This window comes from Alphaproteobacteria bacterium (assembly GCA_033344895.1).
Lineage (GTDB): Bacteria > Pseudomonadota > Alphaproteobacteria > UBA8366 > Aestuariispiraceae > Pacificispira.
Genome location: JAWPMN010000001.1, coordinates 1,308,325 through 1,364,278, shown reverse-complemented (window position 1 = coordinate 1,364,278; position 55,954 = coordinate 1,308,325). Strand labels below are relative to the sequence as shown.

General features: G+C 63.6%; 55 protein-coding genes (2 of these 55 running past the window's edge). 21 read left to right on the top strand and 34 right to left on the bottom strand.

Going from position 1 to position 55,954, the window contains the following annotated elements; genetic code table 11:
- From thrS to R8L07_06630, 3 genes are all read left to right on the top strand, one after another.
- Positions 1-1,765, top strand: the 3' portion of a protein-coding gene (gene thrS / locus R8L07_06640; protein MDW3205206.1) for a threonine--tRNA ligase. Its footprint begins 188 nt before the window's first position; the window shows 1,765 of its 1,953 coding nt (coding positions 189-1,953); the start codon falls outside the window, past its left edge; the stop codon is at positions 1,763-1,765.
- A gap of 108 nt (positions 1,766-1,873) precedes the next feature.
- The gene (infC, locus tag R8L07_06635) at positions 1,874-2,410 is read left to right on the top strand and encodes a translation initiation factor IF-3 (GenBank protein MDW3205205.1); all 537 of its coding nucleotides are present in this window, start codon (positions 1,874-1,876) and stop codon (positions 2,408-2,410) included.
- Between the two features lie 128 nt (positions 2,411-2,538).
- Positions 2,539-3,081, top strand: a complete 543-nt coding sequence (locus R8L07_06630) for a PAS domain-containing protein (protein MDW3205204.1) — start codon at positions 2,539-2,541, stop codon at positions 3,079-3,081.
- Between the two features lie 19 nt (positions 3,082-3,100).
- On the opposite strand, the gene R8L07_06625 is transcribed toward R8L07_06630, so the two are convergent.
- Together R8L07_06625 and R8L07_06620 are read right to left on the bottom strand one after the other, a co-directional pair.
- A complete protein-coding gene (locus R8L07_06625; protein ID MDW3205203.1) occupies positions 3,101-3,337 on the bottom strand; it encodes a hypothetical protein in 237 nt (78 codons plus the stop codon).
- The gene (locus R8L07_06620) at positions 3,330-3,797 is read right to left on the bottom strand and encodes an Hsp20 family protein (GenBank protein ID MDW3205202.1); all 468 of its coding nucleotides are present in this window, start codon (positions 3,795-3,797) and stop codon (positions 3,330-3,332) included. Before R8L07_06620 ends, R8L07_06625 begins: the two co-directional genes overlap by 8 nt.
- 209 nt (positions 3,798-4,006) lie before the next feature.
- Here R8L07_06620 and polA point away from each other — a divergent pair, with 209 nt between their 5' ends.
- Positions 4,007-6,772: a DNA polymerase I gene (gene polA, locus R8L07_06615; protein ID MDW3205201.1), complete on the top strand. Its 2,766-nt coding sequence runs from the start codon at positions 4,007-4,009 to the stop codon at positions 6,770-6,772.
- On the top strand, positions 6,772-7,248 hold the full coding sequence (locus tag R8L07_06610; protein ID MDW3205200.1) for a DUF3429 domain-containing protein: 477 nt from the start codon (positions 6,772-6,774) through the stop codon (positions 7,246-7,248). Before polA ends, R8L07_06610 begins: the two co-directional genes overlap by 1 nt.
- Here the strand turns inward: R8L07_06610 and R8L07_06605 are convergent.
- Positions 7,245-8,228 carry a DMT family transporter gene (locus tag R8L07_06605; protein ID MDW3205199.1) on the bottom strand — a complete coding sequence of 328 codons (984 nt, stop codon included), beginning with the start codon at positions 8,226-8,228 and terminating at the stop codon, positions 7,245-7,247. The two genes, R8L07_06610 and R8L07_06605, sit on opposite strands and share 4 nt — an antisense overlap.
- A 210-nt stretch (positions 8,229-8,438) precedes the next feature.
- Between R8L07_06605 and R8L07_06600 the strand changes: the two genes are divergently transcribed.
- Positions 8,439-10,391, top strand: coding sequence for an acetoacetate--CoA ligase (locus R8L07_06600; protein ID MDW3205198.1), 1,953 nt, complete (start codon positions 8,439-8,441; stop codon positions 10,389-10,391).
- A 10-nt stretch (positions 10,392-10,401) separates the two neighbouring features.
- Here the strand turns inward: R8L07_06600 and R8L07_06595 are convergent, their stop codons facing one another.
- A complete protein-coding gene (locus tag R8L07_06595; GenBank protein ID MDW3205197.1) occupies positions 10,402-11,277 on the bottom strand; it encodes a LysR substrate-binding domain-containing protein in 876 nt (291 codons plus the stop codon).
- Positions 11,278-11,371: 94 nt separating this feature from the next.
- Here R8L07_06595 and R8L07_06590 point away from each other — a divergent pair, with 94 nt between their 5' ends.
- Positions 11,372-12,394 (top strand): permease, encoded by a 1,023-nt coding sequence (locus tag R8L07_06590; GenBank protein MDW3205196.1) that lies wholly within the window; start codon positions 11,372-11,374, stop codon positions 12,392-12,394.
- Positions 12,395-12,428: 34 nt separating this feature from the next.
- The gene (locus tag R8L07_06585; protein MDW3205195.1) at positions 12,429-12,566 is read left to right on the top strand and encodes a hypothetical protein; all 138 of its coding nucleotides are present in this window, start codon (positions 12,429-12,431) and stop codon (positions 12,564-12,566) included.
- 25 nt (positions 12,567-12,591) lie between these two features.
- On the opposite strand, the gene R8L07_06580 is transcribed toward R8L07_06585, so the two are convergent.
- Positions 12,592-13,425, bottom strand: a complete 834-nt coding sequence (locus tag R8L07_06580) for a pirin family protein (protein MDW3205194.1) — start codon at positions 13,423-13,425, stop codon at positions 12,592-12,594.
- A 245-nt stretch (positions 13,426-13,670) separates the two neighbouring features.
- On the opposite strand from R8L07_06580, the gene R8L07_06575 reads away from it, so the two are divergent.
- Complete coding sequence (locus R8L07_06575) at positions 13,671-14,294, top strand: class I SAM-dependent methyltransferase (protein ID MDW3205193.1); 624 nt, start codon at positions 13,671-13,673, stop codon at positions 14,292-14,294.
- 55 nt (positions 14,295-14,349) lie between these two features.
- On the opposite strand, the gene R8L07_06570 is transcribed toward R8L07_06575, so the two are convergent.
- The gene (locus R8L07_06570; protein MDW3205192.1) at positions 14,350-14,775 is read right to left on the bottom strand and encodes a VOC family protein; all 426 of its coding nucleotides are present in this window, start codon (positions 14,773-14,775) and stop codon (positions 14,350-14,352) included.
- A gap of 68 nt (positions 14,776-14,843) precedes the next feature.
- Here R8L07_06570 and R8L07_06565 point away from each other — a divergent pair, with 68 nt between their 5' ends.
- The gene (locus R8L07_06565) at positions 14,844-15,437 is read left to right on the top strand and encodes a helix-turn-helix domain-containing protein (GenBank protein ID MDW3205191.1); all 594 of its coding nucleotides are present in this window, start codon (positions 14,844-14,846) and stop codon (positions 15,435-15,437) included.
- Here the strand turns inward: R8L07_06565 and R8L07_06560 are convergent.
- Both R8L07_06560 and R8L07_06555 read right to left on the bottom strand, forming a co-directional pair.
- Positions 15,417-17,252 carry an ATP-binding protein gene (locus R8L07_06560; protein ID MDW3205190.1) on the bottom strand — a complete coding sequence of 612 codons (1,836 nt, stop codon included), beginning with the start codon at positions 17,250-17,252 and terminating at the stop codon, positions 15,417-15,419. The two genes, R8L07_06565 and R8L07_06560, sit on opposite strands and share 21 nt — an antisense overlap.
- 112 nt (positions 17,253-17,364) lie before the next feature.
- On the bottom strand, positions 17,365-17,985 hold the full coding sequence (locus tag R8L07_06555; GenBank protein ID MDW3205189.1) for a LysE family translocator: 621 nt from the start codon (positions 17,983-17,985) through the stop codon (positions 17,365-17,367).
- Between the two features lie 98 nt (positions 17,986-18,083).
- Between R8L07_06555 and R8L07_06550 the strand changes: the two genes are divergently transcribed.
- Positions 18,084-19,022 carry an AraC family transcriptional regulator gene (locus R8L07_06550; GenBank protein ID MDW3205188.1) on the top strand — a complete coding sequence of 313 codons (939 nt, stop codon included), beginning with the start codon at positions 18,084-18,086 and terminating at the stop codon, positions 19,020-19,022.
- Positions 19,023-19,035: 13 nt separating this feature from the next.
- Here the strand turns inward: R8L07_06550 and secA are convergent, their stop codons facing one another.
- Positions 19,036-21,813 (bottom strand): preprotein translocase subunit SecA, encoded by a 2,778-nt coding sequence (secA, locus tag R8L07_06545; GenBank protein MDW3205187.1) that lies wholly within the window; start codon positions 21,811-21,813, stop codon positions 19,036-19,038.
- A gap of 299 nt (positions 21,814-22,112) precedes the next feature.
- On the opposite strand from secA, the gene R8L07_06540 reads away from it, so the two are divergent.
- Genes R8L07_06540 through mutT form a run of 4 tightly spaced genes read left to right on the top strand, consistent with a single transcriptional unit; the run spans position 22,113 to position 25,242 of the window.
- Positions 22,113-22,979: a peptidylprolyl isomerase gene (locus R8L07_06540; protein ID MDW3205186.1), complete on the top strand. Its 867-nt coding sequence runs from the start codon at positions 22,113-22,115 to the stop codon at positions 22,977-22,979.
- Between the two features lie 31 nt (positions 22,980-23,010).
- Positions 23,011-24,243: a bifunctional glutamate N-acetyltransferase/amino-acid acetyltransferase ArgJ gene (gene argJ / locus R8L07_06535; protein MDW3205185.1), complete on the top strand. Its 1,233-nt coding sequence runs from the start codon at positions 23,011-23,013 to the stop codon at positions 24,241-24,243.
- Positions 24,224-24,796 (top strand): GNAT family N-acetyltransferase, encoded by a 573-nt coding sequence (locus tag R8L07_06530; protein ID MDW3205184.1) that lies wholly within the window; start codon positions 24,224-24,226, stop codon positions 24,794-24,796. The genes argJ and R8L07_06530 overlap by 20 nt, the downstream gene beginning before the upstream one ends.
- Positions 24,793-25,242: an 8-oxo-dGTP diphosphatase MutT gene (gene mutT / locus R8L07_06525; protein MDW3205183.1), complete on the top strand. Its 450-nt coding sequence runs from the start codon at positions 24,793-24,795 to the stop codon at positions 25,240-25,242. Before R8L07_06530 ends, mutT begins: the two co-directional genes overlap by 4 nt.
- Here the strand turns inward: mutT and R8L07_06520 are convergent.
- Genes R8L07_06520 through R8L07_06510 form a run of 3 tightly spaced genes read right to left on the bottom strand, consistent with a single transcriptional unit; the run spans position 25,239 to position 27,868 of the window.
- Positions 25,239-26,330: an alcohol dehydrogenase family protein gene (locus tag R8L07_06520; GenBank protein MDW3205182.1), complete on the bottom strand. Its 1,092-nt coding sequence runs from the start codon at positions 26,328-26,330 to the stop codon at positions 25,239-25,241. The two genes, mutT and R8L07_06520, sit on opposite strands and share 4 nt — an antisense overlap.
- Positions 26,327-26,893, bottom strand: coding sequence for a TetR/AcrR family transcriptional regulator (locus R8L07_06515; GenBank protein ID MDW3205181.1), 567 nt, complete (start codon positions 26,891-26,893; stop codon positions 26,327-26,329). Before R8L07_06515 ends, R8L07_06520 begins: the two co-directional genes overlap by 4 nt.
- A 48-nt stretch (positions 26,894-26,941) precedes the next feature.
- Complete coding sequence (locus tag R8L07_06510) at positions 26,942-27,868, bottom strand: methyltransferase domain-containing protein (GenBank protein ID MDW3205180.1); 927 nt, start codon at positions 27,866-27,868, stop codon at positions 26,942-26,944.
- A gap of 90 nt (positions 27,869-27,958) precedes the next feature.
- On the opposite strand from R8L07_06510, the gene R8L07_06505 reads away from it, so the two are divergent.
- Both R8L07_06505 and R8L07_06500 read left to right on the top strand, forming a co-directional pair.
- Positions 27,959-29,542 (top strand): rhodanese-like domain-containing protein, encoded by a 1,584-nt coding sequence (locus tag R8L07_06505; protein ID MDW3205179.1) that lies wholly within the window; start codon positions 27,959-27,961, stop codon positions 29,540-29,542.
- Complete coding sequence (locus R8L07_06500; GenBank protein MDW3205178.1) at positions 29,521-30,312, top strand: ComF family protein; 792 nt, start codon at positions 29,521-29,523, stop codon at positions 30,310-30,312. The genes R8L07_06505 and R8L07_06500 overlap by 22 nt, the downstream gene beginning before the upstream one ends.
- A 5-nt stretch (positions 30,313-30,317) precedes the next feature.
- On the opposite strand, the gene R8L07_06495 is transcribed toward R8L07_06500, so the two are convergent.
- The 12 genes from R8L07_06495 to gloB form a co-directional block, all read right to left on the bottom strand.
- Complete coding sequence (locus tag R8L07_06495; GenBank protein ID MDW3205177.1) at positions 30,318-31,985, bottom strand: hypothetical protein; 1,668 nt, start codon at positions 31,983-31,985, stop codon at positions 30,318-30,320.
- 48 nt (positions 31,986-32,033) lie between these two features.
- Positions 32,034-32,774 (bottom strand): hypothetical protein, encoded by a 741-nt coding sequence (locus R8L07_06490; protein ID MDW3205176.1) that lies wholly within the window; start codon positions 32,772-32,774, stop codon positions 32,034-32,036.
- Positions 32,771-33,835: a hypothetical protein gene (locus R8L07_06485; protein ID MDW3205175.1), complete on the bottom strand. Its 1,065-nt coding sequence runs from the start codon at positions 33,833-33,835 to the stop codon at positions 32,771-32,773. Before R8L07_06485 ends, R8L07_06490 begins: the two co-directional genes overlap by 4 nt.
- Before the next feature lie 21 nt (positions 33,836-33,856).
- The gene (locus tag R8L07_06480; protein MDW3205174.1) at positions 33,857-34,393 is read right to left on the bottom strand and encodes a hypothetical protein; all 537 of its coding nucleotides are present in this window, start codon (positions 34,391-34,393) and stop codon (positions 33,857-33,859) included.
- A 10-nt stretch (positions 34,394-34,403) separates the two neighbouring features.
- Positions 34,404-34,907, bottom strand: a complete 504-nt coding sequence (locus R8L07_06475) for a hypothetical protein (GenBank protein ID MDW3205173.1) — start codon at positions 34,905-34,907, stop codon at positions 34,404-34,406.
- Positions 34,907-35,299, bottom strand: a complete 393-nt coding sequence (locus tag R8L07_06470; protein MDW3205172.1) for a hypothetical protein — start codon at positions 35,297-35,299, stop codon at positions 34,907-34,909. The genes R8L07_06475 and R8L07_06470 overlap by 1 nt, the downstream gene beginning before the upstream one ends.
- Before the next feature lie 19 nt (positions 35,300-35,318).
- A complete protein-coding gene (locus R8L07_06465) occupies positions 35,319-36,215 on the bottom strand; it encodes a hypothetical protein (GenBank protein MDW3205171.1) in 897 nt (298 codons plus the stop codon).
- A gap of 15 nt (positions 36,216-36,230) precedes the next feature.
- Positions 36,231-36,794 carry a hypothetical protein gene (locus R8L07_06460; GenBank protein MDW3205170.1) on the bottom strand — a complete coding sequence of 188 codons (564 nt, stop codon included), beginning with the start codon at positions 36,792-36,794 and terminating at the stop codon, positions 36,231-36,233.
- Positions 36,795-36,885: 91 nt separating this feature from the next.
- Positions 36,886-37,542 carry a ferredoxin gene (locus R8L07_06455; GenBank protein MDW3205169.1) on the bottom strand — a complete coding sequence of 219 codons (657 nt, stop codon included), beginning with the start codon at positions 37,540-37,542 and terminating at the stop codon, positions 36,886-36,888.
- Positions 37,539-37,997, bottom strand: a complete 459-nt coding sequence (locus R8L07_06450; GenBank protein MDW3205168.1) for a cupin domain-containing protein — start codon at positions 37,995-37,997, stop codon at positions 37,539-37,541. The genes R8L07_06455 and R8L07_06450 overlap by 4 nt, the downstream gene beginning before the upstream one ends.
- 9 nt (positions 37,998-38,006) lie before the next feature.
- On the bottom strand, positions 38,007-38,615 hold the full coding sequence (locus tag R8L07_06445; GenBank protein ID MDW3205167.1) for a glutathione S-transferase N-terminal domain-containing protein: 609 nt from the start codon (positions 38,613-38,615) through the stop codon (positions 38,007-38,009).
- A 34-nt stretch (positions 38,616-38,649) separates the two neighbouring features.
- Entirely contained in the window at positions 38,650-39,414 is a 765-nt protein-coding gene (gloB, locus tag R8L07_06440) for a hydroxyacylglutathione hydrolase (protein MDW3205166.1), read from the bottom strand.
- A gap of 106 nt (positions 39,415-39,520) precedes the next feature.
- Here gloB and R8L07_06435 point away from each other — a divergent pair, with 106 nt between their 5' ends.
- Complete coding sequence (locus R8L07_06435; protein MDW3205165.1) at positions 39,521-40,291, top strand: methyltransferase domain-containing protein; 771 nt, start codon at positions 39,521-39,523, stop codon at positions 40,289-40,291.
- Positions 40,292-40,378: 87 nt separating this feature from the next.
- A complete protein-coding gene (locus tag R8L07_06430) occupies positions 40,379-40,828 on the top strand; it encodes a CBS domain-containing protein (protein ID MDW3205164.1) in 450 nt (149 codons plus the stop codon).
- Between the two features lie 18 nt (positions 40,829-40,846).
- On the opposite strand, the gene R8L07_06425 is transcribed toward R8L07_06430, so the two are convergent.
- From R8L07_06425 to acs, 6 genes are all read right to left on the bottom strand, one after another.
- Complete coding sequence (locus R8L07_06425) at positions 40,847-41,338, bottom strand: VOC family protein (protein MDW3205163.1); 492 nt, start codon at positions 41,336-41,338, stop codon at positions 40,847-40,849.
- Positions 41,339-41,396: 58 nt separating this feature from the next.
- The gene (locus R8L07_06420) at positions 41,397-41,903 is read right to left on the bottom strand and encodes a PAS domain-containing protein (protein ID MDW3205162.1); all 507 of its coding nucleotides are present in this window, start codon (positions 41,901-41,903) and stop codon (positions 41,397-41,399) included.
- Between the two features lie 109 nt (positions 41,904-42,012).
- Positions 42,013-44,106, bottom strand: a complete 2,094-nt coding sequence (locus R8L07_06415) for a caspase family protein (protein MDW3205161.1) — start codon at positions 44,104-44,106, stop codon at positions 42,013-42,015.
- An 84-nt stretch (positions 44,107-44,190) separates the two neighbouring features.
- Positions 44,191-45,330, bottom strand: a complete 1,140-nt coding sequence (locus tag R8L07_06410) for an ATP-binding protein (GenBank protein ID MDW3205160.1) — start codon at positions 45,328-45,330, stop codon at positions 44,191-44,193.
- 264 nt (positions 45,331-45,594) lie between these two features.
- Positions 45,595-47,661 carry a methyl-accepting chemotaxis protein gene (locus tag R8L07_06405; protein ID MDW3205159.1) on the bottom strand — a complete coding sequence of 689 codons (2,067 nt, stop codon included), beginning with the start codon at positions 47,659-47,661 and terminating at the stop codon, positions 45,595-45,597.
- 255 nt (positions 47,662-47,916) lie between these two features.
- Positions 47,917-49,860: an acetate--CoA ligase gene (acs, locus tag R8L07_06400; protein MDW3205158.1), complete on the bottom strand. Its 1,944-nt coding sequence runs from the start codon at positions 49,858-49,860 to the stop codon at positions 47,917-47,919.
- A gap of 319 nt (positions 49,861-50,179) precedes the next feature.
- Between acs and R8L07_06395 the strand changes: the two genes are divergently transcribed.
- Positions 50,180-50,704, top strand: a complete 525-nt coding sequence (locus R8L07_06395; protein ID MDW3205157.1) for a PAS domain-containing protein — start codon at positions 50,180-50,182, stop codon at positions 50,702-50,704.
- Positions 50,679-52,013 (top strand): methyl-accepting chemotaxis protein, encoded by a 1,335-nt coding sequence (locus R8L07_06390; protein ID MDW3205156.1) that lies wholly within the window; start codon positions 50,679-50,681, stop codon positions 52,011-52,013. The genes R8L07_06395 and R8L07_06390 overlap by 26 nt, the downstream gene beginning before the upstream one ends.
- Here the strand turns inward: R8L07_06390 and R8L07_06385 are convergent.
- From R8L07_06385 to R8L07_06370, 4 genes are all read right to left on the bottom strand, one after another.
- A complete protein-coding gene (locus R8L07_06385; protein ID MDW3205155.1) occupies positions 52,010-52,771 on the bottom strand; it encodes an SDR family NAD(P)-dependent oxidoreductase in 762 nt (253 codons plus the stop codon). The two genes, R8L07_06390 and R8L07_06385, sit on opposite strands and share 4 nt — an antisense overlap.
- A gap of 28 nt (positions 52,772-52,799) precedes the next feature.
- Positions 52,800-53,468, bottom strand: coding sequence for a glutathione S-transferase family protein (locus R8L07_06380; GenBank protein ID MDW3205154.1), 669 nt, complete (start codon positions 53,466-53,468; stop codon positions 52,800-52,802).
- A gap of 111 nt (positions 53,469-53,579) precedes the next feature.
- The gene (locus R8L07_06375) at positions 53,580-54,932 is read right to left on the bottom strand and encodes a TRAP transporter large permease subunit (GenBank protein MDW3205153.1); all 1,353 of its coding nucleotides are present in this window, start codon (positions 54,930-54,932) and stop codon (positions 53,580-53,582) included.
- Between the two features lie 3 nt (positions 54,933-54,935).
- On the bottom strand, positions 54,936-55,954 hold the 3' portion of the coding sequence (locus tag R8L07_06370) for a TRAP transporter small permease subunit (protein ID MDW3205152.1). The gene runs 100 nt beyond the window's last position; only the last 1,019 of its 1,119 coding nucleotides appear in the window; the start codon falls outside the window, past its right edge; its stop codon occupies positions 54,936-54,938.

The window sequence follows — 55,954 nt, the reverse complement described above, 5'->3', positions numbered from 1 at the left end:
GGACGATGAGGCGCTGGAACTGATCCGCCATGACGCCGCCCATGTGCTGGCGATGGCGGTGCAGGAACTGTTCCCCGGGACCCAGATCACATTCGGGCCGGCGACAGAGGAAGGGTTCTACTACGACTTCCACCGCGAACAGCCCTTCTCCTCCGAGGATTTCGAGGCCATCGAAGCCAAGATGAAGGAGATCGTGGACCGCGACGTGCCGATCGTGCGCGAGGTCTGGGAGCGCAAGGACGTCGCCGAACTGTTTGCCGAAAAGGGCGAGAGCTTCAAGGCGGAATGGGTCTGGGAACTGCCCGAGGGCGAGGACATCACGATGTACCGCCAGGGCGACTGGATCGACCTGTGCCGCGGCCCGCATCTGCCGTCGACCGGCCGTCTGGGCAAGGCGTTCAAGCTGTTGCGCCTAGCCGGGGCCTATTGGCGCGGTGACGCCAACAATCCGCAGCTTCAGCGCATCTATGGCACCGCCTGGCGCGACGAGAAGGAGCTGAAGGCCTATCTGCACCGCCTGGAAGAGGCAGAGAAGCGTGACCACCGCCGCCTGGGCCGGGAGCTGGACCTGTTCCATCTTCAGGAAGAGGCACGGGGGTCGATCTTCTGGCATCCGAAGGGCTGGACGGTCTACCGCACCATCGAACGCTATATGCGCGACCGTCTGGACAAGGCCGGTTATGTCGAGGTCAAGACGCCGCAGCTCGTCGACCGCGCGCTGTGGGAAAAATCCGGCCACTGGGACAAGTTCCGCGAGAACATGTTCATCGCCGAAGTCGATGAATCCGACAGCACGTCCGAAGACGGCGCGAGCCGGCGCATGCTGGCCCTGAAGCCGATGAACTGCCCCGGCCATGTGCAGATCTTCAAGCAGGGCATCAAGTCCTATCGCGATTTGCCGATCCGGATGGGCGAGTTCGGGTCCTGCCACCGGTATGAGCCGTCTGGTGCGCTGCACGGGATCATGCGTGTGCGCGCCTTTACCCAGGACGATGCGCATATCTTCTGTACCGAAGATCAGATCGAATCCGAGACCAAGGTCTTCATCGACCTCCTGGCGTCGATCTATCGCGATTTCGGGTTTGAGGAATTCGCCATCAAGTTCTCCGACCGGCCGGAGGTTCGTGCCGGGTCGGACGAGACCTGGGACAAAGCCGAGGAAGCCTTGAAACGGGCGACGGAAGCGGCGGGCGCGTCCTTCACGCTGAATCCCGGCGAAGGTGCCTTTTACGGGCCGAAGCTGGAATTCGTGCTGCGCGATGCAATCGGCCGGGATTGGCAATGCGGCACCCTGCAGGTCGACTTCGTCCTGCCGGAACGCCTGGATGCCACCTATATGGCGGAGGACGGCAACCGCTATCGCCCGGTCATGCTGCACCGCGCGATCCTGGGGTCGTTCGAACGGTTCATCGGCATCCTGATCGAACAGTTCTCGGGGCGCTTCCCGATGTGGCTGTCCCCGGTCCAGGCGACCGTGGCGACGATCACCAATGATGCCGACGGATACGCGGCCGAGGTTCTGGCCAAGCTGCGCGCGGTCGGGCTTCGCGCCGAAAGCGACACGCGGAACGAAAAGATCAATCTGAAGATTCGCGAATTGTCGCTTCAGAAAGTTCCTGCGGTTCTGGTCGTCGGAAAGCGCGAACAGGACGAAGGTACGGTGGCTTTGCGCCGTCTGGGAGGCAAGGATCAGGAAATTCTTGCGCTCGACGACGCAATCCATATCCTAAAGGAAGAAGCGCGTATGCCTTCGGGCACGCCTTAAAAGTGTTCAGGTGCGGGCGTGTGGGGTTACCTGCACGCCTTCCGCATACCGAACGGATGGTTACCCAACATTAACGACACCGGCCGGGAATCGGTCGAGGAGGCTCCTATACGCAGACCACACTACGCTCCTCCCCCCACCAAGGAGGGCCCCCGCGTCAACGAGGAAATCACGGCGCGGCAAGTTCGCGTTATCGATGACGACGGCGAAAATCACGGCGTGATCACGGTTGAAGAAGGGATTCGGATCGCTGAAGAGGCGGGTCTGGACCTGGTCGAAGTTTCACCCAATGCCGATCCGCCGGTCTGCAAGATCCTCGATTACGGCAAGTTCAAATACGAACAGCAGAAGCGCAAGAACGAGGCGCGGAAAAAGCAGAAGACCATCGAGGTCAAGGAAATCAAGTTCCGCCCGAACATCGAGCAGCATGACTATGACGTCAAAATGCGCTCGTTGAGAAAGTTCATCGAGGAAGGTGACAAGGTGAAGGTCACGCTCCGCTTCCGCGGACGCGAAATGGCGCACCAGGAACTGGGCCTCGAAGTGCTGAAGCGCGTTCAGGAAGAAATGGACGAGGCTGCCAAGGTCGAACAGCGCCCCAATATGGAAGGGCGTCAGATGATCATGGTTCTGGCGCCACGCTGAGGTGCCAGGCAGGCTGACCGGGTTTGGCGGCGCTCCGCATGCGGGGCGCCGCTATTTCTTTGTGCTGATCCCGTCCATCGCCTAACATCTGCAGTCAGTTGAATACCTTCCGGGCGATCGAGGCTCCTGTGACAAGTAATGCTTTCCCCGCGTTCGACCGTGGACCCTATTCCTGTTTTCAGCACAAGGAACTCTGGACGCTTTTCGATTACTGGCGCGCGGCGCGGGGTGCGCGGGCCCTGCCGTCCCGGCACGACATCGATCCGCTCGACCTGGGGCCGATCCTGTCGGGAATCTGGCTGTGCGATTACGAAGCCGAGCACGGCACGATCCGCTATCGACTTGCCGGGGAGGCGGTGTCGATTGCGACGGGTTTAACAAGCGTTCGTGGAAAATTGCTGTCGGAACTGGTCCGGCCCGATGAGTTCGACCGGGTGAACGCCATCATGCTGCGCATCCTGACGGAGCCCGCGATCTTCCATACCGACGGCTTCGTCTATCGCTCGGTCGGGCGGTATACCCGCGCCGAACGGCTGGCGCTGCCGCTGTCCAGCGATGGCGACAAGGCCGACGGGATGGTCGGCATCACGGTGATCTACGAGGGGCCGGGCGCGGTCGACGCCGACCTGACAGAGCAGGTTCGCTCGACCTATCTTCCTGTTCCGGATTAAGAGGGCGTGCTGGTTCTGCCTAGTGCAGCGTGACCGGCTCGATATCCAGGTGTTCGGCGGCGAACAGGGCCGCGTCGGCGGTCGCGGCGGTGGCAAGCTGGCTGCCGTCCGCGTCGCGCAGTTCGTATTGCGGGCCTTCGTCGGTTTCGACGAGGCGAATATAGCCGACGTCTCCCGCGCCGAGGCCGAGCAACTCGTCCAGGGTCAGGGATTTCAGGTCGGTCGTTTCCATCTCTTTCTCCTTCGCCTCAGGCATCTTCGACGTCCAAGGCTTTCGGCGCGCGGGCCGATTTCGTTTTCCGTCCCGAATTGATCGCGATCTTTTCGACGCGGGCTTCGGGCCGGGGGCGGCGCAAGTCGATATCCAGCAAGCCGTTGCTCAACGTTGCGCCGTCGATCTCAATTCCTTCCGCCAGGACAAACCGGCGTTGGAACTGACGGGCGGCAATTCCGCGGTGAAGGAAAATGCGCTCCTCCCCGTCTTCGGAAGCCTGCCGTCCGATGACGATCAACTGATCGTCTTCGCGCTGGATTGTCAGATCCTCTTCGGAAAATCCGGCTACAGCCAAGGTAATCCGAATGCGGTCTTCGTCCAGTTGCTCGATGTTATACGGGGGATATCCGTCCGACGACATCTTGGCAACCCTGTCGAGGGTCCGCTCAATCTCGTCGAAGCCCAGCAGAAGCGGGCTGTTGAACAGCGTCATGCGCGCCATGGGCTGCCTCCTCCTTGCGATCGCCCGTTTCAGCGGCGATCAAGCGAGAGCCGATCCGCGGCCGCGAACCCTTCATAGGCGTTCGCCCGCTCTTCCTATTTTGGTCAGCAGGGCCGGAAATTCAAGCGGCTGCGGTGTTTCCCGATCCGACCGGCGCGGGCATACTGCGGCCACCGTACCACGCCATTCCGTTCGAGGGCCCGATCCGCATGTCCGAAACTCCCAAGCATCTCTATCTCGTCGACGGCTCCGGCTATATTTTCCGGGCGTTTTTCGCGCTGCCGCCGATGAATCGAGCCGACGGGACGCCGACGAATGCTGTGTTCGGAGTCACCAGCATGCTGCTGAACCTGATCGAGCAGACGGATGCGGATTATGTGGCCGTTATCTTCGACGCCAAGCGTCAGAACTTCCGCAACGAGATCTATCCCGATTACAAGGGACACCGGCCCGATGCGCCGGAAGAGCTGATCCCGCAGTTCCCCCTGATCCATGAAGCCGTCGAGGCGCTTAACCTGCCCTGCCTGCAGATGGAAGGGTTCGAGGCGGACGATCTGATCGCGACCTATGCGGAGCAGGCGAAGAAGCTGGGGGCCGAGGTGACCGTCGTGTCCTCCGACAAGGACCTGATGCAGCTGGTCGACGATCAGGTCTCCATGTGGGATCCGATGAAGAATGTCGCCATCAAGCATGACCAGGTGGTGGAGAAGTTCGGTGTCGGTCCGGACCGTGTCGTCGATGTCCAGGCCCTGGCCGGGGATTCCACGGACAATGTGCCGGGCGTACCGGGGATCGGCATCAAGACGGCGGCACAGCTGATCAACGAATATGGCGACCTGGAAGCGCTGCTGGCGCGGGCCGAGGAGATCAAGCAGCCGAAACGCCGTCAGAACCTGATCGAGCATGCCGATCTTGCCCGCGTCTCGCGTCAGCTCGTGCTGTTGAAGAACGATGTCGAGGTCACGACCCCGCTGACGGAGCTGAAACGGCGGGACATCGACAAGGACCGCCTGATGGATTTCCTGCAGGCGAACGGTTTCAAACGGCTGATCGCCCGGGTCGGGGACGGTTCGGAGGCCGGCGGCGCGCAGGACAAGGCGGCGGATGTGCCTGCCCCGGCGGACGCGGAATACGAACTGGTCCAGGATGTCGATAGGCTGAAAGCCTGGGTCGCCATGGCGGAAAAGGCGGGGGTCGTTGCCGTCGATACGGAAACGACCTCGCTCAACCAGATGCGGGCCGAACTGGTCGGGATATCCCTGTCGGTCGAGGCCGGGAAGGCCTGCTACATTCCGGTCGCCCATGTGGCGCCGGGATCGGGCGGCGATCTTCTGGGCGGCGGTGCGGAACCGCCGAAGCAGATTGCGAAGGCGGAAGCGCTCGAGATCCTGAAACCGATGCTGGAGGATCCGGGCATCCTGAAGGTCGGCCAGAACATCAAGTATGACGCGGTGATCTTTGCCAATGAGGGCGTTCAGGTCGGTCCGATCGACGATACGATGCTGATCAGTTTCGTGCTGGAAGGCGGCATGCATGGCCATGGCATGGACGAACTGTCGGAGCTGCATCTGGGCCACAAGCCGATTGCCTATTCCGAGGTCGCGGGGAAGGGCAAATCGCAGATCAGCTTTGCCGAAGTGCCGCTGGACAAGGCCTGTGACTATGCTGCCGAGGATGCCGACATCACCCTGCGCCTTTGGCAAATCCTGAAGCCCCGCCTGCTGCAGGAGAAGCTGACAACGGTCTACGAGACCATCGAACGCCCGCTGGTGCCGGTTCTGGCCGCCATGGAACGCCGCGGCATTCTGGCCGATCCGACGGTTCTGCGTCAGATGTCCAGCGACTTCGGCAAACGCATGGTGGAACTGGAGGACAGCATCAAGAAGGAGGCCGGCCGCGACTTCAATGTCGGTTCCCCGAAGCAGTTGGGGGAAATCCTGTTCGACGAACTGGGCCTGCAGGGCGGCAAGAAGACCAAGACAGGGGCCTATTCGACCAATTCCGATGTCCTGGAACCGTTGCGCGACGCCCATCCCATCGTCGCCAAGATCCTCGACTGGCGCATGCTGTCGAAGCTGAAGAGCACCTATACGGACTCCCTGCCGGAAGAAATCCATCCGAAGACCAAGCGCATCCACACCTCCTACATGATGACAGGGGCCCAGACCGGGCGGCTGAGTTCGACCGATCCGAACCTGCAGAACATTCCGATCCGCACGGAGGAAGGTCGAAAGATCCGCCAGGCCTTCGTCGCGCCGGAAGGCTCAACGCTGATCTCGCTGGACTATTCCCAGATTGAGCTGCGCCTCGTCGCCCATGTGGCCGATATCAAGCCGCTGATCCAGGCCTTTCGGGATGGTCAGGACATTCACGCGGCCACGGCGTCGGAGGTCTTCGGGGTGCCGCTGGCCGACATGACGCCGGATATCCGCCGCAAGGCCAAGGCGATCAATTTCGGGATCATCTACGGCATTTCCGCCTTCGGCCTGGCAAACCAGATCGGGGTGGCGCGCAGTGAGGCCCAGGATTTCATCAACCGCTATTTCGAACGCTTCCCCGGCATCCGGCAGTTCATGGACGAAACCGTCGACTATTGCCGCAAGCACGGACGGGTGGAGACGCTGTTCGGTCGCCGCATCCATATCCCGACCATCAACGACAAGAATCCGATGCGCCGGAACTATGCCGACCGTCAGGCGATCAACGCGCCGATCCAGGGCAGTGCCGCCGATATCATCAAGCGCGCCATGATCCGCATCCCGAAGGCGCTGGAGGATGCCGGCCTTTCGGAGGACGCCAAGCTGATGCTGCAGGTGCATGACGAACTGGTCTTCGAGGCGCCCGAGGGGAAGGCAGACGCGGTCATCGCCTGTGTGAAGGAAGTCATGGAAGGGGCCGCGGCGCCGATCCTCGATCTTGCCGTGCCCCTTGTCGTGGAGGCCGGGACCGGCAAGAGCTGGGCGGAGGCGCATTGATGGCCGGGACGGATACGCCCGGCCGGGCCATCCCGAAACCGGCCCTGATCCTGGGGCTGGCGGGGTTGATTCCCTTCTTTGCCCCGGCCCTCGGCTTGTGGAGCCGCGATCCCTCGCTGATGCACAACGCCCTGATCATGCAGTTCGGCTATGCCGCCGTGATCCTGTCTTTTCTCGGCGGGGTGCATTGGGGGCGGGCGCTGGCCGGCGATGCCTGCCGGCCGAATTGGGCCCGCCTGTTATGGTCGGTGACACCGGCAACCCTCGGCTGGGCATTGCTGCTGCTGCCGGATCCACACGTCATTCTGGGTGGCTTTGCCGTTGCCTTCGCCTTGGCCTATCTGGTCGATCGCAAGGCGGTTGCGGTCGGCATGTTCCCGGCCTGGTACGGTCGGCTGCGCAAAATTCTGACAATCGGGGTGCTGACGGCGCTGATTCTGACCCTGGTCGCCGGATACGGCACGATCGCGGTCTAGCCGGATGCGGCGCCGGTCCGCGCCGCATTTTGCGCCTTCCTGGCGATCTGCTGTTCCCGTCGGGCGACGTAGAAGGCCGATCCCGCGATCAGCGCCGCCCCCAGCCAGGTGATCAGGTCCGATGTTTCGCCAAAGGCGAAGAAGCCGACCACGGCGACAAAGGGCAGTCGGGTATAGTCGAAGGGCAGCACGATGGATGCGTCCGCCGCGGCAAAGGCGTTGGTCAGGAAGATATGGCTGACCGCGCCGACCGCACCCATGGCAATGCCGACCAGCCACATCTCCATCGTCATCGGCGTCCAGACCCATAAGGCCGGGCCCAGCGTGCCCAATGTCAGGACCACATTGGTCCAGAACACGATCCGGTCGGCCGGTTCGGTTCTGGTCAGGAGCTTGATCACCAGGGCCGCGACCGCCATGCCTCCGGCGGCGCCGATGGCCCAGAAGACGCCGGTCTCCAGCGGGATCATGCCGGGCCGCAGGATGATCAGAACACCGACAAAGCCGATCGCGATTGCCGACCAGCGCCGGGCACGCACGGTCTCACCCAGCAACAAGGCACTGCCGACGGTCGCGAAGAGCGGCGCCGTGAAACTGATCGCGGTCACTTCCGCCAGTGGCAGCATGGTCACCGCTGTCATCCACAGCATGACGCCGATGCAGGCGGACGCTCCCCGGAACAGCATCAAGCCCGGTCGCACCGGCTTCAGATAGCCGATCCCGTTTACCAGGATCGGTCGGATCAGGAAGGGCATCATGGCGCCGGCAGCGAAGACGCTGCGCAGGAAGGATATCTGTAACGGATCGAGGCCCAGATTGGAGGCGTATTTGACCAGACCGTTCAGCCCGGCAAACAACAGGGCGGCCATGGTCATCAGCGCCGCGCCGAGCATCGGATTCCCCGGTTTCGCCGGAACTGGCGCCCGGGGCGGCGCGTGTTTCGCGGCGGGAACGTCGACTTCGGTTACGGGCGGGCTCATCCAGGACTTTGGAGTTGTGTGGGACGGCGCGGAAGGGGCTTTCGCCACCTTGGCCTTCCTATTTCTCCGTGCTATCCCCATACGCCATAAAGAACAAGGCGGGGGCGTGGCACGACCTTTGTGCCGGGATCGCACAGACCGTCCAATCCGTACAGCAAGTCAATTGCAAGCCGATTTCTGGGGCCAATTTTCGAGAAGGAGTCGAGGGGGATGACCGAGCCGCTGTGGACGCCCGATCCGCAGGCTGTCGAAGCCAGCAACATGACCAAGTTCCGCAAGGAATGCGAACGGCGCTGGTCCGTGGATCTGCCGGATTACGATGCACTGTGGCAGTGGTCGGTGACCGAGGTCGAAAAGTTCTGGGATACGTTCTGGGACTTCGCCGGGATCAAGGCCGAGACCAAGGGGAACCGTGTTCTGGCGGACGGCGACAAGATGCCGGGTGCCAAGTTCTTCCCCGATGCCCGCTTCAATTTTGCCCAGAACCTACTGTCCCGGCGTGACGACAGCGATGCCATCGTCTTCCGGGCCGAAAACAAGGCCCGGAAACGGCTGAGCTGGAACGAGCTCTACGATCTGGTCTCGCGCCTGCGTCAGGCGCTGGCGGCAGCCGGCGTCGGGCAGGGCGACCGGGTCGCCGGCTTCGTGCCCAATATGCCGGAAACCATCGCGGCGATGCTGGCGACGGCCTCCCTGGGCGCTGTCTGGACCAGTTGCTCACCCGATTTCGGCGTGCAGGGCGTGCTCGACCGGTTCGGACAGTCGGAGCCCAAGGTCCTTTTTACGGCGGACGGGTATTTCTACAACGGCAAGACCATCGAGAGCCTGCCGAGGGTTCGCGAATTCCTGACCGACCTGCCCAGTGTGCAGCAGGTCGTCGTACTGCCGCTGATCGCGGAGGTGCCGGACTGCGATATGGTGGCGGGCGCGGCGTCCCTGGCGGATTTTATTGCCGACTTCCCGGCGCAGGAAATCGACTTCCCGCAGCTGCCATTCAACATTCCGCTCTACATCATGTATTCGTCGGGCACGACGGGTAAGCCGAAATGCATCACCCACGGCGCCGGCGGAACCCTGCTGACGCAGTGGAAGGAACATCTGCTGCATTGCGATGCGGGACCGGAAGACCGGACCTTCTACTTCACCACCTGCGGCTGGATGATGTGGAACTGGCTTGTCGCGGGTCTGGCCTGCGGCTCCACGCTGATGCTCTATGACGGCTCACCCTTCGCACCGGACGGCAATGTCCTGTTCGACTATGCGCAGGATGAGAAATGGACCATCTTCGGCACGTCGGCGAAATGGATCGACGCCTGTGCCAAGGCGGAGCTGAAGCCGATCGAGACCCATGATCTTTCCAGCGTCCGGGTGATGTGCTCCACCGGGTCGCCGCTGGTGCCGGAGAGCTTCGACTATGTCTACCGCGATGTGAAGAAGGACCTGCAGCTCAGTTCCATCTCAGGCGGCACGGACATTCTCGGCTGCTTCATGCTGGGCAATCCGGTAAAGCCGGTCTGGCGCGGTGAGATCCAGTCGCCGGGGCTGGGCATGGCGGTCAATGTCTTCGATGACGACGGCAAGCCGGTGGTCGGCGAACAGGGCGAACTGGTCTGCATCCGACCCTTCCCGTCCATGCCGTTGGGCTTCTGGGGCGACGATACGGGCGAACGCTATCATGCCGCCTATTTCGACAAGTATCCCAATGTCTGGACCCATGGCGACTTCATCGCCCAGTCCGAACATCACGGCTTCACGGTCTACGGCCGGTCGGACGCGACGCTCAACCCGGGTGGCGTGCGGATCGGTACGGCGGAAATCTATCGCCAGGTCGAAAGTTTCCCGGAAATCCTGGAATCCATCGTCATCGGCCAGATCTGGGACAACGATACGCGCGTCGTCCTGTTCGTCCGCATGCAGCCGGGCCAGGACCTGACCGACGATCTGATCAAGGCGATCAAGACCCGTATCCGCAGCAACTGCACCCCGCGCCATGTCCCCGCCAAGGTCATCGCGGTGGCGGATATCCCGCGCACGCGCTCCGGCAAGATTACCGAACTGGCTGTCCGGGACGTCGTCCACGGCCGTGCGGTAAAGAATGCCGAGGCGTTGGCCAACCCGGAGGCGCTGGACCTCTATAGGGACCTGCCGGAACTTCAGTCCTGACGCGCGCCGGTCATCGCCTGAAGGCCGATCGCAGGGCGTCCGACATGGCGTCGGCGGCCGGATCGTCCTTCAGGGCCGGGGCACGCCGCAGAACCAGGGTCGTGTTCGGCAGCGGGTCGGGGAAACCGTCCTGCGCGCCGAGCACGGTGAGGCCGTCATGGAGACTGCTGCGGGCCAGCATGCCCACGGCGATCCCGGCATCCAGGGCGGCCAGGACGCCTCCCGCGCTCTCGCTGGAATAGACGATGCGATAGGCACGCCTGATCCGGGCCAGATGCTCCAGGGCCGCGTCGCGCCACCAGCAATCGCGGTCGAACAGCGCGACCGGCAGCGGGTCCCGGCGCCAGGCCGTCTTCGTTCTGGAGGCCGCCCAGTGAACGGTTTCCTGCATCAGGATCTCGGCATCCGGCGCGACGAGATCGGCATCATAGACCGCCAGATCCAGATCGCCATTGTCGATGGCCGCGGCGAACCGGCTGCTCATCGCGCATTGCACCACGATTTCGGTGGCCGGATGCGCCGCGGCAAAATCGCCCAGAACACGGGACAGAACGCCGTGGCGGATCTCGTCGGGAATGCCCACGCGCAGTTTTCCGGCCGCGCCGGCCCCGGTGAAGGTGCTCAGGGTTCTGTCGAGATCGCCCACGACCTGCCTTGCCACCTTCTCCAACTGCTCACCGGTCGGCGACAGGCGGACTCCCCGACCATGCCGCTCAAAGACCTGACGGCCCAGAAGGGTTTCGAGCTGTTTGATCTGGAGGCTGGTCGCCGACTGGGTCCGGAATATCCGTTCCGCACCGCCCGTGAAACTGCCCGCATCCGCCACGGCCAGAAAGGTACGCAGTACATCGCTGTCCAGGGTTCTGCCGATTGAGGTATCAGTCATGCAAATACCTTTGATATAAAATACGAGTTTCACAAATAGTAAGCCCTGCCCCAGATTTCAGCCAGCGTGATGTTTGGCAAGGGTGGAGACGACGATGAAACGGATGGCCGGTAGTTTCGGACCGCTTGTCGGCTGGCGGGGCCTGTTCTGGCTGGCGGGGGGCGTGACGGCTATTGCTGCGGTCGCCCATCCCGAGAAGGCCCTGGAAACACTGATCTTCGTCGTCGAAGGGCTGGTTTCCGTCGCGCCCATCGTCCTGCCGGGAATCCTGGTCGCCGCCTGGGTGATCGCCAGCGGTGCCGGCGGTCGGGTGGCCTCCTTGTTCAACGGCCATGTGGTCAAGACCGTCCTGGCAGCAGCGGCCATCGGTGCGGTGGCGCCGGTCTGTGGCGTCACCGTGCTGCCGCTGATGGTGGGGTTGCTGGCGGCGGGCGTGCCGCTGGCGCCGGTCATGGCATTCTGGCTGTCTTCCCCGGTGACCGATCCGGCGATGCTGGCGACCACTGCCGCGACGCTGGGCCTGGAATTTGCGATCGGAAAGACGCTCGCCGCCTTCGGGATCGGCCTGCTGGGCGGTTGCGCGACCGGACTTGTCGCCGCCAGGCCGTGGGTGCTTGCGCCCCTGCGCGACAATTCCCTTGTCCGCAGCCTGGACACGGGTTGCGGTTGCGGACCGGCGACATTCGTGCCGGCGCCCTGGGCGGATGCGGAACGCCGGCGCCTGTTCCTGAAACAGTACGGCGCGACCGCCAGGCTGATCCTGATCTGTCTGGCCCCGGCATTCGCGGCGGAATACCTGCTGCAGATGGCATTGGACCCGCACGCCCTGGCGCCGCTGGTGGGCAGGGATGTGTGGTGGGCCGTCCCGCTGGCGGTCTTCGTCGGGGCGCCGGCCTACCTGGACGGTTATGCGGCCCTGCCCCTGACCCGCGGCCTGATCGAACACGGCATGGCGCCCGGCGCGGCGATGGCCTTCCTGGTTTCGGGCGGCGTTGTCAGCATCTGGGGCGCGATGGCGATCCTGCCGGTGCTGCGGGCCAAGGCCTTTTCGCTGTATCTCGGCCTCGCTCTGACCGGATCCCTGTTGGCCGGTTGGGTGTTCGGCCTTGTGGTGTGATATCCTGGGCTGAACGGACAAGGAGACGACGGGCATGACCCGACGAATTGCCATGCATCTCGCCGCCCTGGGGCTGCTCGCAGCCCTGCTGACCGCCTGCAAGAAGAAGGGCAGCGGAGAGGCGCCGGCCGCCGATGGAGACGTCGGCGGCAATCAGGACGCGGGATACTGACGGCGGGCGGTTCCCCTGATGGGTGTCAGACGAACCGTCCGGACTGAAAATCCCGAACCGCCTGGATCAGTTGGTCCTGGCTGTTCATCACGAAGGGGCCGTAGCGGGCGACGGGTTCGTTGATCGGGCGCCCTTCGCCATAGAACAGGGCGGCCCCTTCGGCACCGGCTGTCAGTGTAACCTCTCCCCCGCCGGTCAGTTCCGCCAGCGAGGGTGCGGGGACGCTGCGGGCCGCGTCCTGCGCGTCCGGGCCCGAGACCGACCCCTCGTAGACGCTCACGAAGGCATTGTGATCCCGGGGTGCCTGCAGTCGGATCGTTGAACCCGGGGCGGCGTCGATACGCAGCAGGCGGATATCCGTCTGTGTCCGGGCCGGGCCTTCGATATCGTCATAGGAGCCCGCGATCACCCGCACTGTCAGGCCATCCTTCTCGATCGCCGGAATCTTCGCCTCGGTCAGATCCTGATAACCGGCCGGTGTCATCTTCTTCGCGGCCGGCAGATTGACCCACAGCTGGAAACCGCGCATGCGGCCTTCGATCTGTTCCGGCATTTCCGAATGCACGATCCCGCGCCCCGCAGTCATCCATTGCACGTCGCCCGGACCGATCACGCCCTCGCCGCCGGTCGAATCGCGGTGCCGCATCCGACCGTCCAGCATCACCGTCACGGTCTCGAAGCCGCGATGGGGGTGATCCGGGAAGCCGCCGATATAGGCGTTCGGGTCGTCGTTATCGAACCGGTCCAGCATCAGGAACGGGTCGATCATGTCGCATTGCGGTGTGCCGATCATGCGGGTCAGCCGCACCCCGTCGCCGTCGGACGTTTCCATACCCTTGATGATCCGGTCGATATGCATTTCGTGTCTCCTAGAAACCTGGACCGGAAGATAGTGCCGAACAGTCTGGGCGATAAGCGTCCCTTCGGGAAACGGTTTGTGTGCCGAAGGCAACAGTCGCTCGCGTCTCACCGGTGTCGTGTTCTTCGATGTCTCCGGTTGCCGACCGTTGTGCCGATAACATGACCGTGAACTGCCACCTACCAGTGCTTGCATCCGCGCAACCGAGCCTCTAGGCAGAGCCACACCGATGCGGGGAGGACAGGATGACGACGGCACAGCGTTTCTGGGATGGGGCGGCGGACAAATACGCGGCAAGTCCGGTAAAGGATGTACCCGCTTATGAGAAGACCCTGGAGCGGGTTCGGGCATATCTGAAACCGACGGACCGCGTCCTGGAACTTGGGTGCGGCACCGGAACCACGGCGCTGAAGCTGGCGAATGCGTCCGGGCGGATCACAGCGACGGATATCTCGGCCCGGATGATCGAGATCGCCCGGAAAAAGGCCCTCGATCAGGGGGTGGACAATGTCGATTTTCGGCAGGGTACCCCGGGCGACGGGACGCTGGGTGGCGAGACCTATGATGTCGTGACGGCGTTCAATTTCCTGCATCTGCTGCCGGATCTGCCGGCCGCCCTGACGGAGATTCGTGACCGGGTCGAACCCGGCGGCTTGTTCATCTCGAAGTCGGTCTGCCTTCAGGGGCCGTGGCGCGCCATGTGGCTGGCGATCATCGTGATGCGCCTGTTCGGCAAGGCCCCCTACGTGAATTTCCTGTCGACCCGTCGATTGGAGTCAGAGATCCGGAAGGCCGGATTCGAAATCATTGAGACCGGTGATTATCCGAAATCGCCGCCAAGCCATTTCGTGGTGGCCCGTCGGGTCTAGACCGCCTCACCCGTCACCCCGGCCGGTGCCGGAATGACGGGTGCAACGGTTCGGATCAGGCCGGTACGGCGTCCGGGGCGTATTGCGCCAGGAACTCGGCGCTGGGCGGGATCGGCTTGATCACGTCGATCAGGACGCCGTTCGGGTCGCTGGTAATGAAGTGGCGCTGGCCGAAGGCTTCGTCTCGGAGCTCCAGCAGGATCGGCAGGCCGTCAGCCTTGGCCCGGTCATGGACCGCGTCGACATCCTCTACCTCAAAATTCAGCAGCAGGCCGGATACCCGGCCCCGGCCGACGGCCGGAATGGTCTCGTGATCGCCCTTCAGAATGGCGAGGTTCACCTTCTCGTCCTCACTCGATTGCAGGTGGACATACCAGTCCGCCTCGAACACCGCCTGAAAGCGGAAGTGGTCCTGATAGAAGCGCGATGTGGCGGCGACATCATCGGTCATGATCACGGGGTAGTACTGGGTGCAGCGCATTGTTGATCTCCTTAGAAAAGATACATACAGTGTGTATGTGAAAGTGAATTAACATACAGGCTGTATGTATGCAACAAAAAGAATCCACAAGACGGTCAAACCGCGACCGGTCGGAGGAAACCCGCGGCAAGCTACTGAAGGCGGCGCGCACGCTTTTCGTCGAAAAGGGCTATGCGGAAACCGGCACGCCGGAGATCGTGAAGGCCGCCGCCGTGACACGCGGGGCGCTCTACCATCACTTCGCGGACAAGGCGGACCTGTTCCGTGCCGTGGTCGTGCAGGAGGCGACAGCGGTGGCAGGCGAGATTGAAAGCGCCGCGCTCGATCTCAGCGACCCGATCGAGGCGCTTGTCACCGGGGCGGAGGCCTATTTCCGGGCGATGCGCGCGGCCGGGCGTGCCCGGATCCTGCTGATCGACGGTCCCGCCGTGTTAGGCGCGGATGCCCTGGCGGAGATCGATCGTGAGACCGGGGGCGGCACGCTTCATGCCGGACTTGCTCATGCCGCCCAACGGCATGGCCGGTCGGACCTGCCGCTGGAGGAACTGGCGCAACTCCTTTCGGCGGCGTTCGACCGTGCAGCCCTGGCCGTATCGGAAGGTGCGGACCCGACCGTCTATGCCACTGCAATGCGCGAACTGCTAACCGGGCTGTTCCGTTAGGACGGGCCGGTCGCCTCCATTCAATGGGTTGGGCAGGTCGAAGGTGACGGTGGTTCCCTGACCCAGTGTGCTGTCGATATCGAACTGGCCGTGATGCAGCTCGACGAGGGAACGGGCAATCGACAGGCCCAGCCCCCAGCCTTCCTGCGCCTTCATCGGGTCGTCCTCGCTACGCACAAAGGGCTGCAGGATATCGGTCAGCCGGTCCGGGGGGATGCCCTTGCCTGTGTCCGCGACGCTGATTGAGGTGCGGTCGTCCGCGGACTTTGCGGCAATCCGGATCTGCCCCCCGGTCGGGGTGTATTTCACCGAGTTGGACAGGAGGTTCAACAGGATCTGCTGCACGGCGCGACGGTCGCCGACCACCGGCGACAAGGAATCCGGCAGGTCCGTATGAAATGTCACGCCGGCCGCGCTTGCCTTTGTGTCCAGCATTGAAATGCTTTCGTCGACCAGCCGCGGCAGTTCGAACTCGGACAGTTTCAGCGCCTTGCGCCCCGATTCAATCGCCGCGATATCCAGGATATCGTCGACCAGCGACAAAAGCAGTTCGCCGCTGGAATGGATATATCCTGCATATTCCTGATACTTGCCCGATCCTGAAGCGCCCAGCGTTCGTTGCGCAATGATGTCGGAAAATCCCAGAATCGCATTCAGTGGGGTTCGCAACTCGTGGCTCATCGCGGCAAGAAAATCCGACTTGGCCTTGTCCGCCTCCTGGGCCTTCTGCAGGGCGCGGTCTCTTTCGCCTTCCGCCGCGACACGGTCGGTCAGATCCATGATGCTGGCCGGGATGGCCGCATAGCCCGCGTCATCCTTGGGAATGGGTATGGACACCAGAACAGTCAGCTTGCGCCCGTCGAGGCTTCGATGTTCGGTTTCGACGATAAGGCTTCTGCGTTCCTCCCAGATGGCGACGACCAGTTCGGTCAGGACGTCCCAGGACTCGGGCCCGAAAACATGGTGCCGGCGGCCAATCAACTCCTCGCTGGATTGGGCGCCATACATGTTAAGACACGCCTTGTTGACATGGGTCACGATGATCTTGTCGGAAAGATCGGCGCGGAAATCGCGGCTGTTGGCCAGACGGGCACGAAGGTCGGTGACACCGGCCCGGCGAAGGGCCCGCAGCGTCTCGACGAGAGGACGAAGGTCCAGAATCCAAAGCGAAACCATGGAGCTTTCGAACAATTGCCTGTAGAGCGCCTCGCTCTTCCGCTTATCGATTTCCGATTTCTGGCGTCTGTCTTCACGTGAAAGCAGCAATCCGCCCAGAAATATGCCCATGAAAATGGCGGCGCCCCAGGGCAGAAGCATGCGCTTCATCAATTCAAGCCCGAAGGCCAGGTCGCCCACCAGAAGAAACCCCGGGGCGGTGAGCAATACCGCCAGGAAGGCCCCGGTCGCGAGAGTGACCAGGTCGTTCTTGTACCACCGCATGTAATACAGGCCTGCGCCCACCATGGCGGACAAGGTAACGCCGAAAACACCCGCCAGAGCCCCTGCGCCACCCAGATAGGTGCGATAGGCGGCTGCAATCGTGCCGCTGACCAGCGCGGCAAAGGGGCCGCCGAATGCGCCGCTGAGCACGATGATTGCATTCCGCTGATCGACGATCACGCCTTCGACCACCGGGATTTTGACATACATGCTGCCGATCGCGACAAGGCCGAAGAACAGGCCCAGCACCGCCTGACGCCGCCATTTCGGCCAGTCTCTGACGGCATCGATCAGGAACGCATAGCCGACGATCAGGACAACGAAGATCGATATGTTGTTCAACAACAGCAGAAAGACGTTGAAATCGGATTCCATGCGTCCCGTTCCGGAAACCTGACCCTGGATATATTCGTACTTCGAGATGATAGGGCCTAATTCAGGAACTTGCTACGACTCTCAGCGGCAGCGTCACGGGATGAGAAGGACGTCAGTTGAGGATTGGCACACCGTCGGCCAGAACCGGGATCATGGTCGCCAGAAGCAGGACCGCCATGCCCCCGTTGAACAGTCGCAGGCGCCTTTCGGTTGACAGGAACTGCCGAAGCGCAACGCCGGAGACCGCCCAGACGCTGATGGTCGGCAGATTGACGAGGGCGAAGAGCCCGATCAGCGTGATCAGGCTTGTCAGGTAATCCTGTTGATCGGTGTAGGACACGGTCACGATCAGGGCGACGGCCCAGGCTTTCGGATTGACGAGTTGAATCAGCGCGGCTTGGACGAAGCCGATCGGTTGGGGCATGTCCCTCGCCTCGGCGGTGCCCAGCGACCGGATACGGGCGATCTTCCAGGCCAGATAAAAAACATAGGCGGCACATGACAGGCGCAGCACCGTCATGATGACGGGCGCGCGCTGCAAGACCTCGCCAAAGCCAATCCCGACAACGAACACCATGGACAGAAAGCCGAAACTGATCCCAAGGACCAGGGGCAGCGACCGCAGGAAACCGAAATTCACCCCGGAGGCAAGCAGCAGGAAGTTTCCGGGGCCGGGTGACAGCGACATCACGAAGGCGAAGCCGAACAGGGCAAGGATGGAATCAAGGGTCATTGTCGTCTCCGGACGGTTGGAGACGGATGATTGACAGGAGGATGGTCAGACGACCATCTTCAAAAGGCCAATATTTTTATCGAAACGTCCAAAGCCAAATGAACGACACCGCAGATCCGCTGACGGACGTGTTCGACGCCTTGCGCCTGACAGGGGGGCTGTATTTCGCGGCTGATCTGCGTGGCGATTTTGCGGTGGCGGTCCCGCCGGACCGCGACACGATCCGCTTCCATCTCGGCCTATCGGGGTCCTGCGGCGTGGCGGTGCCTGGATTCACGTCGGAAACCCTGTCGGCAGGCGACTGGGCGATTGTTCCCCACGGCGTGACGCAGACCCTGTTTCGCGGTCGCGCCGGTCAACCCATGCCGCTTTCGGCGGCATTGGCGCGGGGCAGGCTGTCGCCGGAGGGCCGTTTCCATCTGGGTACGGACGGGGCTCGGACCGAACTGCTATGCGGGTTCTGCGAATTCCGATCGGGCTATAGCCATCCCCTGCTGACTCAGCTGCCGCCGATGCTGATCCTGCGGCGAGCCGAGATCGAAGCAGATGCGGCACTTTCGGCGATCACCGCCATTCTTGTGGCGGAAGCCGGTGCCGGACAGGGCGGCAAGACCGCGATCCTGACACGGACGATCGAGACCCTGTTCCTGTTGGTGATCCGCAGAATGACGGATGCCGCTCAGGGAGCATCGGGCGGGTTCGTCTCGGTCCTGGCCGACGAACGCCTCGGTCGATCCGTCCGGGCGATGCACAGCCGGCCGGAAATGCCGTGGACCTTGCCGGATCTGGCGCGAATGGCGGGCATGTCCCGTTCAGCCTTTGCGGAGGCCTTCGCGAAGAAGGCCGGCATGGGCCCCGCGGCCTATCTGCGCCTGTGGCGGATGATTCGCGCGCGCGAGCTTCTGCGAGGCACGGATCTGGATGTCGCGGAGATCGCCGCGCGATGCGGCTACGAGTCGCTGCCGTCCTTTTCGGCCCGGTTCAAGAAGGAAACCGGGCTGGGGCCGGGGGCCTATCGCCGGGGCGTGAAGGCCTGATCCGACGGATCGGTCAGGCCTTGCCGTGGCAGTGCTTGAACTTCTTGCCCGACTGGCAGGGGCAGGGCGCATTGCGCGGAATCTTGCCCCAGGTGTTCGGGTCGCCCGGATGCAGCCAGCGTCCCGTTGCCTCGTGACGCACAAAGCCCGGCGGCGGGGTGTCCTCCGTCACGACCTGCGTCGCGGAGGCCGTCTGGGTGGCCCCCTCCCTGGCACTGCCGGATGTCGCATCGGCGATGTCGTCCTCGGCGGCCGGGCGCAGTTCCTGCTGCGTGGTCGGGGCCTGGCGGCGGGCCATGTTCTCCTCCGCGTCAGAGCGCAGTTCGACATGGGCCAGAACCTGGGTGACCTGACTGCGCAGACTGGTCAGCATTCCCTCGAACAGCGAGAAGGCTTCGGTCTTGTATTCGTTCAACGGATCGCGCTGCGCGAAGGCGCGCAGTCCGATTCCCTGGCGCAGATGGTCGAGCTGCAGCAGATGGTCCTTCCAGGCATTGTCCAGCAGCTGCAGCAGCAGGCTGCGTTCGGCAATGCGCATGACCTGCGCGCCATAGCGCGAGGCCTTCTCGGCCATCTTGCGGTCGATGGCATCGCCGATCCGGTCGCGGAATTCGGTATGGCCGACGCCTTCCTCTTTGGCCCAATCCGCGATCGGCAGATCGAGGCCGAAGACACGCAGACATTCCTCGTGAAGCGAATCCAGCGCCCATTCCTCGGGCAGGGCCTTTTCCGGAATGCAGCGGTCGACGATCTCGTCGACGGTCTCGGCGCGCATGTCCTTGATGGTTTCGCTGACATCGTCATCGCCCATCAGTTCCTTGCGCTGCTCGAACACGACCTTGCGCTGGTCGTTCATCACGTTGTCGAATTTCAGCAGCTGCTTGCGGATCTCGAAGTTCCGGGCCTCGACCTTCGACTGGGCCTTTTCCAGCGCCTTGTTGACCCAGGGGTGGACGATCGCCTCGCCTTCCTCCAGGCCGAGGCGGCGCAGGACGCCATCCATGCGTTCCGACCCGAAAATGCGCATCAGGTCGTCTTCAAGGCTGACGAAGAACTTGGATTCGCCCGGATCGCCCTGGCGGCCCGACCGGCCGCGCAACTGGTTGTCGATGCGACGGCTCTCATGGCGTTCCGTCCCCAGGACGAACAGGCCGCCGGCAGCCAGGACCTCTTCGCGTTTCTTGGCGATCTCGGCTTCGATCTCCGCCCGCTTCTTGGCGCGCAGGGCCTCATCCTCGATGTCCGCCAGTTCACGCTCCAGGCGCAGTTCCAGGTTGCCGCCCAGCTGGATGTCGGTGCCGCGGCCGGCCATGTTGGTGGCGATGGTCACGGCGCCCGGCACACCGGCTTCACCGATGATGTAGGCTTCGCGCTCGTGCTGGCGTGCGTTCAGGATCTGGTGCTTGATCCCCTTTTTCTTCAACTCGCCGGCCAGCTGCTCCGATTTCTCGATCGATACCGTGCCGACCAGGACCGGCTGGCCCTTCTTGTTGCACTCCAGGATCTGCTGAACCACCGCGGCATCGCGTTCCGTCGACGTGCGGTAAACCTCGTCGTCATTGTCGATGCGCTGCATCGGCTTGTTGGTCGGGATGTCGACGACTTCCAGACCGTAGATTTCCGCGAATTCCCCGGCCTCGGTCATGGCCGTGCCGGTCATGCCCGCCAGCTTTTCATACATCCGGAAATAGTTCTGGAAGGTGATGGAGGCCAGAGTCTGGTTCTCCATCTGGATCGCCACCTTTTCCTTGGCTTCCAGGGCCTGGTGCAGGCCCTCGGAATAGCGGCGGCCCTCCATCATGCGGCCGGTGAACTCGTCGATGATGACGACCTTGTTGTCCTTGACGATGTAGTCGACGTCGCGCGTGAACAGCTTGTGCGCGCGCAGGGCCTGGTTGACGTGATGCACGACAGTGACGTTCTGAACATCGTACAGGCCGCCCTCGCCGAGCAGGCTCGTCTTCTCGCGCAGCAGTTCCTCGATCCGCTCCTGCCCGACTTCGGTCAGGGTAACGGCGCGCTGCTTCTCGTCCTTTTCGAAGTCCTCTTCCGACAGCAGCGGGATCAGCGCGTCGACCGTCATGTACAGTTCGGAGGAATCGTCGGTCGGGCCGGAAATGATCAGCGGCGTCCGGGCCTCGTCGATCAGGATCGAATCGACCTCGTCGACGATTGCGAAATGCGGCTCGCGCTGGGCCATCTGGTCGAGACGGAACTTCAGATTGTCACGCAGATAATCGAAGCCCAGTTCATTGTTCGTCGCGTAGGTGATGTCGCAACGATAGGCGGCCTGCCGACCCGCCTCGTCCAGGCCGGGTACGACAACGCCGACGGTCAGGCCCAGAAACTCGTAGATCCGACCCATCCAGCCTGCATCGCGCCGGGCCAGGTAGTCGTTGACGGTGACGACATGGACGCCCTTGCCGGACAGCGCGTTCAGATAGACGGCCAGGGTCGCGACCAGGGTCTTGCCCTCCCCGGTCTTCATTTCGGCGATCTTGCCCTGATGCAGGACCATGCCGCCGACCAACTGCACATCGAAATGCCGCATGCCCAGGACGCGCTTCGATGCCTCGCGTACGACGGCGAAGGCTTCCTCCAGAATGTCGTCCTCGGTCGCCCCATCGGCGAGGCGCTGCTTGAACTCGTCCGTCTTGGCCCGCAGCGCGGCGTCGTCCAGCGCCTCCATCTCCGGTTCCATCGCCCCGATCTTCTCGGCGCGCTTGCGCATCTGTTTCACGATCCGGTCGTTGGCGGACCCGAACACGTTCTTTAGCAAACCGCCCAGCATGAAAGACGTGACCTTTGTGATTGGAGCAATTGGTTCGACGAAGGAGGAGCTGCAGAGCCCGACCGCGACAGAGATACGAAAATCCCGGGAAATCCGGGCAGCGCATCCGCGCGTTTGGAGATAAGGGGCTGCCGCCCGACTGTCAACGCGTGCCTGCCCCCATCCGGTCCCGGAAGGCGGAGAAACCCCGCCGTAATGCTTGTGATCGACGGCGGGACGTGGTTTCGTGCGCTGCGAAAAAGGACGGCCCGTTTCGGGGCCTCCGTATCGGTTCATATCTAATTTCGAAGAGGTTCACCATGCCGCTTTTGTCGCCGCAGTTTCGCATCGGTTTGTCGGCCGCCGCCCTGGTCTTCGCGGTTGCCGGATTCGCCGGTGCAGGCCCCGCAGCGGCGCAATCCGGCGGCAAGACCGTCGCGACCGTCAACGGCAATGCCGTGACCGAGGCGGATCTGGTCCGCCTGTTCCGCGAACTGCCCCGCGAAGTGCAGGCGCAGGGCGTCGAGCAGTTGTATCCGCTGCTGCTGGAGGAAGTGATCGGCCGTCGTGTCATCGCCGCCGAGGCGCGCGAGGAAGGCGTGCAGAACTTGCCTGAAATCCAGGAGCGCATGCGTCAGGCCGAAAACGAGCTGATCTATCAGTACTACCTGATCAACGCGGCGGAAGCGCGCGTCGCGGACGAAGAGGTCCGCCAGGCCTATGACGATTGGGTTGCGCAGCAGCCGGGCGGTGACGAGATCAAGACGCGCCACATCCTGGTCGAGACCGAGGAAGAAGCCCGCGAGATCATCCAGAAAGTGACCGACGGGACGCCGTTCGCGGATCTGGCGGCGGAGCAGTCGATCGACAGTGGTTCTGCCGCGAAGGGCGGAGATCTGGGCTGGCTGAAGCGCGGAGAGACGGTCGAACCGTTCGAGAATGCGGCTTTCGCGCTGCAGCCGAATACCTTCACCGGCGACCCGGTGAAATCGCAGTTCGGCTACCACGTCATCCTGGTGGACGAGCGTCGCGAGATCACGCCGCCTTCCTTCGAGGAACTGGCGCCGCGTTTCCGTCAGCAATTGGCGGAACAGCATGTGCGGGCGGTCATCGAAGAAGCCATCCGGGGGGCGGAGGTCGAACGCTTCGACCTCGACGGCAACCCGCTGCCTGCCCCTCCGCAATAACGGATCGATCCTTAACCAGGGAACCCGCGCCATGGCCGACGCCGTCTCTCCTTTCGCTCCGAAGAGCTTCCCGACTCTGCCGGAAATCGCCGGCGTCACCCTGGGCGGTGCCGCTGCCGGCGTAAAGTACAAGGGGCGGCCGGATCTTTTCATGGCGGAGTTGGCGCCCGGAACCTCTGTCGCGGGGGTCCTGACGACGTCCCTGACACGGTCGTCGGCGGTCGACTGGTGCGCCCAGGTCCTAAAAAAGGGCACGGCGCGGGGCATTCTGGTCAATGCGGGCAATGCCAATGCCTTTACCGGTCGTGCCGGTATGGAAGGCACGGAGCATATGGCCACCATGGCGGCCGAGGCCATCGGATGCCGGAAGAAGGACATCCTGATCGCGTCCACCGGGGTGATCGGTCAGAAACTGCCGACGGACCGGATATCGAAGGCCGTGCCGAAACTGCACGCCGCGCTGGCGCCCAATGGCTGGCGCAAGGCGGCGCAGGCGATCATGACGACCGACACCTTTGCGAAGGCGGCGTCGGCGACCTGCGATATCGGCGGCGTGCCGGTCACCATCGCCGGGATCGCGAAAGGATCGGGCATGATTGCGCCGGATATGGCGACCATGCTGTCCTTCGTCTTCACCGACGCCAACATCCCGCCGGCGATCCTTCAGAAACTGCTGCGCAAGGCGACGGACAAGAGCTTCAACAGCATTACGGTCGACGGCGATACCTCGACCAGCGATACGTTGCTGCTGGCCGCGACCGGGGCCGCGGGCAATGTCGCGCCGAAGAAGTCGTCGGACAAGGCGTTGAAGGGGTTCCGCACCGCCCTGCTGGACGTGCTGACCGATCTGGCGCATCAGGTCGTGAAGGATGGTGAGGGCGCATCCAAATTCGTCACCATCGACGTGACCGGCGCGGCATCCGACAAGGCCGCCCGCAAGATCGGTCTGTCGATTGCCAATTCCCCGCTGGTGAAGACCGCCATCGCGGGAGAGGACGCGAACTGGGGCCGTGTGGTCATGGCCGTCGGCAAGGCGGGTGAGCGGGCCGATCGCGACAGCATGACCGTCGCCATGGGCGGCGTCGTCATCGCTGAAAAGGGCGAGGGTGTTCAGAATTACGACGAAGCGCCCGTGACCGAGCATCTGAAGGGCCGCGAGATCCACATCGAGGTCGACGTCGGGGTGGGACGGGGAAAGGCCCGGGTCTGGACCTGTGATCTGACCCACGCCTATATCGACATCAATGCCGATTACCGCAGTTGACTTCCCCTATCCCGTCCGCACCGCGCGTCTGTTCCTGCGTCCGATTTCCCTCGACGATGCCGGGGACGTTCAGGCGAGCTGTCTGGATTGGGAATCGGTGCGCTACACGTCCAGCATTCCATACCCCTATCCGGAAGACGGCGCGCGCAAGTTCATTGCGGAGGCTATGCAGAAGCGGCGGCAGGGGGTGTTTCACCTTCTCGCCGCACGGCGTCATGACGATCAGAGCTATGTCGGGCAATTCGGTCTGACCTTCGCCGAGGGTGATCCTGAACGGGCGGAGATCAGCTATATCGTTGCTAAGCCGGTTTGGGGACGGGGCTTCGGCGGTGAGATGGCGCGAGCCGGCATCGATCATGCTTTTCGCGACCTGGGACTGACGTCGCTCTATGCCCGGGTCTTCCTTGAAAACGATGCATCGAACCAGTTGGTTCGGCGGCTGGGCATGCGGTTTGAACGTGTCGTGCGGATCCATGCCCCGGCGCGGGAACGCGATGTCGATGTGAATTGGTACGAACTGGACGAGACGGACTGGAAGGAAGGCGGCGCATGAGTGGATGTTGGGATGCCAGCGAGGGCCTTTTCGAAGCGGAGCGGGACGTGCCGATCGTTCTCGTCGTTGCGGTCGCGCTGGTGGACCGCGACGGGCGCATCCTGATTGCCAAGCGGCCGGAAGGTAAGAAGATGGCCGGCCTTTGGGAGTTTCCCGGTGGCAAGGTCTCCGATGGAGAGACACCGGAAAGGGCCCTGATCCGTGAATTGCAGGAGGAGTTGGGGATCGATACACGGGCAAGCTGCCTGGCCCCGATCGGATTCGCCAGCCATGCCTATGACGACTTCCACCTGCTGATGCCGCTTTACGTCTGCCGCGTCTGGCAGGGCACGCCGCAGCCGCGCGAAGGGCAGGAACTGGCCTGGGTCCGGCCCGCGCGGCTGGGCGATTATCCGATGCCCCCGGCGGACGTGCCGCTGGTGGCGCAGTTGCGCGACTGGGTTTAGCGCTCCGCCGCCACGTCGATGGCGATCTTGCCGACGAACCCCTTGTCGAGGAAGGCCTTCTGCGCGTCGACGAGTTGTTCCAGCGGGTAGACGGCGGCGACCGACGGTTTGATTTCTCCGCGTTCGATGTAGCCGATAATGTCCGGCAGAATGTTGCGCGGCTGGTAGGTCGATCCGAAGAGGGTCAGATCCCGGAGATAGAGCGTGCGCACGTCCAGTTCGACGATGGGGCCGGCGATCGCGCCTGATGTGACATATCGCCCACCGGGCCGAATGGCATTGAGCAAATCCGGCCAGCGCGGGCCCGCCACCAGATCGACCACAACATCGAACCGCTCCTGCGGGATGTCGTCATTCCTGCCGATCGTGTCGTCGGCGCCGAGGGCCCGGAGTGCGTCGACCTTCTCAGGGGAGGTCATGGCGGTGACCACGGCGCCGCGCCGCTTCGCCAACTGCACCGCGGCGGAACCGACCCCGCCGGCGGCCCCGGTGATCAGGACCTTTTCCGCACCGAGACCAACCCTCTGCAGCATTCCCTCGGCGGTCGTGTAGGCGCAGGGGATGGTGGCCAGTTCCAGGTCCGTCCAGTCGGTGGACAGAACCGGCTCGGCTTCGGGGGCGTCCGCCACCGCATATTCCGCGAAGGCGCCATCGCATTCCGAGCCGTAGGTCCAACTCGCGAAAGCTTTCCCGCTGGCCCCGGTTGTCTGCATCGTGCGGACCAGAACCCTTTCACCGATGCGCGCGGCGTTGACGCCGTCCCCCACGGCTACAATGCGCCCGCAGCAATCGGCACCCTGGATCCGGGGAAATCGGATCGGCTCTCCGGCCCAGCCGCCATCCGTGTCGACATCGTCGGCGAAGCCGTCGGTGCCGCCCGTGCCGGTGTCGCCGCGCACGGATTTGGAATACCAGCCGATCCGTGTGTTGACGTCGGTATTGTTGACGGAAGCCGCGGCGACCTTGATCAGGATCTGTCCGGGACCGGGCTGCGGGACAGGCAGATCCGTACGGTATTCCAGCTTGTCCAGGCCGCCATGGCCGGTCAGCACCACGCCGCGCATGGTCTCGGGAAGGTCCGGGCTCATTGCATCACCTTTTCGATCAGGAGGGTTGCTGCCAGTTGACGGGCCGCCTCGGCAGCGGTCTTCGCACCGCAGGTTGCCGTGGCGGCGACCTGCCCTTCGTGCATCAGGAACAGGGCATTTGCGATGGCCCGTCGCCGGTCTGCGCCCTCATCCGGCGCGGCACGGTCGGCAAATCCGACCAAGGCGTCGCGGATCTCGGATTTGTGTCGCGCGACGGTTTTCCGGATCGCGTCGCTATCCGGATGTGCGGCCAGCGCGCTGAGGAAAAGGCACCCGGTCGATGCTTCATCCATCATCCAGGCGGCTACCCGGTCGGTCAGATGATGCAATGGGGCGGGGCCCGGCCCGTCCGGCAGTCCGGCGGTCAGATGGTCCAGATAGCGCCGGTGCCGGTGTTCCAGGGCGCCGATCACCATGTCTTCGCGGGATGGAAAATACTTGTAGAGCGTGCGCAGGCTGACGCCGGCCGCTTCCCTGACGGTGTCAACGCCGGGCTCGGCAAAGCCCTGGCGGGCGAAGCAGGTTTCCAGGCGCGCGGATATCTGATGTGCGGTATCGGTCATGCCGCACATGTAGAACGATCGTTTTACCTGTTCAAGAGGAAAGCCGAATTATTTTGGCGCCGGCGGTTCTCCGGTCCCGATTTCCTCGGAATCCAGGGCGTCGGCAAGGCGCGCGGCGGCACTGCCGGGCCGCAGTGGTTTGGGCTGCGTTTCCGCAGGGCGCCAGCCATGCAGATAGATGACATCGAAGTGCGCCGACAGCCGCCCGTCCGGCCGCTGATGCCGCTCCGCGTAGAGTTGTGCGGCCCTCAGGAATACGGCGCGGCGGGTCGGATGCCGCAACCGATCGCGCAGCGCGTTGGTTTCGCCCATCGCCCGCAGATCCGCCATCAGCCGGAACGGATCCTCATAGGTGACTTCAATATGATCCAGATCGGCTACGGGTAGGGCAAAGCCCGCCCGCTGCAGCAGCCCGGCCGCATCTCGCAGGTCGACCATGGGGGAAATGCGCGGCGACACGCCGCCGCTGACCTCCTCTTCCGCATCCATCAGGCAGTGGCGCAGTTCAGTCAGGGTCTCGCCACCCAGAATGGCTGCCTGGAACAGACCGTCCGGACGCAGGGCGCGATTGGCCTGGACCAGTGCGCCGGGCAGGTCGTTCGCCCAATGCAGGGCAAGGTTCGACACGATCAGATCGAAGCTACCGGGGGCGAAGGGCAATAGTTCCTCATCTGCGACAACGGACGGCCCGCCCTCCGCGGATTGACCGGCAAAAGCGCCGGCACGGTCGGCGAAGAAGACACGGTCCACCTTGCCGGAGGTCAGCAGGGCGCGGCCGAGCGTGCCGTCCCGGGCGCCGAGATCCAGCGCCAATTCGAACCGGCGGGAGACATCCTCCAGACGGTCGGTCAAACGACCTGCGACTTCGTGGAACAGAAAGTCGTGATCGCCGCTGCGCCGAGCGGTGCGTTCCCGCCGCTTCCGCAGGAGTGCGCGGTCGAAAATCTCGATCTCGTCGGTCTGATGCGTCGGCATGCGGTCCTGAAATCCGGTGTCACTAACATTTCCCAAGTCTGGGCCAACCTCTTACACTGCCCGCCCGCAATACGAAACAGGGGGACACGCGTGACTGCCAAGTCCATCGACGCCGACAGCCTGCACCGACAATTGAAGAGCGGCGGAGAAATCGCCCTGATCGATTTGCGTGAACAGGGGGCCTTCGGTCAGCGCCATATCCTGCGTGCCGTCAATTTGCCGCTCAGTCGGCTGGAACTGGAATATCGGCGGCTGATACCCCGGAAGGACGTCCCGGTCGTGCTCTGCGACGGTGGGGAGGGCCTGACCGAAAAGGCCGCCGATGTTCTGGGCTTCGCGGGGTGGAGCGACGTTTCGATCCTGCAGGGCGGCATCGATGCATGGGAGGCTGCGGGTCATATCCTCTTCAGCGGCGTCAATGTCCCCTCCAAGGCGTTCGGGGAATATGTCGAGGCCCGTTTCGGTACGCCGCATATCTCCGCCCGGGACCTGGCGGAGATGCAGCAGGCGGGCGACAAGCTCGCCATTCTGGACAGCCGCCCCTATCGCGAGTTCCACAACATGTCGATCCCCGGCGGGGTGGATTCTCCGGGTGCCGAACTGGTGCACCGGGTACGGGAGGCGGTGCCGGACGAGGACACGACGATTGTCGTCAATTGTGCCGGCCGGACGCGCTCGATCATCGGTGCGCAGTCCTTGATCAATGCCGGCGTACCGAACAGGGTCGTGGCGCTGGAGAATGGCACGATGGGCTGGATGTTGGCCGGCTATGACTGTGCCCGTGGTGCGACCGAAGTCGCCCCCTATCCGGATGCCGGTGCGGATGCCTGGGCCCGGGCTGCGGCGGCGGATGTCGGGCGAAAGTTCGGCGTCTCGCGCATCGGTTGGGATGAGGTGGTATCCTGGCGGGACGATCCGGCACGCACCACTTTCCTGTTGGATGTTCGCACCAAGGAAGAGTTCGAGGCCGGTCATGTGCCGGGCTTCCGCCACGCGCCGGGCGGTCAGCTTGTCCAGGCGACCGACGAATATGTCGGCGTTCAGAACGCGCGTATCATCCTGGCCGACGATACCGAGACCCGCGCGACGATGACGGCATCCTGGCTGATTCAGATGGGATGGCCCGACGTGGCGGTCGTGGCGGGCGGCATCGGGCAGCGCGGCACGGAAGCCGGGATGCCGGATGATCATGTCTATGAACTGGATTTGATGTCCGTTGCCCGGATTTCGGCGCAGGATGCGCTGAAACTGAACGATGTGCCCATGGTGAATTTCTCCCGAAGCCTGGCGCACCGGCGGGCCCATCCGGCGGGATCTCAATTCGCGATTCGGTCCCGTGCAATGACCGACCTGGCACCGATTCTGTCGTCCCGCTGGATTGTCTTCACGGCCGATGATCCGCGCCTGGCGATCCTGGCGGCCCAGGACCTGACCCGCGCCGGTGTCCATCGCGTCAAAGTGCTGGACGGTGGCAATGCGGCATGGAAGGCGGCGGGCGGCGCCATGGAGGAGGGGATCGGCCAGCCATTCTCCGCAGAGGAGGACGTCTTTCATAAGCCATACGATCTGGAACTCGATCAGGCCGCAATGCAGCGATATCTGGATTGGGAAGTAGCGCTGGTGCCAAAGGTGGAACGTGAAGGCACCCTGACATGGCCGACCTTCGACCCATAGAAAACGGGCTGTCATTTGGCCCCCTGCTGCACGGATTGCGGCGTGGCGGATCGGCGCTGCTTGATCTCGTCCTCCCGCCCCGTTGCCTGTCCTGCGGCTGTCAGACCGGAAGTCATGGCGGATTGTGCACCGGATGCTGGCGCAGTGTCCGGTTCATTTCGTCACCGCAATGCGCCCAGTGCGGCTATCCGTTCGAACTGGATTTCGGCGCGGGGGCCCGGTGCGGGGGGTGCCTGTCATCCACGCCCTGTTTCGACCGTGCCCGGGCCGCCGTCGCCTATGATGATCGCATCGCCCGACTTCTGATCACCTTCAAACACGGGGACCGTACGGATCTGGCACCCGGCCTGTCACGGTGGATGGCGCGCGTCGGTTCTGAACTGCTCGACAGTACGGATCTGATCATGCCGGTTCCCCTGCACCGTCGGCGTCTGCTGGATCGTCGATACAATCAATCTGTATTGCTGGCAAAGTCACTCGCTTCAGAATCCGGAAAACCGCTTTCGGCCGACATCCTGATCCGAAAGCGTCATACACCGACGCAGGGTCACCTGTCGCCTTCCGCCCGTCGGCGCAATGTCGAAGGTGCGTTTCGGACCGACCCGACCAGAAAGGACGACATCGCCGGTCGCCGGGTGCTGCTGATCGACGACGTGATGACCACCGGCGCGACGGTCAATGCCATAGCACGCCGTCTGAAACGGGATGGGGCCGGTGCGGTGGATGTCCTGACGTTTGCGCGGGTGGTGCGGGAAACCACGCCGGCCTGATCGGGCTATTCCCGGATCTGATAGGGCAGCGCCAGGATGCGCTTGTCCGTCATGCCCAGCCCGACCAGGGCCTGGAAGAACGCCGCGCCTTCGGTCGCCTTGGCCGATGTCTCGGCCGCGCTCTGGCCCAATGCCGGGGCAAGGGTCGCAAAGTCGATGGCCCCGCTCGTCGCAACCAGGATCAGCATCTCGTGATCCTCCGCATTTTCCTCACCTTCCAATACCAGAGGGGCGGATTGAATTTGACGATCTTCCGAAGGGGCGGGAAGGGTGACAGCCTCGCCGGCAGCAAGGTCCGGGGCCGCGATCCCGTCCGCCGGATAGAGGCGAACGACACGATTGTCCGCGCCCCAGGCGAATATGCCGATCCTTGCCGGCTGGTCGGTGGACAGGGTCAGCGAGATCGGATCGCCCGCTTCATAGACGTTCCTGCTCAAGGCCGCGCGAATATCCGGCGCGCCGGCACGTCCGACAGGGGTAATCCGTCCCGTCAGATGCACGGAGATGCTACCGTCGCTATCCGCGGGCTCCAGGATTTCGAGTACTTCGTCATAGGGCAGGCCGCGTTCCAGGGCGTCCCCCAGCGCCTGGGTGGCGTCGGCCTCCGTGGCGATCAGGTCGACTATCGGCCCCGCCATGCCAAGTGCCTGGGCGATCAGCCTCGCCCGGGCGAGATTGGTCGCCGCCCGAATGGCCGAACGATGGTCCAGTCGATCGGAAACGATGGCCCGGGCAGAGGCGGAAACCCGCCCGTTCACATCGCCCGTGCCGTTCTGCAGATATTCGGGAATGCTGTCCGCGGCGATGTCGGTCGTGGCCATGGCCAGAGTGCGTCCGTCATGGTTCAGGTCGACCGTCAGTGTCAGTCGGTCTTCGCCCGCTGGCCAGATTACCCCGCGCAAACTGTACCCGGGAAAGACCGGCAGCGGCTCGTCCTCATAGCCCAATTGTCTGCGCGCCTGCGCGGCGTCGACAAGATCGCCCTGGCGCAGGGTCATGCGTCGCCCCAGTTCGAAGCGGAGCTTGTTGGAAAGCAGCGCGGCAAAGTCGGTATGCGTGCCGGTCGTCTGGTCGATGATATGCACCCGCTCCAGACTGCCCGGCAGCGCCACCGAACCGTTTAAATCCGCCGCCAGTCCCGCCATTGCTTGCGCCCAGTCGCGGGCCGGGGAGAGGGCGGACAGGGGGAAGACGGCATGACCGCGCCCGACGGTAACGGTCGTTTCGATTTCGACCGCCGAGCAGAACAACCGGACCTGTTTGGGCCCGGGGGAAGCGGCGCATTGTACCTCGACGTCGGCGCGCGCGGATTCCAGACGGGCAGCGTAGTCGCCACAGGTGAAGAATTCCTCGCAGGTCTCGTAGACCTGGGACAGGCGTTCGCGGGTCAGGATCGTATGATTGCCGGACGACGCCTTGAACAGGGCATTCAGGACGGCTTCGTAAAGGTCCCGGGCGACGCTGGAGGTCAGGTTGGACTGGCTGCCGCGCAGTGGGCGAACGGCGATGCGGCTGTCCGGCTCAACGGTCGAAAGGATTTCGCGGGCAAGATCGGCTGCCGCGTCGGTCGTGCCGAGCGCCGGCATCTGTTCCGCAATCTGCGCGCGCGTTCCCGCCGTTGTCAGCAGGCCCGCTGCCAGTACCGCCAATAGGATCGGACCCTTGGGTATCATTCCCTTGCCTCCTGAGGCGCCGGAGAGTGAGGCCACCGGCGTCTGGCGTCAATCGTCCATCGTCGCAGGGCGGTAGCCGAGGACGCCCCCGGGTGCCGTTTCCGTCCAGGATGCCGCCATGCCGAGATCCGGTAGTGTCGCGATCAACCGTCGCGCGACGTCATCGGCCATGGATTTCGGCAGGTCGGGGTCGCTTTCCAGACGGGCGGCCTCGAAGGCCCCGATCAGCGCGCCGAGGGGTGACAGGGGCAGCGTGCCGTCCGATCGGACGGCGATGTGCCGCGCCTGCCATAGCGGCTGGCTGTCGCGTGTGCCGATCAGCCGGGCGTCAATGCCGACGGTCTTGCGACTGTAGGTCACCGCATAGAGATCCGCGCCACCCCACGGCGCGAAAGTCAGAAAATGTCGGCAGCGAATGCGGTGTGCGAAATAGGCTCGATCTTCCGGTATCGTCAGATCGACGAGCAGCCTGTCAACGAGACGCCGCCGCTCCGGGCCGCCGATAACGCGGGGGAACCGGTCGCGGGCGTGACGCGTCAGGGCCACCTCCAGAACCGCTGACCCGGCGAAGGCCTCTCCGGTATCGGAAGCGTGCTCGTTCGAGGTCGGCAGCAGCGTGACGCAATCCGGCAATTCGGTGAAATAGGCTTCCGACAGGCTGACCTCGGTGCCTTGGTCCAACTCGCGGGGCATTTCGGAAGGGCTGCCGTAAGGGCGTTCGCGTTCCGGTACGCAGGCCGTGCCCAGCAGCGCGATCAATCCGACGATGGTGCTTACGCGGCAGGTCATGACGATACCCTGCAGCCGGGGCGCGCCTGCAGCCGCACCGTCCCAGGGACGGGTGTGCCGGTGCTCCGCAGGTCGGTGATCGTGACGTCATTGTCCTCCAATGCATAGCGGGCTGCGATCATCTGTCCGTTCGGCAGGGCGCCGCCCAGAATTTCCGACAATCCGCCCAGGAGCATGGCATCCGCCCGGCGCGGAAACAGCCTTACCGCGTGCACGGCGCCGGCTGACAGGCCGTGGCGTTCGTAAAGGGCAGTCAGGTCGGCCCGTTCCCGCAGCGGCATTCTGCCTTCAACGACCCGAACGAATCCGCTGTAACGATTCGTGTCGGGGCTTTGGGCGGCCCCGGGAATGCCGGTTGCGGTATAGAGCCGGCCCTGCCGGTCCATCAGAACGCTCTCCATGCCGAAACAGGTTTTCAACACGGAATGGAGACGCTCCCGGCTGGCGGCGTCCTCTGGCCAGGCGATCCTGATATCCGGGCCCGCACCCTGTTCCAGCAGGCGCAGCAAGGCCCGCCCGCGTCTCAGTGCTGGTGCGGATTTGGGCCCGCTATCCGACACGGCAACCTCCGTCTCGGCGGGACCGCGAACCGGTTCCGCTGCGGCGACGGGCGCGACCGGCACAGGGGCGGGGGGCGGCGCGGGACGCGGTTGCACCGGTGGAGGATCCTCAATCGGTGTCACGGTCAACGGTGTGATGGGCATTGCCGCCGGTCGCGCCAGGTCGGGTTTGAGTGCCGTCACAGTGATCGGCTCGAGCGAGGGGCCAGGCGGGGGCGACTGCGGGGGCGACTGCGGGGACTGCTGCGGGGTGTCCGGTCGGGGGGAGGCCGGTTGGGCGGCGGCTTGCGGGGTAGGCGCTGGCGGTGGAGGCGTCGGCAGTACGAGGGCTGTCGGTACCGAAGGCAGAACCGGCGGGGTGGCGTCGGTGGGTGTCGGCGGGGGCGCCGCGACCGGTGTTGCTGCCGGCGGCTCGCTGAAGGCCGACAGCGTCAGAAAGATGGCCGCAGTCAGGCACAGCGCGACAACTGCAATGTCCGGGCCCCGATTTCTCTGCCGCATGTCGCCTCCCATTGCCGCCGCTCAGCGGGCAATCCGTTCGATATAGAAAAGCTCCATATCCTCGATCAGCCGGTCCAACTCGCGGGTTCGTTCCGGCCCCGACATCAGGGTCTCGCCTTCCTCCAGACGCACGGGAGTTTCTTCGGACGGCGCGGCCGCCATCCGGGTTTCAGGCAGCGTCTCCACCGGCTCCACGGATGGCAGGTCCGGCAGGGGGACGGAAGCGGCCGGCGGCGAAGTGAATACTCCGGCGTCCTCAGAGGGCGCTATGGGCGCGTCGTCTGCGGCGGTTTCGACAGACGGGGCATCTGAAAACCCTTCCTGGGGCGCCGCCTGGGTGGGTGCCGGGGCGTCTGCCGGAGCAGCGGCCGGGGCGGCCAATGGGGACATCACGGGCGGTGCAGTGGCCTCGGGGAGAGGAGTGGCCCCTGCGGATACGGGGGCTGTGCTTACCGTCGGCGCATCTGCCGTGAAACGGGGCAGATCGATCCGCCCCTCCGTGACGAAAAGATACCCCAGGGCGGAGAGTACGACGGCGTTGAAGACGAGATACTTCATCGGGGGACTCCTAATCGTTGCTGGCTGCGCGATCGGTCAGCAGCAGCAGGGCTCGAACGGCGGCGGAGACCGGCAGACCGATCACGGAGGTCATGAAGGCCAGACTGAACTGTTCCGTCAGCCGGGCGATAACCTGTTGTACGGTTTCCGGTGTCAGATCGGTCTCGGCCAGCGTGCCGATCCCGAGGCTGATCCCCAGAAGGGTGAAGGTCAGGGCCAGCGTTGCTATGGCGGCGGCGGCGTGTAGCCCGGCCTCCAGCCAGAAATCCCGGCGCGGGTGATCCTGAACGATGCGCATCCAGGCCCAGAAGGCGACCAAGCACAATGCGCCCAGCAGCGACAGAAAGACGATTCCCAGCGTATCGGCGAGCCAGTCCAGCAGGTCCGACGCGGCGAGATCCGTCGCCGCCACCCCGGCGGCGAGCGCCAGGACCGCGACGCCCAGCAGCACTGAGCTGCCGCGCAGTGCGACCGGTCCCGCCGCCTCGGCCGGGATTCGGGACGGCGTGCGCATCAGTAACGCCGCCCGACCCGGGCCGTCATAAGGCTGTCGGTGGTGATCCCGACCTGTTCCATCCACTGGTCGATCAGGGTGACATTGCGCTCCACGGAACCATGCACCAGGAAGGTCAGGTCATAGTTCTTGAACGCGACCCGAACGACGGGGGAGGTGTCGCCGGTCAGGCTGTCATCCCGGATCGCCATGCGTTCCAGGTCGGTCAGCCGCCGGATCGCCGTCTCCAGTTTTCCGGCGCGCTCTCCTGGGCCCAGGGCCGGGTCGATCAGGGTCTGAACGGTCAACGCCCGCTCCCGTTCCAGGTTTTCCAGAGTGTCGGCCGCCTGTGCGGTCGTCCCGGCCAGCAGGACGATGGAAAGTCCCGCGGATGTCAGAAGATGTTTCAGCATGGTTTCGAACTCCCTTGCGTTAGTTCAGGAACAGGCGCGCGGCGTCGGACAGTTCGACCCCCGCCTGATCCGGATCAAGGCCCTGTTCTTCCGCCTGGGCCGTGGCGATTTCGTCATGCAGGGCCATGGCATCCAGGGCGACCAGCTTGCCCATATAGCCCAGCAGTTCCTCTTCCTGGGTCAGCAGGGCCAACGTGGTGCGGCTGTCTTCCGCAAGGCGCTGCAGGTAGGTCTTGCGATCCATTTCCTCCCCATCGAAAACCGGCATGCGATTCATCGGATGGGCGGCGATCTTCGCGGAAAGCGCATCGATGGCAGCACGGTTTTCAGCATATTTTTCGGAGTAGCGGCTCATTTCCGCGACGCTGCCGAACACGTCCATGTCGACATCGCCGATAGCGCTTTCGAACCGCTGGCGCGCCAGTTGCTGGGCCGCAACCAGCTCCTGGCGCGCCGGCGTCATCGCCGCCTCGTCGGCGGAGATCTTGTCCAGAAGGTTCTGATAAAGTCTCGCCCGGGTCTCCGCTTCCCGACGCTGAAGGTCGATCCGTGCTCCCAGCGCCTGAACAAAGGCCTGCTTATGCGCAAGCAGTTGATGCTTCAGTTCGATACGGACATCGCCTTCAGCCATGTCCATGGCGTCCTGCAGTTCCAGAATGGTTTGCTGTGTGGTGCCCAGCTCGTCGGTGCGGTCGCGGATTGCCGCGGCAAGACCGGAGGATTGAAAGTCTCGGTCGATCGACTTCTTCAGATAGACCGTCGGCAGTTTGACTAAACGTTCCGACGCCGTCGGGGCCCAATTCGGGCTGTCCGTCGCGGCAAGTGCGGGAACCGGCTGCAACATCAGGGTGACGGCAAGTACCAGCGGTGCGGTGGCTGCCGGCCGCCAATCCCTGGGATGGGGGAAGCACTTCATGGCGATGTCCTTTCCTCAGTTCTTCGACCAGTAGGCGACCCGGCGCATTTCCGCCTTCAGGTCGGCATTGACGTTGAGGGTTGAGAACTGGCCGAAATCGGTTCCGTCGTAGCGGCCCAGCAGGGCGCCCATCGTGTCGGTGAAGGAAGACCCATCGGCGTAGTAGAGGTCCTGTCCGGCAAAGGCGGTTTCGAACCGCGCCAGGGCTTCGCGCGCCTTATCGACGTCCCCGCCCTTGATGTAGTTCTGCACGGCCAGGCCATAGGCCTGCATGCGCTCGTCCGGGGCGACATTGGCGGCGGACGGTCCAAGTTGCGCTTCGCAGCTTTCCAGAAGGCGTGCACTGGCGAGGTATTTGGCTGTCGCGCGGGTCGCATAGGCCTGGCGATCGAGTTCGACGGCGTCGGCTACGCAGGTTCGATATTCGCGCATCGCGGCGATATCCTCGAACCGCTGGGTACGGAATCCGATTCCCTCGTCGCTCGGTTTCTGGGTGTTCAGGGTGCAGGCGCCCAGCGTGGCCACGGCAAGGGCGGCGAACACGGCGCGGCGCAGAATTGGGGACAAGTCGGTGCGCATGGGGACCTCCGATCGGTCGGTTCGGGTTTCTTCCGGAACCGGCTATCGAAGGGTCGGACGGATTTTCCTGACGGAACGCTCAGGCGGGGGGTCAGTCGCGTGCGGCGAGGAAGGCCCGCATGTGAAAGGCCGCCTGATCCGGGGCGTAGAGATGCGGTCCGGCCACCGGGCAAGCGCGGCGGGCGCGGCAGCCGTGATCGATGCAGTTCTGACCGGCATCGGTGCGCAGATACGTGGCACAGGCTGGGACATCGTAACCGCTGCTGCTGAAGGCGCCGACCGGACATGTGGTCAGGCATGGCTTGTCGGCACAGGTCTCACAAGGGCTCGGCCGAGTATCCGGGACCGGCAGCGGCACGGCATCATGCAGGCAGATGGCCGCGCGATAGGCATGCCACAAGCCGTAATCGGGATGGATAAGCATGCCGATCGGCGACGGATGGACCGGCTCCGACTTCATGGCCCAGCGCTGGAAGGGGAAGTAGGGAGGGCCGTCGGATGGATAAACGGCCCAGCCCCCGACACTCGCCGCGACCCGGTCCACCTGGCGCTTCGTCCAGGCGTCAAGCGGGTCCGGTTCGTCCCGCCTTTCCGCCTCGAACCGCGGCCAGAAGTCGGGACCGACATTGCCGACCAGAATGAGGCTGCGACAGGTCGGCGGCGCCGCGTCGTCCGGCACGGGATGAAATCCGCCCCGCGCCACCAGGCCGACCTCGGCCAGGGCGGATGCGACGCGATCGTAGGTCATGTCGGCGATCCGTCCGGATGTCCCCTGCCGGGCTGCCAGTCCGGCGGGGCCATTTCGAAACTTTCGAACCGGAAGGCCGGTGCCACGGTGCAGCCGACCAGCGTCCAGTGTCCGATGCTTTTTGCGGTCTGCCAGTGACCGGCCGGGACGACCAGTTGCGGGCGCTGTCCCGTTATCAGGTCGGGACCCAGGCGGTGGGACGTCGTATTGCGCCCGTCCGGGGATAGGGTCATGGCCAAAGGCGCCCCGGCATACCAGTGCCAGACCTCGTCGGCGTCGGTCACGCGGTGCCAGGCGGATTGATCCCCCGCTTCCAGCAGGTAGTAGATCGCCGTGGATGCGCCGCGCCGACCCTCGCCGCCGTCATGGCGGTAGGTTTCGCTGTACCAGCCGCCTTCCGGGTGCGGCTTCAGACCCAGCAGGTCGACGATCTCTCGTGCCGTCGGCTCGGACATGTTGCCTGGTCAGCCTTTGGGCGCCGTCGTCTGCATGGACGGACGCTGCGAGAAGCTTTCATACCAGGTCGCGAGTTTCGGGGCGTGATGCCGCCAGGCCGATTCCGGAAAACGCAGATCCAGATAGCCCAGCGCCGTTCCGACGGAGATCTGTCCCAGATCCAGCGTGCCCTGCAGACTGTCGATTTCCTGATCCAGCAGCTTGCAGCTTTTCTGTATCGCCGACCATTGCCGGTCGATGAACCAGTCCTTGGGCAGCGGCGTATCCAGTTTCGCATCGCGCATGACCTGGGCCCGCAGGATCAGGGCCGCATCGGTCACGCCCTGGCCGATGGCATGCAGCCGCAGCACCCGGTCGCGGTCGGCCCCGCCGGCCGGGATCAGGGCGTCACCGTCGCCCAGCCGGTCCAGATGGTCGCAGATCACCAGACTGTCGAACAGGCTGGGACCGTCTTCCAACACAAGGCAGGGTACCTTGTTCAGCGGGTTCAACTCGTGGAAATCGGTCTCGAACGGGTTTACGCGTTCAATCTCGATTCTGTCGATCAGCCCCTTTTCATGCGCAACCACGGCACATTTGCGGGCATAGGGAGACGTGTCGCTGAACAGCAGTTTCATTCTTGTTTTCCTTAAAGAGGTGTTTCGGCGCGGACTAGAAATTGTCCTTTCGGGTGCGGACTTCGGAAAAGACTTCGGCGGCGCTTGCCCGGGAAAGGCCAAGGGCCGCCGCCAGTGCAGGGTCGTCGGCCCGCAGGAACGGATTGGTCGCCTTCTCCTCCCCCAGCCGCGACGGAACCGTCGGTTCCCCCCGGGCCCGCATCGCATCGATCCGGTCGGCGCGTGCCTTCAGGGCGGCATTGTCGCTATCGACGGAGAGGGCAAATCGAGCATTGGCCTGGGTATATTCGTGGGCGCAGAAGACACGGGCGCTGTCCGGCAGGGCGCGCAGCTTGGCCAGGCTGCCCCACATCTGGCTATGCGTGCCTTCGAACACCCGTCCACAGCCCAGGGCGAACAGCGTGTCACCGCAGAACAGGGCATCGTCGGCTGCGAACCAGTAGGCGATATGGCCGTGGGTGTGGCCCGGGACATCGAACACCTCCGCCGTCGCCGCGCCGAATTGATAGTTGTCGCCATCGCCGATTTCGGTCTGGATGCCCGGAATGCGGTCGCGATCTGCGCGCGGTCCGACGATATGACAGCCGGTAACGGACTGAATTTCGATATTGCCGCCGACATGGTCGCCATGATGGTGCGTGTTCAGAATATGGGTGATCTTCCAGCCCAGACGCTCCGCCTCGGCCAGCACGGGGGCGGCGACGGCGGGGTCCACGACAGCGGTCGATCCGGTTTCCGTTTCATGGACCAGATAGACGTAATTGTCGTTCAGGACGGGAATTTGGCGGATATCCAGCATGGCTACTCTCCCTTTTGGGGCGCTACAGTTTCACGGGGCCTGCCGGTTTGGCAAGTGACGCGATCGGCGGATGTGTCGGCCCCTCTCCCCTGATATAGTGTCTGTCATGTGGAGTGACGTCGTCGATTTCAACCGCTTCTACCGAAGCAGGCTCGGCAAGGCCGCGCGCGGTCTCGTGCAGGCGGAGATTCGTGCCCATTGGCCGGACGTCACCGGCTGTACCATCGCCGGGATCGGCTATGCCACGCCCTATCTGAAGCAGTTCGAAAATGAGGCGAACCGCATCATGGCGATCATGCCCGCGCATCAGGGCGTGACCCACTGGCCGCGGGGCAAGCCGAATCGGGTCGCCCTGGCGGAGGAAACCTCGCTGCCTTTCGAGGATCTGTCCATTGACCGGCTGTTGCTGGTGCATGCGGTGGAGAACAGCGAACATCTGCGCGCCATGATGCGTGAATGCTGGCGGGTCCTGTCGGGGCACGGGCGATTGCTGGCGGTCGTTCCGGCACGGCGCGGCATCTGGGCGCGCAGCGAACGGACGCCCTTCGGGCACGGCAAGCCATATAGCAAGTACCAGATGGAAAAGCTTTTGAAGGACAGCCTGTTCGAGCCGCTTCTGACCACTCGGGCGCTCTATATGCCGCCCAGTGACTGGGACCTGATACTGCGCACCGGTCCGGCCGTGGAACGGATCGGTCGGCGCTGGTGTCCGCGCCTGGGCGGCGCCCTGTTCGTTGAAGCCCACAAGCAGGTTTATGCCGCGACCCCGGCCCGGCGCGTCACGTTCCGGCCGCGGCTGGTACCGGTTCCGGAAATCGGACCTGCCGTTGCGGGCCGTCACGCGCTTTCCAGAAACGAGGGGCCGGTGGTCCGTTAGCCGGGGTCCTGTTCACGAAGGTTTTCTTTGCCTGACGAAGGACATCGCGTTAGGCCTGACAGGAAAAGGAGTTGCGGGAGGAAGATCATGACCATAGCGACCATCATCGAAGGCCGTCCCAAACCGCTGAACGTGACGCCGTCGGACAGCATCCAGAATGCCGCCGAGATCATGTCCGAACACCGGATCGGATTCCTTCTGGTCCTGAACGAGGATGAATCCCTGTTCGGCGTGATTTCCGAACGCGACATCGTCCATGACGTCGCCGTCGGTGGTGGCGACTACGGTAAGCGACCGGTCTCGGGAATCGCCACGACGGCGGTGAAGACCTGTCTGCCGACCGACGATCCGCATGACATTTTCGAGCGCATGACCGCCGGCCGGTTCCGTCACATGCCCGTGGCGCAGAACGGTGCCATCATCGGGGTGGTCAGCATGTCCGATCTGCTGCGCCATTTCGAACAGGAATCCTCCCCGGCCGCGCGGACCAAGGCATTCCAGGCGTTCTTTTCCGGCGACGCCATTCCCGGCGGCTGAGGCGGGGCAACGCCCGCGTCATTCAGACGGTTTGGTCGCTTGCCAGTTTGCCAGAATGTCGTGCGCCTTGCCCTTTGCCCGGCGCAGGATGTCGACCCCGGCTTCGGTAGGGCATGTCAGTTCGATGACATAGCCGTTCGGATCGCGGAAATAGATCGATTCGATGAAGTGATGGTCGGCGATCCCCCGCGTCTCGATGCCGGCCTGCTGCCCTTTCTCAAACATCGCGACCATGGTTTCGCGATCCACCTGCAGCGCGATGTGAAGGTCGTAATCGTGCTGATCCTTGAAATCGAAGGGCGATCCGGGAACCTCGAAGAAGGCGAGGCAGGACCCGTCCTTCATTTGATAGAAGCTGTGCAGAACTCGGGTTTCGCGACCGGTCTTCGTTTCTTGGATCTCGAAGGCGTGGACCAGCGGCAGGCCGAGGAAGTCCTCGTAGAAGGCACGGGTCGCTTCGGAATCGCGGCAGCGATAGGCGTTGTGGTGCAATCCCTGGATATCGGACATGGTCTTCCTCCCTCTGCGCGCGTCCGGGCGAAGGCCTCGGCGCATCGGTTTGGTGCGGTCAGCGCGGCTGCATGGCGCGCAGGATTTCCGGGTCGATGTGCTGGGCGTCACCGTAATCCTCCACCGCGACACATTGGAACCGGTCGGGCACCCCCAGTTCAAGAGGAAACAGGCCGAACTCCTCCTCCAGCATGATCTCGCTGCCTTCCGCGATCGGGATTCCCGTCCGGCCAAAGACCGGTTGCCCGGTTTCCAGGAGCATCTGGTACCCTCTGTGCCAGATACCGGGGTCGACGGCGGCCGGGGTCATTTCATGCAGCCAGCGGCCGGTGAAATCCAGTCGCGACATTTCGGCAACGCGGGTTCCGACCAGCCGATAGTAGACCTTCAAAGGTTCGCGGGTCACTTCGCTGAGGACGATATTGGGCAGCAGGTCCTTCAAATCCGTGGGCGCAAGATCGCCGCGGGTCGGCCATGCATCGCCATCACATTTCGCCCGCCAGTATTCTGCAAGCGCAGCGACCTTTCGCGAGCGGACGAAACCCGAATCAATCGACAGCGGCAAGACGATGCTCCAGTTCAGATGCCCGTTGAGTTAACCGGAGTCGCATGGGAAATGAAACACCGACTTCGCCGGAAAGGCGTGACGGTCAGGTTAAAGTCCGGGGCGGACGCTAGGGGCGACGCAGCGTGATCGTCTGCTTGCAGCGCGCATTCGACATGGTGATGAAGATTTCGGCCTGATAGAAGTCGCCCTGCCGATCGAGGTCGCCGTAGAAGAGGTGCTGTCCCCAGCCCTGTGGCTTGGCGAAGTAACTCGCACCGCCTTCGGACAGCGACATTTTGATCTGGGCACTCTTGCCCATGTTGGTTTTGACCCGTGTGTCCAGATTCCCGTCCTCGAAGGTCACGACCTCCTCAACACCTTCTTCCCAGCGGCACCATTGGGCCTGAGGATTGGGGATCGTGGTCTCCACCGTCAGGATCCAGTCGCCGTCCAGCGGGTGCTGCGGCGGTGCGGCGGTCGGGGACAGGGCGGCGACCTGGGGGGCGTATCCGTTCGCGGCCCGATCGCGCGCAATCGTGGTGAAGACGCCATTCGGGAAACGGTCCAGATAGGCCTGATAATCCGCGCGGTTCGAACTGTCCTTGATCGACTCCCAGAACAGCAGTTCCGCCTGCTGGCTATTGCCGGCACCTGGCGCGGCCGCTGTCGTGGCGGCCGGCGTTACGCGAGCGGCAGTGCCGGAGAAAATGGGTACGGTCGAACCTCGCGTTACTTCCACCCGGAATTCATCGTTGATACGGGTGCCGGAGAAGAAGAAGGCCTCGCTCCCCGATACGCCGTTGATGTATTTCGTGCTGACGAAGCGGTTGTCCCGCAGGTTCGTCTTCAGGGTCAGTCCGGTGCCGTGCCCCCTGAGTTTCAGGGTTACCGCCGTGCCGATAATTTCGATATCCATGTCGAAGGTACTGCTGCCGCCGCACCAGGTCCCGCCGCCATAGCAGTTCCGTTGCGCAATGAACTTGCCCTGATACAGGAGGCGCCCGTCCGATGGCGGCGGACCCGGGGGGGCGGCAGGAGGGGGCAGCGCCGCCTGCTGCGTCGCGGCCCGATCCAGCGCGGCCTGGGCGTCAGATACCTGCTGCAGACTGTCGAGTTTTACCTGTGCGACTTCCGCATAGACCGTATCGCCGTAGCGCTCCACGATCGACTGCAGCAGGGCCGGGTCGTCGGTATCCTTCACCGCGTCCCAGGCGGCCCGGGCCGCGGCCTCATGTTGCGTCCGCGCTGCCAGGGCCTGGTTGGTCTGCAGGGATTGGATCCGCTGTTGAGCCAGATTGGCGAACAGGCCACCGGGATAAGCGTCCAGATAGGTCTGGATCGCAGCCGGGTCGTTGCTGGCCGCAACGCTTTTCCAGTATTCGATTTCCGCGGTGTTGTCCGGCACGGCGGGCGCTTGAGGTGCGGCAACGACCGGTTCCGGTGGACGGTCGATGAAGATGAAGTCGCCGGTCAGGGAGGAACTCTCCCAGGGCACCTGCTGGTTACCGGTGCGCTCCATCACATCGACGCGGACCCGCTTGAAGACATGCTCCACCGCCAGGCCCGGTGTACGGATGGCCCTGGCCAGGGCCGCCGTATAGGGCGAATTGCGGCCCGACCCGTCTGCCGCGACTTCGCCGGGTGCCGTGGAAAATGCCAGCAGCGTGCCATAGGCGGCCTCGATCTTTGCCAGACCGCGCGAGCCGGAACGGCTCATCGATGGGAAGGGGTTGTTGCGGCAGGCATCCAGGACGACCAGATTCAAACGGTTTCCGGCGGCGCGCAGGCTGGCCATCAGGGTGGAGACCTCCAGGGTCGTAATGCGCAGATCCAGCGAATCCTGGATATTGGCATCGATCGGGATGAGGTAGTTCTCGCCATCCGCCTGCACCGCGTGACCGGCATAGAACACCATGCCGACGGTATCCGGCCCCGCGGCCTTCAGGTCGCGCCCGAAACTGACGACCGCCCGCTGCAGGTCCCGGTAGCCCAGGTTTTCGAGATGGGTGACGTCGAAGCCGGCGGATATCAGCGTCTCCGCCATCAGGCCCGCATCATTGGTCGGATTTTCCAGCGGCCCGACCTGATAGGCGCCGTTCCCGATCACCAGAGCCAGCCGGCGTTCGGCCAGCGCCCCGTCGGAAAAGGCCAGGATCAGGGCACAAAGCCCGACAAGGCCTGCCAGGCGCACCATGACCCGGTACCGCGGTGTCGCGTCCATATCCCTTCCCCCGCTAGTCCTCCTGAGCCCGCCCCTAGGGTAACGCAATGGCAGAATTACGGAAGGTTTTTGCGGGAAAGCGGCTCAGGAAGGGAAGTACAGGGTCACGCGCGTCCCGCCGCCGTCGACCGGCGTGATCTCCATCCGTCCGCCATGCAGGGCCATGATGCGGTGGGTGAGGGACAGGCCCAGACCGGTTCCGGGAATGGCCTTGCGGACGGCCTGCGCGCCCCGGAAGAAGGGTTCCCGCGCGCGCTGAGCCTCCAGCTTTGACATGCCGTCGCCGTGATCTTCGACGAACAGGTAGAACCCCGCGGAATCCGGGCGGAATCCGACGGTCACCCCCTTGTCCAGGCCGGCATATTTCACGGCATTGCCCAGAACGTTGATCAGTGCCTGACTGATCAGGCGTGTGTCGAACCGGGCGACCGCGTCCGCCGGTTCGATGTCGATTTCGATATTGGCAAAATCCGGTTCCAGACGCAGGCCGGAAATGCCGATGGCGTCGTCGATGAACTCCGCCACGTTGACCGACTGATGCTCCGCCGGCCGCATGTCGCGCTGAAGTTCGACCTGCAGCAGGATATCGCTGATGATATTCGTCAGATGCTGGGACGCGCGCAGGATGGCGGAGACATACCCGTTCGCCTTCTTGGCGGTGAGGCGCGTCGCATCCAGCATGGTGAGCAGTTCGGCATAGCCGCTGATGGCATTCAACGGCGTACGCAATTCGTGGCTCATATTGGCCAGAAACAGGTCGCGGGAGCGCAGGTTGGTTTCGGATTCCGCCAGCGCGCGTTCCAGCTTCGCCTGGTTCTGACGCTGTTCCGTCACGTCCTGAGATGTGCCGGTATGCCCGATCACGGCGCCGGTCTCGTCGGTCGCGATCTCGCCGATTTCCTGAATGTGAGAGATCTGACCGTTATCGGGCCGGATGATCCGATACTCGGTCGAATAGGCCATCCTTTCCCGGTCGACCATTTCGAACTCGATCATCACACGTTCGAGATCGTCGGGATGGACCAGTGCCAGGATCTGTTCCTGACGCGTGATCAGCGTGTCGGTCGGCAGGCCGTGCACGCTAATATACTCGCTGGAGTGGTGCAGGATGTTGCCGTCGAAATCGGCGTCCCAATAGCCCAGCTTGGCAATCGCCGCAGCTCGGCGTGCGCGTGTCTCATCATCGGAAAGGCGCCGCAGAACGGCCTTCTTGTCGTCAGCCATCGCCAGAAAAATACCTGAATCCCACCATTTTACGACAACGCCGTCTGCCTTCGACGGATCACACCGGTTGCCGCCCCTGCCCCCAAGGTACGTATGAGTATCCTAGTCATGAGCTCTGTTCACCTGCAAGTGCTGACCCCATGGGAGGGGGCGCGAAAGCCGCAAAGGAGTCAAAAATATCACAAACAGCAACCGGAGAGGGTGATGAGCCTCACGCTGCATCCAACGCATGCTCTTTGTGCCATGCGTTTGCCGCGCCCTATGTCATCCCTGGGTCCGGACGCTTTCCAGGAAGGTGGACGTCTCTGTCTGCAGGGCACCGCTGGATCGGGCCAGCGTCTCGGTCGAGGTTGCCACCCCGGCGACCGCATCGCCGGTTTCACGGGCCAGCAGCGCCATGGTCTCCACGTCCTGCCGGACCCGAGCCATTCGGCGCGACGACTTGGACATCGACTCGGCGACCGAATTGGTCGTCGCGCTTTGTTCCTCGGCGGCGGCGGTGATGCCCTGGACGGTCTCGCTGACCCGGTCGACGGTGGTGGCGATCTGCTTGACCACATCGGTGGTCGCGCCGATGTCCTGCAGCATGCCGCCGATCTGATCCGCAATCTGGGTCGTGGCCCGCTTGGTTTCCGTGGCGAGGGTCTTCACCTCGTTCGCGACCACCGCGAAACCCTTGCCGGCATCCCCGGCCCGGGCGGCCTCGATGGTCGCGTTCAGTGCCAGGAGGTTGGTCTGCTCCGCGATGTCGGAGATCAGTCGAACGACATCGCGAATCGCCGAGGAGGTCTGGTTGAGGTGATCGACACGCTCCGCGGCCTCGCGGGATCGGGACGCGGCCTCGAGCGTCTGACTGGCGGCCGAGCCGACCTGCTGTGCCACTTCATGGATGGCGGAATCGAGCTCCTGGATCGCGGTTGCGATGGCCTGGATGTCGGTTTCCGCCCGGACCGTATCGTTCGAAATGCGTTGGCCTCGCTCTGCGCTGTCCCGCGCCTTGGATCGCACGTCACCGGCAGCGCCGGCGAGAGAGTCCGCGTTGGCGACCAGGTCCTGGACGACCGCGCCAAGCGCGGCCTGGAAACGGTCGGCCAGTTCGATGTTGCGGCGGCTCTGATCCGCGACGACCTGCTGCTTGAAGGCTTCCTGTTCGGCCCGATAGGTCTCGTTCGCCCTGGCTTCATCCTTGAAGCGGTCGATGACGACGCCCATTTCCGCCAGTTCGGTGATTGCGCGAAAGTCCGGCGACGGTACATCGATGTTTCCATGCGCCAGTTCGGTCATCACCTCGGTCAACTGCGAGATCGGCCGTTGGATGCGGGCCTGTGTGGTCCAGACCGCAAAGGCGATAGTGAACAGGACAAAGACGATTCCACCGCCTGATATATAGAGCGCGGTCGCCGCTGAATCCCGCACGGCATTCAGGTTCGCGTCGATCCGCATATTGACCGCGTCGATGGCGTCATGGATGGCCACCGTGCCGCGCCGGGAGGTCTGATACCATTCGTCCGCGGTCATCGGATAATCCATTGCCGCCTGACCGGCGGTCAGCGCGGTGTCGCGCATGGTTTCCACCTCATTTGCATAGATGTCGATGGCACCCGTCGTCGTGGTCGTCAGATCCGAGGGCAGGCGGGACACGTTGTTCCGGATATCGCCTAGCCGAACCGTAATGCCGCCGGCCAGAGCGCGCAGGGGAATGACCTCGTTGGGGAACATCGGGATGTTCTTCGCGACATAGCGATAGATCCTGACGCGCTCCCGGCCGGAAATCTCGGCCAGACTGTTCAGCATGTCCCGCATGTCCAGCAAGGCCGCGCTGCCGGGGGCGCCGGCGGCGGATGCCTCCAGATCGCGCCGCAGGTTGATGACCTGATGCAGCAGCGTGTCGGTCGCCTCGCGCCAGCGCGCGGACATTTCCTTCGGCACGGAATCGCCGCGTCGGACCATGTCCCGGATTTCCCGGCGCAAAGCCATGGCGGGTTCCAGCCCGATCAGGATGCCCTCGGCGCCGGGGGAGGATTTCCTGATTTCCGGTGTCGTCAGGAGCGTCGTCAGTGCGTCGACCAGTTCGCCCGCCCTCCGGTCCAGATCTTCTTCGGTCGTGCCGATCGGGAAGGCCTTGTTCACTGCAATCAGGTCGACCACGTCGCGGACGAAGACGATATCGCGGGTCATCCCTTCGAGGCGGCGCGCCGCCGATTCCCGGAAGAGCATCTGGTTGAAGGTGGTCAGTTGCGAAAAGGACTTCGCGAATTCCAGACCGGCAACTGCCGTCAGGGTCAACGACAGGATACCGATAACGATGTAGATGCGAATTTTGATAGACATGGGGGAGCCAGGGGTCCTGCAATCTGAGGCGCCGGGATGGCGAAGGCGCACTCTAATGGCACAGTACCCGTGACGGTTTTGTGAACCCACGGAACGAATTGAGGGATTTGTTGCCTTATTACATTTGCGTGCGGCCACGCGTGTCGTGGCTGTGGTAACCGGTTCCGCCCGCGCAACAATCTACCCCGCAGTGCACAAAGAAAAGGGGCCGCCGAAGCAGCCCCTTCCAAACGGTTTCGAAATTGCGCTTTCGGCTCACCCCTTTCGGTTCTGCCGGTTCTCGATCAGGTCGTTGACCACGCCCGGATCGGCCAGGGTGGAAGTGTCGCCCAAATTGGAGAAATCATCCTCGGCGATCTTTCGAAGGATACGGCGCATGATCTTGCCGGACCGGGTCTTCGGCAGGCCCGGTGCCCATTGCAGCCAGTCCGGGCTGGCGATCGGGCCGATATCCTTGCGGACCCACTGGACCAGTTCCTTCTTCAGCTCGTCCGTCGCGGTGACGCCGGCATTCAGCGTGACATAGGCATAGATGCCCTGACCCTTCACGTCATGCGGCGCACCGACCACGGCGGCCTCCGCCACGTCCTTGTGCTCGACCAGCGAGCTTTCGACCTCGGCCGTGCCCATGCGGTGGCCGGACACGTTGATAACGTCGTCGACGCGGCCGGTAATCCAGTAGTAGCCGTCCTCGTCGCGGCGGCAGCCGTCCCCGGTGAAATACTTGCCCTTGTAGGTCGAGAAATAGGTCTGCATGAAGCGTTCATGGTCGCCATAGACCGTTCGCATCTGGCCCGGCCAGCTCTCCGTGATGCAGAGGTTGCCCTCGGTCGCGCCGTCCTGCGGGTTACCGTCATTGTCGACGATCTGGGGCCGCACGCCGAAGAAGGGCCGCGTGGCGGAGCCCGGCTTCAGGTCGGTCGCGCCGGGCAGCGGTGTAATCAGGATGCCGCCGGTTTCCGTCTGCCACCAGGTGTCGACGATCGGGCAGCGCTTCTTGCCGACGACGTCGTAGTACCACAGCCAGGCTTCCGGATTGATCGGTTCCCCGACCGACCCCAGCAGGCGCAGGCTGTCCAGCGAGCATTTCTCGACCGGGCCATTCCCTTCGCGCATCAGCGCGCGGATTGCGGTCGGCGCGGTGTAGAAGGTGTTCACCTTGTGCTTGTCGCAGACCTGCCAGAAGCGTGAGCTGTCCGGATAGTTCGGCACGCCCTCGAACATCAGCGAGATCGCGCCATTGGCCAGGGGGCCATAGACGATATAGCTGTGCCCGGTAACCCAGCCCACATCGGCCGTGCACCAATAGATATCGCCGTCGTGATAGTCGAAGACGTATTCATGCGTCATCGAGGCATAGACCATGTAGCCGCCGGTCGTGTGCAGCACGCCCTTCGGCTTCCCGGTTGACCCCGACGTGTAGAGGATGAATAGCGGATCCTCGGCGTTCATCTCCTCCGGCGCGCAATCAGGCGAGGCGGCGGCGGTGACGTCGTGATACCAGACGTCGCGGCCGTCGACCCAGCCGATTTCGCCGCCCGTTCGCTTCACCACGATGCAGGATTTGACCGATGGGCAATTGGCCAGGGCCTTGTCGGTATTGGCCTTCAGCGGCACCTTACGGCCGCCGCGCAGGCCTTCGTCGGCCGTGATCACCGCGACGCAGTCGCTGTCCTGGATGCGGCCGGCCAGCGCGTCGGGGGAGAAACCGCCGAAGACGATGGAATGGACGGCGCCGATCCGGGCGCAGGCCAGCATGGCATAGGCGGCTTCGGGGATCATCGGCATGTAGATGCAAACCCGGTCGCCCTTCTTGACGCCCTGATCCTTCAGCGCGTTGGCCAGTCGGCAGACATGTTCGTGCAACTGGCGATAGGTGATCGTCGCGTCATCCTTCGGGTCGTCGCCTTCCCAGATGATCGCAGTCTGGTCGCCGCGCGTTTCCAGATGCCGGTCGATGCAGTTGTAGGAGGCATTGAGGGTGCCGTCCTCATACCATTTGATCGAGACGTTCGGGATGTTGAAGTCGACGTTCTTGACCTTGGTATAGGGCTTGATCCAATCGATCCGCTTGCCGTGTTCGCCCCAGAAGGCTTCCGGGTCCTTCACGGATTGCTCGTACATTTCCAGATACTTGGAATTGTCGATCAGCGCGCGTTCGGCGACATCGGACGGGACCGGAAAAACTTCGGAATGCATGAGGCGTTTCCCCTTGTTCAGACGGCCCCTTCAGGGGCTCGGATGGACCAGCGCGGGCTTTGACATACCCGTCTTTCTGCGTTCTACCGCCGCAGACCATGACAATGGCGCGGGCGGCGCGCAACTGCGCGGATGGTCGCATGAAACCGGTGCCCGGTCACGAACTGTCCGAACGTTAAAGGATCGGCGCGCTGAAGGGCAATATCATTGCCGGACCGACAACGGTTCCGAATTCCGTTTCCGATTTCCGACGTTCCATATAGGTTGCGCCGAAATGGAGGAAACGTGCCCGATCGGCACGGTCGCAGGAGAGACCGACATGGCAAAATACGCCGTCAAACCCACCGGCAGGGAAGTCACTTTCGGCGAGAACGATATCATCGTTTCCAAGACCGATCTGAAGGGACGGATCACCTATGCCAACGATGTCTTTGTCGGGATATCAGGCTATACCGAAGGCGAACTGCTGGGGCAGCCGCATTCCATTCTGCGTCACCCGGACATGCCGCGCTGCGTCTTCAAGCTGCTGTGGGACACGCTGCAGCGGAAGCAGGAAATTTTCGCCTATGTGAAGAACATGACGAAGACGGGGAATCATTACTGGGTCTTTGCCCATGTTACCCCCAGTCTGAACGAGCGTGACGAAATCATCGGATACCATTCCAACCGGCGAGCACCATCGCGCGAATCGCTGGCCAGGATCGAGCCGATCTACAAGACGTTGCTTGATATGGAAGGGCGCCACGGCAATGCGAAGGAAGGCATGCAGGCCTCCTTTGCCGCCATGATGGAAACCGTCAGGAACACGGGGAAGCAGTATGAAGAGTACGTCTTCACACTTTGAGGCGCCGCAGCGATCGGGCCGCGACGCATTGTTCTGGGCCGGTTCGGCTGCCTGGGGTGCGGCCCTGTTCGGCCTTGCCGGTATCGGCGCGGGGTTTGCGGCCGTTCCCGTCTTCGGAATTGCGGCGGCCGTCATCGCGGTCGTGCTGGCGATTGCGTCGGCCTTGCTGGTGCGCCGGGCGGTGACGGATATCGCCCGCATTGCCGGGATCTGCCGACGTGCCGGGGCCGGGGACTTCGAAGCCCGGATCGTACCCAGCTCGGGGGGCGGCGGCATCGGCTCGCTGGCGCAGGCGGTCAATCACATGATCGACATCACCGATTCCTTCGTGCGTGAGGCGGAAGCCTCTTTGGAGCATGTCTCCCGCGGCCGGTTCTTCCGGCGCATCCTGCTGCGCGGGATGCCCGGCGGCTATCGGCGGTCGGCCAATGCGATCAACGCGGCGGTCGCCTTCATGCAGGGGCGTGACGGGCGCGTGCGCGGCATGGCGGACGACTTCGAGAACGGTGTGAAGGGGGTTGTGGACATCCTCGCCTCCGCCGCCACGGAAATGGAGGCGACCTCCGCCGGCATGACGCAGCATGCGGCCAGTGCGGGCGAACGGGCGGAAAGCGTCCGCAACATCGCGCAGACCGCGACCGGCAATGTCGAAACGGTGGCGGCTGCGGCGGAACAGCTCTCCGTCTCCGTCCAGGAGATCACGCGTTCCGTCGGGCAGTCCAACGAGGTCACCGAACGTGCCGTCTCGGTCGCGGCCGAAGCCAATGCGGAGGTCGACGGGCTGAAACAGGCCGCGAACCATATTGGCGATGTCATCGAACTGATCCGCGAGATCGCCGAGCAGACGAACCTGCTGGCCTTGAATGCGACAATCGAGGCGGCCCGCGCCGGCGAGGCGGGCAAGGGCTTCGCCGTCGTCGCGAACGAGGTGAAGAATCTGGCCAACCAGACCGCCAAGGCGACGGAAGACATCACGAATCAGGTCGCCGGCATGCAGACCGCCACCGGAACCGCGGTGGATGCGATCGAACGGATTTCGTCGGTCATCGAAGAGGTCCGCGCCATTGCGGGGACCATCTCCGTGGCCGTCGAGCAGCAGGGGGCGGCGACGCAGGAGATCGCCCGCAACGTGCAGGAAGCGGCCCAGGGAACGCGCGCCGTTTCCGATACCGTGGTCGAAGTCAGCCACAGTGCGCGGGAAACCGGCCGATCCGCGGAAGAGGTACTGCAGGCCGCCCAGGAACTGGCGCGTCAGGCGGAAACCCTGCGTTCTTCGGTGGACACGTTCCTGGAGACGATGCGCGGTTAACGGGGCTGCATCCGCAGGGCGCTGTCCAGCCGGACGCATTCGCCGTTCATGACCGTGTTCTCGACCATATGGACGACCAGCGCGGCGTATTCTTCCGGCTTCCCGAAACGCTGCGGGAAGGGCAGTGTCGAGGTCAGGCTGTCCTGAACTTCCTGCGGCATGCCCAGCAGCATCGGCGTGCCGAACAGGCCCGGCGCGATGGCGTTCACCCGCACGCCGGTGCGCGCGAATTCCCGCGCCGCCGGCAGGGTCAGGCCGACAACGCCCCCCTTCGATGCGGCATAGGCCGCCTGGCCGATCTGGCCTTCGAAGGCGGCGATGGACGCCGTGTTGACGATCACGCCACGCTCTCCGTCCTCGTTCGGCTCCCGGCCTGCCATGTCGGCGGCGGTCAGGCGCAGCATGTTGAAGGTGCCGATCAGGTTGACCTCGATCACCTTCCTGAAGGCGTCCAGTTCCATCGGCCCGTCCCGGCCGACGATCTTTGCGGCGGGGGCGATTCCGGCGCAGTTGACCGCGATGGCGCAGGCGCCGTGGGCTTCATGCGCCTTGGCAACGGCCGCCTCGGCCTCGGCGGAATCGGTGACGTCGCACACGATCGGCAGGCCGCCGATTTCCGCTGCCACCTGCTCCAGCCGGTCGCCATTCATGTCCAGCAGGGTAACCTTCGCGCCCTTCGCGGCCAGCGCCCGGGCGGTGCCTTCGCCCAGACCCGACGCCGCACCGGTCACAATGGCGGGCATTCCGTCGATTTTCATGGGTTCGCTTCCTATTGTCTCGTCGCGTTCAGAAATCCAGATCCGCGTAATGTTTCGGCGGCGGCGCCCCGGGGATATGGTCGCCCAGGATCGGCCGGAAGGACGGCCGCGACTTGATTCGCGCATACCAGTCCTTGGCTTCCGGATGGTCGTCCCAGGGCACATCGCCGACATAGTCGACGCAGGACAGATGGGCCGCCGCTGTCAGATCCGCCAGTGTCAGCTCATCCCCGGCCAACCAGGTGCGCCGTTCGGCCAGCCAGCCGATATAGCCCAGATGGGTGTGAATGTTCCGGCCCCCGGCGCGCACGGCGGAGGAGCTCGGCTCCCCGAGGCCGAGAAAGCGTTTCATGATCTTCTCTTCGACCAGATTCACGCCGACCTCGTCATGGAACTTGATGTCGAACCATTCGATCAGGCGGCGGACTTCGGCGCGCATCACGGCACCGGTGCCGATCAGCGGCTGATCGCCATACATCTCGTCCAGATATTCGCAGATCGGCTGGGAGCCGCAGACCCGGTTTCCGTCCTCGTCCACCAGCACCGGCACGTCGCCGGTCGGGTTGACCGCCAGAAACGCCTCGTCGCGGTCCCAGGTCTTCTGGATCCGCGTTTCGAAGGTGAGCTGCTTTTCGCCCAGCATCAGCCGGACCTTGCGGCAATGCGGTGAGAGCCAGAGGTGATAGAGAAGCATCATGACGCTTCGCATATAGCGCTGATCTTGCAGTGCGGCAATGAACAAAGCGGCGGGCCGGTTTCCCGGCCCGCCCAGAGGTTTGCCTTCAGCGGTATCGTTCCGCGATCCGGATCAACCGTAGACCAGCCTCGGCAGCCAGGTGATCAGATCGGGGAACATCATGCACAGCACCAGTCCGACGATCTGGAGAGCCAGGAAGGGCAGGGCCGATTTGAAGATGTCGCTCATCGGGATTTCCGGTGGTGCGACGCCCCTCAGATAGAACAACGCATAGCCGAAGGGCGGGGACAGGAACGACATCTGCATGTTCACCAGATACAGGACCCCGAACCAGACCATGATCTCCTCCGGCGCGACATGGCCGCCGAAGGTCATGGTCTTGATGATCGGGATGAAGATCGGAACGCAGAGCAACAGGATGCCGACCCAGTCCAGGAACATGCCGAGTATGACCAGGATGAACATCATCAGGATCAGCACGCCCCAGTCGCCAAGGCCGGTGGCGTCGATTGCCTCCTGCACGAAGGTCTGACCGCCTTCGAAGACATAGAGGCCGACAAAGACCGTGGCGCCGAAGATGATCCACAGCACCATGGACGAGGCCTTGATGGTCGTGATGCAGGCTTCGCGCACCGTGATCCAGCTCAGCCGGCGGTGCAGGGCAGCCACCATGAAGGCGCCGAAGGTGCCGATCCCGGCTGCCTCCACCGGGGTTGCGACGCCGGTGAAGATGACGCCGAGAACCAGCAGGATCAGCACGGTCGGGGCCATCATTTCGCGCATCAGCGCGAACTTCGCGCGAACCGAGATGCGTTCCTCGATGGGGATTGCCGGGCCCTTCTTCGGGTCCAGCGCACAGCGGACCGACACATAGGCGATATACATGCCCGACAGCAGCAGGCCCGGAATGACCGAACCGATGAACAGTTCTCCAACCGACTGTTCGGCAACGACTGCATAGATGATGGCCAGAATCGACGGCGGGATCAGGATGCCCAATGTGCCGCCGGCCATGATCGCGCCCATGGCGATCTTGGGATCGTACTGACGCTTCAGCATCGACGGCAGGGCGATGATGCCCATTGTCACCACCGCGGCGCCGATCACCCCGACCATGGCGGCCAGAATGGTCGAGGCCAGGATGGTTGCCGACGCCAGGCCGCCGCGCAGTCCGCCCAGCAGCTTGTAGATGACGTCGAACATGTCCTGGATGATGCCGGCCCTTTCCAGTATCGCCGCCATGAATATGAACAGCGGTATGGCCGAGAGCTGATAGTCGGTCATCAGGGGGAAGATTCGGGACGGGACGATGTTCAGGATCTTGGCGCTGTCGCCGACCAGGAACAGGAAGACGCAGGCCAGACCCCCGGTGACGAAGGCAAGCGGCAGGCCGGCCATCAGCAACACCAGCAGGCTGCCGAACATCAGGAGGGTAAGCCACTCAATCGGGATATCGAGCCCCATGGATCAGCCCTCCTTCACATCAGGACGGACCGCGATCGCGATATCCTCGCCCAGTTTCGCCAGTCCCTGCAGGACCAGCAGCAACGCCCCCAGCACCATGGCCAGCTTGACCGGCCAGTACTGGATTGCCCATTCCGTGAAACTGACTTCCCAACTGCCCGTCGGACCTTCCATCTGACGCATCGCATCCATCGCGAAGGTCCAGCCGGTGACCAGCAGGGTCCCGGCGAAAACGAAGAAGAAGAAGGAAGTCGCGATATCGGCGATTGCCTTCCGGCGCTGACTGAGTTTGGCGTAGAACACATCGACCCGCACATGGCTGTCGGTCAGATAGGCATAGGCGCCGCAGATGAGATACTGCATACCGAACATCAGGAACATGCTTTCATGGGCCCAGTTTGTGGGGGAGTTGAAGACGTAGCGCGCCAGGACCTCGTAGTAGTAGACGAAGACCGCGATGACACACCAATAGGCCACGAATTCGCCGCTGAGCCGGCTCAGATGGGCGATCGGGCGATACCAGGACGGCTTGTCGGACAGGTCTATCCGGTTGTCCTCGACCGGGGGATCGTCGGCGCGTCTGGGTTCGTTCTCGCGGTAGCGCGCGACCATGCGCGGCAGCAGGATCGCATCGATCAGCAGGCCCACCGCGATGGCGATCGCCAGCCAGCCCGCCATGTCGTTGTAGAAGGCCACGGTCTCCTGAGCGGCGGTGATGGTCTGCTGCGCCGACGCCAGCGCCGATTGTGCGGCATCCAGCTTGTCCTGGTCATCGTATCCGTCCGCGACGCGCTTGCCGAAATGCTTCACCTCGAACTCATAGGACAGAATGTCGTTCTTGACCTGGGAGAGCGCGATCCGGGCGTCGCGCCCGGAGGTGTTGCATACCAGAATGCCGATGAAGGGGATGAGGTAGAGAAAGCCCCAGAGGCTTTTCAGATAATGTCGATGCATGCCGACAAATCCGCCTGTGATCAGGCACAGATAGCCGACGCCAAGATTGGTCTGGTTGGTGCCGCCCT

Excerpts from the sequence above, each read along its gene's own strand:
- R8L07_06555 (MDW3205189.1), bottom strand. The coding sequence starts at position 17,985 with ATGACCCTTGATTCCATCCTTGCCCTGTTCGGCTTCGCCTTCGTGATG.
- R8L07_06385 (MDW3205155.1), bottom strand. The coding sequence starts at position 52,771 with ATGAAAATCGACGGAATGCCCGCCATTGTGACCGGTGCGGCGTCGGGT.
- R8L07_06625 (MDW3205203.1), bottom strand. The coding sequence starts at position 3,337 with ATGCCTGAGGCGAAGGAGAAAGAGATGGAAACGACCGACCTGAAATCC.
- R8L07_06445 (MDW3205167.1), bottom strand. The coding sequence starts at position 38,615 with ATGAAACTGCTGTTCAGCGACACGTCTCCCTATGCCCGCAAATGTGCC.
- R8L07_06490 (MDW3205176.1), bottom strand. The coding sequence starts at position 32,774 with ATGACCTGCCGCGTAAGCACCATCGTCGGATTGATCGCGCTGCTGGGC.
- R8L07_06375 (MDW3205153.1), bottom strand. The coding sequence starts at position 54,932 with ATGGGGCTCGATATCCCGATTGAGTGGCTTACCCTCCTGATGTTCGGC.
- argJ (MDW3205185.1), top strand. The coding sequence starts at position 23,011 with ATGGCCGACGCCGTCTCTCCTTTCGCTCCGAAGAGCTTCCCGACTCTG.
- R8L07_06380 (MDW3205154.1), bottom strand. The coding sequence starts at position 53,468 with ATGATGCTTCTCTATCACCTCTGGCTCTCACCGCATTGCCGCAAGGTC.
- gloB (MDW3205166.1), bottom strand. The coding sequence starts at position 39,414 with ATGCTGGATATCCGCCAAATTCCCGTCCTGAACGACAATTACGTCTAT.
- R8L07_06480 (MDW3205174.1), bottom strand. The coding sequence starts at position 34,393 with ATGAAGTATCTCGTCTTCAACGCCGTCGTACTCTCCGCCCTGGGGTAT.
- R8L07_06455 (MDW3205169.1), bottom strand. The coding sequence starts at position 37,542 with ATGACCTACGATCGCGTCGCATCCGCCCTGGCCGAGGTCGGCCTGGTG.
- R8L07_06435 (MDW3205165.1), top strand. The coding sequence starts at position 39,521 with ATGTGGAGTGACGTCGTCGATTTCAACCGCTTCTACCGAAGCAGGCTC.
- R8L07_06430 (MDW3205164.1), top strand. The coding sequence starts at position 40,379 with ATGACCATAGCGACCATCATCGAAGGCCGTCCCAAACCGCTGAACGTG.
- R8L07_06565 (MDW3205191.1), top strand. The coding sequence starts at position 14,844 with ATGCAACAAAAAGAATCCACAAGACGGTCAAACCGCGACCGGTCGGAG.
- R8L07_06605 (MDW3205199.1), bottom strand. The coding sequence starts at position 8,228 with ATGAGCCCGCCCGTAACCGAAGTCGACGTTCCCGCCGCGAAACACGCG.
- R8L07_06560 (MDW3205190.1), bottom strand. The coding sequence starts at position 17,252 with ATGGAATCCGATTTCAACGTCTTTCTGCTGTTGTTGAACAACATATCG.
- R8L07_06580 (MDW3205194.1), bottom strand. The coding sequence starts at position 13,425 with ATGCATATCGACCGGATCATCAAGGGTATGGAAACGTCCGACGGCGAC.
- R8L07_06410 (MDW3205160.1), bottom strand. The coding sequence starts at position 45,330 with ATGGCTGACGACAAGAAGGCCGTTCTGCGGCGCCTTTCCGATGATGAG.
- R8L07_06620 (MDW3205202.1), bottom strand. The coding sequence starts at position 3,797 with ATGGCGCGCATGACGCTGTTCAACAGCCCGCTTCTGCTGGGCTTCGAC.
- R8L07_06510 (MDW3205180.1), bottom strand. The coding sequence starts at position 27,868 with ATGCCGACGCATCAGACCGACGAGATCGAGATTTTCGACCGCGCACTC.
- R8L07_06540 (MDW3205186.1), top strand. The coding sequence starts at position 22,113 with ATGCCGCTTTTGTCGCCGCAGTTTCGCATCGGTTTGTCGGCCGCCGCC.
- R8L07_06475 (MDW3205173.1), bottom strand. The coding sequence starts at position 34,907 with ATGCGCACGCCGTCCCGAATCCCGGCCGAGGCGGCGGGACCGGTCGCA.
- R8L07_06520 (MDW3205182.1), bottom strand. The coding sequence starts at position 26,330 with ATGAGCCCGGACCTTCCCGAGACCATGCGCGGCGTGGTGCTGACCGGC.
- R8L07_06550 (MDW3205188.1), top strand. The coding sequence starts at position 18,084 with ATGAACGACACCGCAGATCCGCTGACGGACGTGTTCGACGCCTTGCGC.
- R8L07_06500 (MDW3205178.1), top strand. The coding sequence starts at position 29,521 with ATGGCCGACCTTCGACCCATAGAAAACGGGCTGTCATTTGGCCCCCTG.
- R8L07_06585 (MDW3205195.1), top strand. The coding sequence starts at position 12,429 with ATGACCCGACGAATTGCCATGCATCTCGCCGCCCTGGGGCTGCTCGCA.
- mutT (MDW3205183.1), top strand. The coding sequence starts at position 24,793 with ATGAGTGGATGTTGGGATGCCAGCGAGGGCCTTTTCGAAGCGGAGCGG.
- R8L07_06465 (MDW3205171.1), bottom strand. The coding sequence starts at position 36,215 with ATGAAGTGCTTCCCCCATCCCAGGGATTGGCGGCCGGCAGCCACCGCA.
- acs (MDW3205158.1), bottom strand. The coding sequence starts at position 49,860 with ATGCATTCCGAAGTTTTTCCGGTCCCGTCCGATGTCGCCGAACGCGCG.
- R8L07_06485 (MDW3205175.1), bottom strand. The coding sequence starts at position 33,835 with ATGCGGCAGAGAAATCGGGGCCCGGACATTGCAGTTGTCGCGCTGTGC.
- R8L07_06405 (MDW3205159.1), bottom strand. The coding sequence starts at position 47,661 with ATGTCTATCAAAATTCGCATCTACATCGTTATCGGTATCCTGTCGTTG.
- R8L07_06470 (MDW3205172.1), bottom strand. The coding sequence starts at position 35,299 with ATGCTGAAACATCTTCTGACATCCGCGGGACTTTCCATCGTCCTGCTG.
- R8L07_06495 (MDW3205177.1), bottom strand. The coding sequence starts at position 31,985 with ATGATACCCAAGGGTCCGATCCTATTGGCGGTACTGGCAGCGGGCCTG.
- R8L07_06570 (MDW3205192.1), bottom strand. The coding sequence starts at position 14,775 with ATGCGCTGCACCCAGTACTACCCCGTGATCATGACCGATGATGTCGCC.
- secA (MDW3205187.1), bottom strand. The coding sequence starts at position 21,813 with ATGCTGGGCGGTTTGCTAAAGAACGTGTTCGGGTCCGCCAACGACCGG.
- R8L07_06390 (MDW3205156.1), top strand. The coding sequence starts at position 50,679 with ATGAAGAGTACGTCTTCACACTTTGAGGCGCCGCAGCGATCGGGCCGC.
- R8L07_06460 (MDW3205170.1), bottom strand. The coding sequence starts at position 36,794 with ATGCGCACCGACTTGTCCCCAATTCTGCGCCGCGCCGTGTTCGCCGCC.
- R8L07_06415 (MDW3205161.1), bottom strand. The coding sequence starts at position 44,106 with ATGGACGCGACACCGCGGTACCGGGTCATGGTGCGCCTGGCAGGCCTT.
- R8L07_06590 (MDW3205196.1), top strand. The coding sequence starts at position 11,372 with ATGAAACGGATGGCCGGTAGTTTCGGACCGCTTGTCGGCTGGCGGGGC.
- R8L07_06515 (MDW3205181.1), bottom strand. The coding sequence starts at position 26,893 with ATGACCGATACCGCACATCAGATATCCGCGCGCCTGGAAACCTGCTTC.
- R8L07_06395 (MDW3205157.1), top strand. The coding sequence starts at position 50,180 with ATGGCAAAATACGCCGTCAAACCCACCGGCAGGGAAGTCACTTTCGGC.
- R8L07_06595 (MDW3205197.1), bottom strand. The coding sequence starts at position 11,277 with ATGACTGATACCTCAATCGGCAGAACCCTGGACAGCGATGTACTGCGT.
- polA (MDW3205201.1), top strand. The coding sequence starts at position 4,007 with ATGTCCGAAACTCCCAAGCATCTCTATCTCGTCGACGGCTCCGGCTAT.
- R8L07_06610 (MDW3205200.1), top strand. The coding sequence starts at position 6,772 with ATGGCCGGGACGGATACGCCCGGCCGGGCCATCCCGAAACCGGCCCTG.
- R8L07_06425 (MDW3205163.1), bottom strand. The coding sequence starts at position 41,338 with ATGTCCGATATCCAGGGATTGCACCACAACGCCTATCGCTGCCGCGAT.
- R8L07_06600 (MDW3205198.1), top strand. The coding sequence starts at position 8,439 with ATGACCGAGCCGCTGTGGACGCCCGATCCGCAGGCTGTCGAAGCCAGC.
- R8L07_06530 (MDW3205184.1), top strand. The coding sequence starts at position 24,224 with ATGCCGATTACCGCAGTTGACTTCCCCTATCCCGTCCGCACCGCGCGT.
- R8L07_06450 (MDW3205168.1), bottom strand. The coding sequence starts at position 37,997 with ATGTCCGAGCCGACGGCACGAGAGATCGTCGACCTGCTGGGTCTGAAG.
- R8L07_06575 (MDW3205193.1), top strand. The coding sequence starts at position 13,671 with ATGACGACGGCACAGCGTTTCTGGGATGGGGCGGCGGACAAATACGCG.